At 63.0% G+C, this 57671-nt stretch carries 50 protein-coding genes (2 of these 50 running past the window's edge); 30 read left to right on the forward strand and 20 right to left on the reverse strand.

Going from position 1 to position 57671, the window contains the following annotated elements:
* The 9 genes from QUV18_RS16745 to QUV18_RS16785 form a co-directional block, all read right to left on the reverse strand.
* Nucleotides 1-825: the 5' portion of a mannose-1-phosphate guanylyltransferase/mannose-6-phosphate isomerase gene (locus QUV18_RS16745; protein ID WP_300895162.1), read on the reverse strand. It extends 600 nt beyond the left edge of the window; the window shows 825 of its 1425 coding nt (coding positions 1-825); it begins with the start codon at nucleotides 823-825; the stop codon falls past the left edge of the window.
* A gap of 183 nt (nucleotides 826-1008) precedes the next feature.
* A complete protein-coding gene (locus tag QUV18_RS16750) occupies nucleotides 1009-1794 on the reverse strand; it encodes a carnitinyl-CoA dehydratase (RefSeq protein ID WP_300895163.1) in 786 nt (261 codons plus the stop codon).
* A complete protein-coding gene (locus QUV18_RS16755) occupies nucleotides 1791-3830 on the reverse strand; it encodes an acetate--CoA ligase family protein (RefSeq protein WP_300895164.1) in 2040 nt (679 codons plus the stop codon). Before QUV18_RS16755 ends, QUV18_RS16750 begins: the two co-directional genes overlap by 4 nt.
* Nucleotides 3831-4063: 233 nt before the next feature.
* Complete coding sequence (locus tag QUV18_RS16760; RefSeq protein ID WP_300895165.1) at nucleotides 4064-5224, reverse strand: acyl-CoA dehydrogenase family protein; 1161 nt, start codon at nucleotides 5222-5224, stop codon at nucleotides 4064-4066.
* Nucleotide 5225: 1 nt separating this feature from the next.
* Nucleotides 5226-6659 carry a carnitine 3-dehydrogenase gene (locus tag QUV18_RS16765; protein WP_300895166.1) on the reverse strand — a complete coding sequence of 478 codons (1434 nt, stop codon included), beginning with the start codon at nucleotides 6657-6659 and terminating at the stop codon, nucleotides 5226-5228.
* Nucleotides 6656-7198, reverse strand: coding sequence for a lipocalin family protein (locus QUV18_RS16770; RefSeq protein ID WP_300895167.1), 543 nt, complete (start codon nucleotides 7196-7198; stop codon nucleotides 6656-6658). The genes QUV18_RS16765 and QUV18_RS16770 overlap by 4 nt, the downstream gene beginning before the upstream one ends.
* Nucleotides 7195-7959, reverse strand: coding sequence for an SDR family oxidoreductase (locus tag QUV18_RS16775; RefSeq protein WP_300895168.1), 765 nt, complete (start codon nucleotides 7957-7959; stop codon nucleotides 7195-7197). Before QUV18_RS16775 ends, QUV18_RS16770 begins: the two co-directional genes overlap by 4 nt.
* Before the next feature lie 25 nt (nucleotides 7960-7984).
* Complete coding sequence (locus tag QUV18_RS16780) at nucleotides 7985-8317, reverse strand: hypothetical protein (protein ID WP_300895169.1); 333 nt, start codon at nucleotides 8315-8317, stop codon at nucleotides 7985-7987.
* Nucleotides 8314-9228 (reverse strand): 3-keto-5-aminohexanoate cleavage protein, encoded by a 915-nt coding sequence (locus QUV18_RS16785; protein ID WP_300895170.1) that lies wholly within the window; start codon nucleotides 9226-9228, stop codon nucleotides 8314-8316. The genes QUV18_RS16780 and QUV18_RS16785 overlap by 4 nt, the downstream gene beginning before the upstream one ends.
* A gap of 84 nt (nucleotides 9229-9312) precedes the next feature.
* On the opposite strand from QUV18_RS16785, the gene QUV18_RS16790 reads away from it, so the two are divergent.
* The 6 genes from QUV18_RS16790 (at nucleotide 9313) to QUV18_RS16815 (ending at nucleotide 15536) form a co-directional block, all read left to right on the forward strand.
* Entirely contained in the window at nucleotides 9313-10254 is a 942-nt protein-coding gene (locus QUV18_RS16790) for a helix-turn-helix domain-containing protein (protein WP_300895171.1), read from the forward strand.
* 154 nt (nucleotides 10255-10408) lie between these two features.
* Complete coding sequence (locus QUV18_RS16795) at nucleotides 10409-11272, forward strand: xanthine dehydrogenase family protein subunit M (RefSeq protein ID WP_300895172.1); 864 nt, start codon at nucleotides 10409-10411, stop codon at nucleotides 11270-11272.
* Complete coding sequence (locus QUV18_RS16800) at nucleotides 11269-11748, forward strand: (2Fe-2S)-binding protein (protein ID WP_300895173.1); 480 nt, start codon at nucleotides 11269-11271, stop codon at nucleotides 11746-11748. The genes QUV18_RS16795 and QUV18_RS16800 overlap by 4 nt, the downstream gene beginning before the upstream one ends.
* Nucleotides 11748-13997, forward strand: coding sequence for a xanthine dehydrogenase family protein molybdopterin-binding subunit (locus QUV18_RS16805; protein ID WP_300895174.1), 2250 nt, complete (start codon nucleotides 11748-11750; stop codon nucleotides 13995-13997). The genes QUV18_RS16800 and QUV18_RS16805 overlap by 1 nt, the downstream gene beginning before the upstream one ends.
* 55 nt (nucleotides 13998-14052) lie before the next feature.
* Complete coding sequence (locus tag QUV18_RS16810; RefSeq protein WP_300895175.1) at nucleotides 14053-14298, forward strand: MoaD/ThiS family protein; 246 nt, start codon at nucleotides 14053-14055, stop codon at nucleotides 14296-14298.
* A gap of 119 nt (nucleotides 14299-14417) precedes the next feature.
* Entirely contained in the window at nucleotides 14418-15536 is a 1119-nt protein-coding gene (locus tag QUV18_RS16815) for an acetoin utilization protein AcuC (protein WP_300895176.1), read from the forward strand.
* On the opposite strand, the gene QUV18_RS16820 is transcribed toward QUV18_RS16815, so the two are convergent.
* Entirely contained in the window at nucleotides 15533-16342 is an 810-nt protein-coding gene (locus QUV18_RS16820; protein ID WP_300895177.1) for a heparan-alpha-glucosaminide N-acetyltransferase, read from the reverse strand. The two genes, QUV18_RS16815 and QUV18_RS16820, sit on opposite strands and share 4 nt — an antisense overlap.
* A 145-nt stretch (nucleotides 16343-16487) precedes the next feature.
* On the opposite strand from QUV18_RS16820, the gene QUV18_RS16825 reads away from it, so the two are divergent.
* On the forward strand, nucleotides 16488-17342 hold the full coding sequence (locus tag QUV18_RS16825; RefSeq protein ID WP_300895178.1) for a sulfotransferase: 855 nt from the start codon (nucleotides 16488-16490) through the stop codon (nucleotides 17340-17342).
* The gene (locus tag QUV18_RS16830) at nucleotides 17342-19021 is read left to right on the forward strand and encodes a glycosyltransferase family 2 protein (protein ID WP_300895179.1); all 1680 of its coding nucleotides are present in this window, start codon (nucleotides 17342-17344) and stop codon (nucleotides 19019-19021) included. Before QUV18_RS16825 ends, QUV18_RS16830 begins: the two co-directional genes overlap by 1 nt.
* Nucleotides 19022-19033: 12 nt before the next feature.
* Here the strand turns inward: QUV18_RS16830 and QUV18_RS16835 are convergent, their stop codons facing one another.
* From QUV18_RS16835 to QUV18_RS16860, 6 genes are all read right to left on the reverse strand, one after another.
* Nucleotides 19034-19888: a glycosyltransferase family 2 protein gene (locus tag QUV18_RS16835; protein ID WP_300895180.1), complete on the reverse strand. Its 855-nt coding sequence runs from the start codon at nucleotides 19886-19888 to the stop codon at nucleotides 19034-19036.
* 124 nt (nucleotides 19889-20012) lie between these two features.
* A complete protein-coding gene (locus tag QUV18_RS16840; RefSeq protein ID WP_300895181.1) occupies nucleotides 20013-23090 on the reverse strand; it encodes an FG-GAP-like repeat-containing protein in 3078 nt (1025 codons plus the stop codon).
* Nucleotides 23091-23339: 249 nt separating this feature from the next.
* Nucleotides 23340-23756: a hypothetical protein gene (locus tag QUV18_RS16845; RefSeq protein WP_300895182.1), complete on the reverse strand. Its 417-nt coding sequence runs from the start codon at nucleotides 23754-23756 to the stop codon at nucleotides 23340-23342.
* Between the two features lie 124 nt (nucleotides 23757-23880).
* Entirely contained in the window at nucleotides 23881-25053 is a 1173-nt protein-coding gene (locus QUV18_RS16850) for a hypothetical protein (RefSeq protein WP_300895183.1), read from the reverse strand.
* Nucleotides 25050-26561, reverse strand: a complete 1512-nt coding sequence (locus tag QUV18_RS16855) for a hypothetical protein (RefSeq protein WP_300895184.1) — start codon at nucleotides 26559-26561, stop codon at nucleotides 25050-25052. Before QUV18_RS16855 ends, QUV18_RS16850 begins: the two co-directional genes overlap by 4 nt.
* A gap of 387 nt (nucleotides 26562-26948) precedes the next feature.
* Nucleotides 26949-27704, reverse strand: coding sequence for an A24 family peptidase (locus QUV18_RS16860; RefSeq protein WP_300895185.1), 756 nt, complete (start codon nucleotides 27702-27704; stop codon nucleotides 26949-26951).
* A gap of 85 nt (nucleotides 27705-27789) precedes the next feature.
* Here QUV18_RS16860 and gspG point away from each other — a divergent pair, with 85 nt between their 5' ends.
* From gspG to gspM, 7 genes are read left to right on the forward strand one after another with little or no spacing between them, the layout of a single operon-like run.
* Nucleotides 27790-28260, forward strand: a complete 471-nt coding sequence (gspG, locus tag QUV18_RS16865) for a type II secretion system major pseudopilin GspG (protein WP_300895186.1) — start codon at nucleotides 27790-27792, stop codon at nucleotides 28258-28260.
* On the forward strand, nucleotides 28245-28694 hold the full coding sequence (locus tag QUV18_RS16870) for a prepilin-type N-terminal cleavage/methylation domain-containing protein (RefSeq protein ID WP_300895187.1): 450 nt from the start codon (nucleotides 28245-28247) through the stop codon (nucleotides 28692-28694). Before gspG ends, QUV18_RS16870 begins: the two co-directional genes overlap by 16 nt.
* A complete protein-coding gene (gene gspI, locus QUV18_RS16875) occupies nucleotides 28691-29065 on the forward strand; it encodes a type II secretion system minor pseudopilin GspI (protein WP_300895188.1) in 375 nt (124 codons plus the stop codon). The genes QUV18_RS16870 and gspI overlap by 4 nt, the downstream gene beginning before the upstream one ends.
* Nucleotides 29062-29742 (forward strand): type II secretion system protein GspJ, encoded by a 681-nt coding sequence (locus QUV18_RS16880; RefSeq protein ID WP_300895189.1) that lies wholly within the window; start codon nucleotides 29062-29064, stop codon nucleotides 29740-29742. Before gspI ends, QUV18_RS16880 begins: the two co-directional genes overlap by 4 nt.
* The gene (gene gspK, locus QUV18_RS16885) at nucleotides 29739-30629 is read left to right on the forward strand and encodes a type II secretion system minor pseudopilin GspK (protein ID WP_300895190.1); all 891 of its coding nucleotides are present in this window, start codon (nucleotides 29739-29741) and stop codon (nucleotides 30627-30629) included. Before QUV18_RS16880 ends, gspK begins: the two co-directional genes overlap by 4 nt.
* A complete protein-coding gene (gene gspL / locus QUV18_RS16890) occupies nucleotides 30626-31876 on the forward strand; it encodes a type II secretion system protein GspL (RefSeq protein ID WP_300895214.1) in 1251 nt (416 codons plus the stop codon). The genes gspK and gspL overlap by 4 nt, the downstream gene beginning before the upstream one ends.
* Complete coding sequence (gene gspM / locus QUV18_RS16895) at nucleotides 31873-32367, forward strand: type II secretion system protein GspM (protein ID WP_300895191.1); 495 nt, start codon at nucleotides 31873-31875, stop codon at nucleotides 32365-32367. The genes gspL and gspM overlap by 4 nt, the downstream gene beginning before the upstream one ends.
* A 20-nt stretch (nucleotides 32368-32387) precedes the next feature.
* Here gspM and QUV18_RS16900 read toward each other — a convergent pair whose 3' ends face one another.
* On the reverse strand, nucleotides 32388-32873 hold the full coding sequence (locus QUV18_RS16900) for a hypothetical protein (protein WP_300895192.1): 486 nt from the start codon (nucleotides 32871-32873) through the stop codon (nucleotides 32388-32390).
* 136 nt (nucleotides 32874-33009) lie between these two features.
* Here QUV18_RS16900 and QUV18_RS16905 point away from each other — a divergent pair, with 136 nt between their 5' ends.
* The 4 genes from QUV18_RS16905 to QUV18_RS16920 all read left to right on the forward strand — a co-directional run bounded on the left by QUV18_RS16905 (nucleotide 33010) and on the right by QUV18_RS16920 (nucleotide 38289).
* Nucleotides 33010-33483, forward strand: coding sequence for a type II secretion system protein N (locus tag QUV18_RS16905; RefSeq protein WP_300895193.1), 474 nt, complete (start codon nucleotides 33010-33012; stop codon nucleotides 33481-33483).
* A 198-nt stretch (nucleotides 33484-33681) separates the two neighbouring features.
* A complete protein-coding gene (locus tag QUV18_RS16910; RefSeq protein ID WP_366914673.1) occupies nucleotides 33682-35625 on the forward strand; it encodes a secretin N-terminal domain-containing protein in 1944 nt (647 codons plus the stop codon).
* 43 nt (nucleotides 35626-35668) lie between these two features.
* Nucleotides 35669-37081 carry a GspE/PulE family protein gene (locus QUV18_RS16915; RefSeq protein ID WP_300895195.1) on the forward strand — a complete coding sequence of 471 codons (1413 nt, stop codon included), beginning with the start codon at nucleotides 35669-35671 and terminating at the stop codon, nucleotides 37079-37081.
* Complete coding sequence (locus QUV18_RS16920) at nucleotides 37078-38289, forward strand: type II secretion system F family protein (RefSeq protein ID WP_300895196.1); 1212 nt, start codon at nucleotides 37078-37080, stop codon at nucleotides 38287-38289. Before QUV18_RS16915 ends, QUV18_RS16920 begins: the two co-directional genes overlap by 4 nt.
* Before the next feature lie 39 nt (nucleotides 38290-38328).
* Here the strand turns inward: QUV18_RS16920 and QUV18_RS16925 are convergent, their stop codons facing one another.
* The 3 genes from QUV18_RS16925 to QUV18_RS16935 all read right to left on the reverse strand — a co-directional run bounded on the left by QUV18_RS16925 (nucleotide 38329) and on the right by QUV18_RS16935 (nucleotide 40768).
* Nucleotides 38329-38727 (reverse strand): hypothetical protein, encoded by a 399-nt coding sequence (locus QUV18_RS16925; RefSeq protein WP_300895197.1) that lies wholly within the window; start codon nucleotides 38725-38727, stop codon nucleotides 38329-38331.
* A 244-nt stretch (nucleotides 38728-38971) separates the two neighbouring features.
* Complete coding sequence (locus QUV18_RS16930) at nucleotides 38972-40279, reverse strand: hypothetical protein (protein WP_300895198.1); 1308 nt, start codon at nucleotides 40277-40279, stop codon at nucleotides 38972-38974.
* Between the two features lie 63 nt (nucleotides 40280-40342).
* Entirely contained in the window at nucleotides 40343-40768 is a 426-nt protein-coding gene (locus QUV18_RS16935) for a hypothetical protein (protein ID WP_300895199.1), read from the reverse strand.
* Nucleotides 40769-41347: 579 nt separating this feature from the next.
* Here QUV18_RS16935 and rfbC point away from each other — a divergent pair.
* From rfbC to QUV18_RS16990, 11 genes are all read left to right on the forward strand, one after another.
* Nucleotides 41348-41917, forward strand: a complete 570-nt coding sequence (gene rfbC / locus QUV18_RS16940) for a dTDP-4-dehydrorhamnose 3,5-epimerase (RefSeq protein ID WP_300895215.1) — start codon at nucleotides 41348-41350, stop codon at nucleotides 41915-41917.
* Entirely contained in the window at nucleotides 41914-42960 is a 1047-nt protein-coding gene (rfbB, locus tag QUV18_RS16945; protein ID WP_300895200.1) for a dTDP-glucose 4,6-dehydratase, read from the forward strand. The genes rfbC and rfbB overlap by 4 nt, the downstream gene beginning before the upstream one ends.
* Nucleotides 42961-42965: 5 nt before the next feature.
* Entirely contained in the window at nucleotides 42966-43817 is an 852-nt protein-coding gene (gene rfbD, locus QUV18_RS16950; protein WP_300895201.1) for a dTDP-4-dehydrorhamnose reductase, read from the forward strand.
* A gap of 34 nt (nucleotides 43818-43851) precedes the next feature.
* Nucleotides 43852-44643, forward strand: coding sequence for a sulfotransferase family 2 domain-containing protein (locus QUV18_RS16955; protein ID WP_300895202.1), 792 nt, complete (start codon nucleotides 43852-43854; stop codon nucleotides 44641-44643).
* Nucleotides 44644-44649: 6 nt separating this feature from the next.
* Entirely contained in the window at nucleotides 44650-45528 is an 879-nt protein-coding gene (gene rfbA, locus QUV18_RS16960; RefSeq protein ID WP_300895203.1) for a glucose-1-phosphate thymidylyltransferase RfbA, read from the forward strand.
* 233 nt (nucleotides 45529-45761) lie between these two features.
* A complete protein-coding gene (locus QUV18_RS16965) occupies nucleotides 45762-50078 on the forward strand; it encodes a glycosyltransferase (protein ID WP_300895204.1) in 4317 nt (1438 codons plus the stop codon).
* A 144-nt stretch (nucleotides 50079-50222) separates the two neighbouring features.
* On the forward strand, nucleotides 50223-50921 hold the full coding sequence (locus QUV18_RS16970) for a class I SAM-dependent methyltransferase (RefSeq protein ID WP_300895205.1): 699 nt from the start codon (nucleotides 50223-50225) through the stop codon (nucleotides 50919-50921).
* A gap of 170 nt (nucleotides 50922-51091) precedes the next feature.
* On the forward strand, nucleotides 51092-55051 hold the full coding sequence (locus QUV18_RS16975) for a glycosyltransferase (RefSeq protein ID WP_300895206.1): 3960 nt from the start codon (nucleotides 51092-51094) through the stop codon (nucleotides 55049-55051).
* Nucleotides 55052-55249: 198 nt separating this feature from the next.
* Nucleotides 55250-56074: a sulfotransferase family 2 domain-containing protein gene (locus QUV18_RS16980; RefSeq protein WP_300895207.1), complete on the forward strand. Its 825-nt coding sequence runs from the start codon at nucleotides 55250-55252 to the stop codon at nucleotides 56072-56074.
* A gap of 102 nt (nucleotides 56075-56176) precedes the next feature.
* Nucleotides 56177-56965 carry a sulfotransferase gene (locus QUV18_RS16985; RefSeq protein ID WP_300895208.1) on the forward strand — a complete coding sequence of 263 codons (789 nt, stop codon included), beginning with the start codon at nucleotides 56177-56179 and terminating at the stop codon, nucleotides 56963-56965.
* A 51-nt stretch (nucleotides 56966-57016) separates the two neighbouring features.
* A protein-coding gene (locus tag QUV18_RS16990) for a hypothetical protein (RefSeq protein ID WP_300895209.1) crosses the window boundary here: on the forward strand, nucleotides 57017-57671 show its 5' portion. 1430 nt of this gene lie beyond the right edge of the window; only the first 655 of its 2085 coding nucleotides appear in the window; its start codon is at nucleotides 57017-57019; its stop codon lies off the right edge, out of view.

Consider the following 57671-nt stretch of genomic DNA (forward strand, 5'->3'; position numbering starts at 1 on the left):
GCCGAGATCGGACCAGCCGCCGGAATAGGGCACGACGGAGAGGTTGTCGGCCTTTTCCATCACCGCGTAGTCGATTGACTCGTCGGCCGCGCCGGCCCAAGGGCCGGGCGCCAGCCGCAGGAAGCCGAGATCGCACTCGCCCTGGTCGAGCGCTTCCGTGACCGGGCCGATGAGCTCGGGCGTATGGGTTTCGAAGGCTTCGAGGATGGTCTTTACCGAGAAGAGGAAGATGCCCGCGTTCCAGAGGTAATTGCCGGAGGCGAGCATTTTCGCGGCCGTCGCCTCGTCCGGTTTCTCGACGAAGCGTTTCAGGCCGTGGGCCTCGGGTTTTCCTTCGCCGGGCGGGCCGTCAAGCTCGAGGTATCCGTAGCCGGTTTCCGGCCGGTCCGGGGTGATGCCGAAGGTGACCAGCTGGCCGCTTTCCGCCGCCGGGACACCGGCAAGGATGGCCTGGTGGAACGCCTCGGCGTCGGGCACGACGTGATCCGAGGGAGCCACCAGCATGAGCGTGTCCGGGTCGTTCCGCGAGAGCCAAAGCGCCGAGGCGAGGATGGCGGGGGCGGTGTTGCGCCCCTCGGGCTCGATCATGATGGCGCTGGGATCAATGCCCGCCGTGGCAAGCTGTTCGACAACGATGAAGCGGAAGGCGGTGTTCGTCACGACGAGGGGGGCGTTGAAGCCTTGCCCGCTGAGCCGCCCGGCCGTGGACTGGAACAGGGTGGTCTCGCCCAGGAGCGGCACGAACTGCTTCGGGTAGCTCTTCCGCGAGAGGGGCCAGAGCCGTGTGCCGGAGCCGCCGCAAAGAAGCAAAGGCGTGATCTTCATTCCACGTAACCCTGGTCAGACTGCGGGAGCGGACAGGTGTCCGCCGGTTCATCGGTTTCTTCCTCATTTGAAGGCCGATTGCAACAACGCTGCGCCGGCCCGGCGAAAACCTGTGCGCATGGTCGCCCAAAAGGCGCGCCGGGTCGGTTCGGCGCGCCATGGAGAGAACCGGCTGACCTCGGGTTACTTGCCCTTCCAGACCGGGTCGCGCTTTTCCGCGAAGGCGCGGGCGCCTTCCATCTGGTCCTCGGAATCGTAGAGCACGTCGACGGTTTCGAACTGTCGCTTGGTGATGCGGTTCATGGCGTCCTGGAAGGTGAGGGCCTCGGCCTCGCGGACGATCTCCTTGATGGCGGCGTAGACCAGCGGCGGGCCGGAGGCGAGGTGGTCGGCCAGCTTGCGGGCCTCTTCCATCAGTTTGCCGGCCGGGTGGATCTGGTTGACGAAGCCCCACCGCGCGCCTTCCTCGGCATCCAGCCAGCGGCCGGTCAGCAGCATTTCCATCGCGATGTGATAGGGGATGCGCTTGGGCAGCTTCACGCTGGCCGCATCGGCCACGGTGCCCGAACGGATTTCCGGCAGGGCGAACTGGGCGTGGTCGGCGGCGAGGATGATGTCGGCCGAGAGCGCCCATTCGAAACCGCCGCCGCAGCAGATGCCATTGACGGCGGCAATGACGGGCTTGTTCATCGCGCGCATCTCCTGCAGGCCGCCGAAGCCGCCGACGCCGTAATTGCCGTCGACCGCGTCACCGTCGGCGGCGGCTTTCAGGTCCCAGCCAGGGCAGAAGAACTTCTCGCCCGCACCGGTGATGAGGGCCACGCGCAACTCCGGGTCGTCGCGGAATTCCTTGAAGACATCGCCGAGGATGACACTGGTTTTCAGGTCGATGGCGTTCGCCTTGGGCCGGTCGAGCGTGACCTCGAGCACGTGGCCGCGGCGCTCTGTCCTGACGGGTGATGCGGTCATGGGTTTCCTCCGATCGTGATGAGTGCGTCCACCGCCACCGCGCGGGTTTCGGTGCAGATGAGCGGGTTGATTTCGACTTCCTCCAGCCGGCCGGCATGGGCCGCAACGTAAGACTGCACCGCCAGAACGGCCTGTGCAATGGCGCCCATGTCGGCGCCGGGCTTGCCGCGGTAGCCGCGCAGGACCCTGGCGATGCGGAGGGAATTGAGGGCTTGGGCGATCTCGTCTTCGGTCGCGGGCAGGAGAAGCGAGGCGCTGTCGCCCATGATCTCGGTCAGGATGCCGCCGGCGGCCAGCGTCAGCACGTAACCATGGGCCGGGTCGCGGGTGACGCCGATGAGCAGCTCGGCGACGGTGCCGTCGATCATTTCTTCGACCAGCCAGCTTTCGCAGGGCATGACGGCGGCCTGTGCCACGGCCGCGGCGGTGTCTTCGCGGGCGAAGGCAACGCCGCCGGCCTCGGTCTTGTGAGCCAGGCCCTCGGCCTTGATGACCAGCGGCGTGCCGATGTCCCGGACGGCCTCTTCCAAGGCGGATTTGTTTGCCGCGCGTTTGGCGGCGGGGATGGTGACGCCGTGGGCGGCGAGTTCGGCCTTGGCCTCGGCCTCGCTGAGCGTGTGCAATTCGGCTGGTTCGCCGGGGTGCAGGAGGGGTTCCGGCTCGGGTCGGGGCTGGCCGAGCCGAGCGGCGACGGCGATCGCGGTCAGGGCTTCGTCGAGACCCAGGAGAGGGACCATGCCGCCGGCGATGATCCGTGCGGTGACGGCCTCGGTCATGGCGTCGGGCAGGGTGGCGACGATCGCGAGGGGCTTGCCCGTCTGCTTGGTGGCTTCCTCGCCGGCCTCGTAGATGCAATCCCACGCAACGGGGTCACAGCGGTCTTCGCGGGGGAAGTCGGCGACGAGGCAACCCATGGCGATGTCGCCGCCCAGCATTGCACCGAAGGTGGCGGCCATGCGGGGCACGTCCGTCCAGATGAAAGTGTGATAATCGAGCGGGTTGGCGAGCGCCACCATCGGCCCCAGTGCCTCGCGCAGCCCCTGGCGCTGGGCGCCGTCGAGGGTGGGGAAGGTGACGTCGTGGCCGATGGCGGTGTCGGCCATGAGGCTCGCCTCGCCGCCCGAGCAGGACATCGAGACGATGCGGTTCGAGGGCAGGGGGCCGGTGAAATGCAGGAGTTTAAGGGTCTCCAGCAGGGCGGGCAGGCTTTCCACCTGCGCGATGCCGAGACGTTTCAGCAGGGCGCGGGCACCGGCGTCGGAGCCGGTAAGCGAGGCGGTGTGCGAGACCGCCGCCGCCTGTGCCTGTTCCGAGCGGCCGGCCTTTAGCGCGACGACGGGCTTGCCGAGGGCGCGGGCGCGGCTGGCCAGCGCCTCGAAGGCGCGCAGGTCGCCCACGCCTTCGACATGCAGGCCGAGGGCGGTGACACGGTCGTCTTCCAGCAGGGCAGTGCCGATTTCGGCGAGGCCAAGCTGCGCCTGGTTGCCGGCGGTGGCGACATAGGCCAGCGGCAGGCCGCGGGTCTGCATGGTGATGTTGATCGCCATGTTGGAGCTTTGGGTGAGCACGGCCACGCCACGTTCGACCCGGGCGCCGCCATGCTGGTCGGGCCAGAGCAGGGCACCGTCGAGGTAGTTGATGAAGCCGTAGCAGTTGGGCCCGATGATCGGCATGTCGCCGGCGGCGTCGAGCAGCTGTGCCTGCAGGTCGCCGCCGTCGCCGGTTTCCGCCTGTGCCTCGCGGAAGCCGCTGGCGAAACAGACCGCGCCGCCCGCGCCGCGCTCGCGCAGGTGGCGGACGGTGTCGATGGTGAGGTTGCGGTTGACGCCGATGAAGGCCGCGTCGGGCGCATCGGGGAGGTCTTCGAGCCGTTGGAAGGCCGCGACGCCGCCCACTTCGGTGCGCTTGGGGTGGACGGGCCAGACCGGCCCGGCGAAGCCCATCTTGCGGCATTGCTCGACGACGCTGGCGCACCACGCCCCGCCGCCGATCACGGCGATGGAGCGGGGTTGCAGCAGGCGGGAGAGGTCAGGCATGTGTTTTCCCTGTCGCGAAAGAGATGAATGCCTCCGGCGGGGATATTTCGGGCCAGAAGAAGCAACGGTTTGTTAACCGCGTTGGGCGATACTTCTTTTACGGTACAGGCTGGGAAGCCGATGACCGCGCCAGGAGAAGCACGTTGCGGTGTTTCCGATCACGGGGAGGTTGTGAGGGCTTCCCCGTGTTTCTTCTGGCCAAAAATATCCTCGCCGAAGGCATGAAAGTTCTTTTATGCCCCCAGCGGCCGCAGAAGCTCGCGGCTGATGATGTGGCGCTGGATTTCCGATGTGCCGTCCCAGATGCGTTCGACCCGTGCGTCGCGCCAGAAGCGTTCGATGGGGAAGTCGTCCATCAGCCCCATGCCGCCGTAGACCTGCAGCGTGGCATCGGTGACGCGGGCCAGCATTTCGGAGGCGTAGAGCTTGGCCGAGGCGATCTCGCGGTTGGCGGGCAGGCCCTGGTCGAGGCGCCAGGCCGAGGCCAGCGTCAGCCAGTCGGCAGCGTCGATCTCGGTGATCATGTCGGCGATCTGGAAGCTGATGCCCTGGAACTTGCCGATCTGCTGGCCGAACTGCTTGCGCTCTGCGGCGTGAGCGAGCGCGTAGTCGAAGCAGCGGCGAGCGCGGCCGACGCTCATGGTGGCGACAGTGATGCGGGTGGCGTAGAGCCATTCGTTCATCACCGCGAAGCCGCCATCGACCTCGCCCAGCACCTGCGCGTCGGGCAGGCGGCAATCGTCGAAGTCGAGGATCATGTTCTTGTAGCCGCGGTGGCTGACCGAGTTGTAGCCGTGGCGGATGGTGAAGCCCGGCGTGCCGCGGTCGACAAGGAAGGCGGTGATGCGTTTCTTGGGGCCCTTGTCTGTCTGATCTTCGCCGGTGGCGATGAAGACGATGACGAAGTCAGCGTGATCGGCGCCCGAGATGAAGTGCTTGGTGCCGTTCACGACCCAGTCGCCGCCGTCGCGTTTGGCGGTGCATTTCATGCCGCGCACGTCGGAGCCTGCGTCGGGTTCGGTCATGGCCAGCGCGTCCATCCGCTCGCCGCGCACGGCGGGCATCAGGTAGCGCTCGCGTTGCTCGCCCTCGCAGGCCATCAGGATGTTCTGAGGGCGGCCGAAGAAGTGCGTCAGCGCCATCGATCCGCGGCCCAGTTCGCGCTCGACGAGGGCAAACTCGAGGTGCGACAGGCCCGGGCCGCCCACTTCCTCGGGGAAGTTGGAGGCGTAGAAGCCGAGGTCGAGCGTCTTGCGCTTGATTTCGTCGGCGATCTCCTTGGGCACTTCGCCGGTGCGCTCGACAACCTCTTCATGCGGGTAGATTTCCTTCTCGACGAAGCTCCGCACGGTGTCGACGATCATTTCCTGTTCGTCGGTCAATCCGAAATGCATCTCAGTTCTCCTTCGCGTGCAGGGCAGCCAGCGTCTCGACCTTTTCCAGCACCTCGTCCGCCGGCTCGCAGGTGCGGCGGGATTCGAGGCTGACGTGCAGCATGAGCTGGTCGCAGGTGGCCATGACCTCGCCATCGCTGGCGCGTTTCATCTCGTGGAAGCAGCGCAATTTCTTGCCGCGACCTTCGGTGATGCGGGTGTGGACCACGATGCGTTCGCCGGCATGGGCTTCGGCCAGGTACTTGGTGGTGGTTTCGACGGTGAAGTAGTTGAACCCGCGCGCGGCGTAGTCCGCGCTGGTCGGGGCAAGGGGCGCGCCGTCCGTGGCGCTGACATAGGCGATGACCTCTTCGGCCGCGTCCGAGAAGAGTTGGCCATAGCGCCCCTCGTTCATGTGGCCGTTCAGGTCGGTCCAGTCGGTGGGCACCACGCGATCTTGCGTGACCATCGGGTTGGCGGGCTCGGGCAGCTGCCGGATGGTCCGCTGGTGGGTGTTGATCAGGCGGCCCGAGGCGTTGCCCTGCTGGCGCAGGGCGCGCATCATGGCGATGAGGTTCTTGTCGCGCTTCTTTTCCAGCTCGCGGATCGACAGGTGCCCGGATTGCGCGTCGGATTGGTCGGCGATCATGTCGACGAGCTCATCGGTGAACTCGGGCACGTCCATCAGCTTGGTCCAGGGCCATTTCAGGGCCGGGCCAAACTGGGCCATGAAATGGCGCATGCCGGCTTCGCCGCCCGCCACGCGGTAGGTCTCGAACAGGCCCATCTGGGCCCAGCGGATGCCGAAGCCGTAGCGGATGGCGTTGTCTATCTCCTCGGTGGTGGCGACACCGTCCTTGACCAGCCAGAGCGCCTCGCGCCAGACGGCTTCGAGGAAGCGGTCGGCGATGTGGGCGTCGATCTCCTTGCGGACGCGGAGGGGGTAGAGGCCGACGGAGGTGAGGATTTCCTCGGCCGCAGCGATCGCCGCCTCGTCGGTTTCGGGCGAGGGGACGATTTCGATCAGCGGCAGGAGGTAGACCGGGTTGAACGGGTGCGCGACCATGATGCGCGAGGGATCGGGGGCGCCCTGTTGCAATTCGGAGGGTTTGAAGCCGGAGGTGGAGGAGCCGATGGGGGCGGTCGAGGCGCCCTGGATTTCCGCCATGACCTTGTGCTTGAGGTCGAGCCGTTCGGAAACGCTTTCCTGCACCCACTCGGCACCCTCGACCGCTTCGGCAATCGAGCCGTGGAAGGTGAGCGCCCCTTCGTCGGGCAGGGCCACGTCGTAGAGCATCGGCAGGGCGGCGCGGGCGTTGGCCATCACCTCGCCGATCTTGCGTTCGGCTTCAGGGTCTGGGTCGAACACGCGCACGTTCCAGCCATTGAGGAGGAAGCGGGCGGCCCAGCCGCCGCCGATGACGCCGCCGCCGATGATTGCTGCTGTCTTGGTCATTGTGATGTCTCCTTCGAAAGGGACAGGTCGTATCCCATCCATTCCATGATTTCCTTGGCGGCCGTGATCCGGTCTGCGCCGCCGTTGGCGGAGCGGTCCATGATCCAGCCGAAGCGGCCGTCGGGCGTGCCGATGGCCGCGGTTCTGTCGTCGGCGTCCATCCAGAGCACCCAGATGGGGCTGTCGCCGAAGGCCGGGCTGTTGCCGGCGCGGAAGCGGCCCTGGCCCAGCGGGGTGAGGGTGGCCCGCACGGGGCCATCGCTGGCGGTACCGGTCAGGGTGAGGGTCTCGCCGCCAGACGCGAGGCGCAGCGGGCCGGAGAGATTCGGCGTGCCGGGCCAGCCGGCGCGGATGTACCAGTCGCCCGCGAGGCGGGCGGCGGTGACGTTCACCTGGCTCGAGATGCGGGCATCCGGGTTGCGGAGACCGCCCCTTTCGTTACCGGGGCCGCCGCAGCTTGCCAGCGTCGCGGCGAGGGCGGCAGCAAGGCCGGCGTGGAGAAGCCCGCGCGCGTATCCCGTTTCGACGAGGGATGTCACGGCACCATGCTCTCGGTATGACCGTCGACGGCCAGTAGTTGACCCGTCACCTTCCCGGCCGCTGGCGAGGCGAGGAAGAGCGCCATGTCGGCGAGGTCGTCGCCGGTGACCCAGGTGCGCAGGCTGGTGCCCTTGACGTAGAGCGCGCGCGTTTCCTCGACGGTGAGGCCGCTGGCCTTCGCTTCCATCTGCAGGACACGTTCCATGCGCGCGCCCTCGACCGCGCCTGGGGCGATGGCGTTGACGCGGACGCCGGCCGGGCCAAGCTCCATCGCCAGCGTCTTGGTGATGCCGACCAGCCCCCATTTTGCTGCCACGTAGGGGCTGCGGTAGGGCACGCCGTGAAAGCCCGAGGTCGAGCTGGTGATCAGGATCAGGCCCGAGCCCTGGGCGCGCATGAGCCGCGCGGCCCAGCGGCAGGCCAGGAAGGCACCGTTGAGGTTGACGCCGATGCAGGCCTGCCACTCGCCATAGTCGAGATCCTCGATCCGGCCGGCGGGGCCGCCGGTGCCGGCATTGGCGCAGAGCACGTCGACACCTTCGAAGGCGGTCTCGACCTCGTCGAAGAACGCCTGCATCGCAGCCTCGTCGGTGACGTCGGCCTGGCGGGCGAGCATGTCGGGGTGATCGGCCTGGACCTGGGCCACCGCCGCGGCGTCGGCGTCGCAGAGGGCGACGCGGTCACCGCGTTCGGCAAAGCGGCGGGCGAGCGTCAGGCCGATGCCCGAGGCGCCGCCGGTGATGACGACGCGCTGGCTCATGATGTGGTCCATTGGGTGATGTGGGTCAGTCTACGCATATTCCTGTGAGTTCCCCGTTTTCGTCGAACATGTCGAAGCAGCCGAAGAGCGGCCGTTCCGACGCGCATTGGCCCTTGCCGGTGTCGGGCGAGGCGAGGCAGGCGCTTTCGCACTCGGTGCTGCGACGGCAGGATTGGCCGCCGTCGCCCGTCTGGAGAAAGCACATCTTTGCCCCGGTGATGCCGCCGGCGCGGAAGATGCCGCCCTCGGCCGTGCAGATCCGTTCCTCTTCGCGAAGCTCGGCATTGCTGCGGCCGAAAGGGTCGGGCTGGCAGGCCGTCAGGGCGACGAGTGCCGCCAGCACGACGGCGGGTTTCATCCCTTGGGCGCCCGCTTGGTGAGGCCCAGCTTCTTGCGCACGTCCTCGGGACCGATCACCTTGGCGCCCATGCGCTCGATGATCTCTTTCGCGCGGACGACGAGTTGCTCGTTGGTGGCCAGAACGCCCTTGTCGAGCATCAGGTTGTCCTCGAGCCCGACGCGGACATGGCCACCGGCCAGGACGGAGGCCGCGACGTAAGGCATCTGGCTGCGGCCGAGGCCGAAGGCCGAGAAGGTCCAGTCGTCGGGGACGTTGTTGACCATCGCCATGAAGGTGTTGAGGTCGTCCGGCGCGCCCCATGGCACGCCCATGCAGAGCTGGACGAGGGCCGGGCTTTCGAGGATGCCGTCCTTGACGAGTTGCTTGGCGTACCAGAGATGGCCGGTATCGAAGGCTTCAATTTCGGGTTTGACGCCGAGATCCGTCATCATCTTGCCCATCGCCTGCAACATGCCGGGCGTATTGGTCATCACGTAGTCGGCCTCGGCGAAGTTCATGGTGCCGCAGTCGAGGGTGCAGATCTCGGGCAGGCACTCGGCGACGTGGGCCACTCGCTCGGTCGCGCCGATCATGTCGGTGCCGGCATCGTTGAGCGGCAGGGGGCTTTCCGTGTTGCCGAAGGTGATGTCGCCGCCCATGCCGGCGGTGAGGTTGAGCACCACGTCGGTGTCGGAGGCGCGGATGCGGTCGGTGACTTCGCGGAACATCCCGACGTCGCGTGACGGTGCGCCGGTTTCGGGGTCACGGACGTGGCAGTGAACGATGGCGGCCCCGGCTTTCGCCGCCGCAATGGCGCTGTCGGCGATCTGTTCGGGGCTGCGGGGGACGTGCGGGCTCTTGTCCTGCGTGCCGCCTGATCCGGTCACGGCGCAGGTGATGAAGACCTCGCGATTCATGGCAAGCGGCATTGGCTTCCCTCCTTTTGCGTCGGTTCTGGGCGCCACCCTATCTTGCTGGTGTGGACACCGATTTTGCGGTAATAGACAAAAATCATGCCTGAATGGACAAAATTTCCGGATCGCCCGGTACGCATCGCCTTCCTGCTGTTCGACGAGTTCTCGAACCTGTGCCTGGCCAACTGCATCGAACCTTTGCGGGCGGCGAACACGCTGACGCATGTGCATGCCTTCGACTGGCGGATCGTGACGATGGACGGGCGGACAGGGCGGTCGTCGAGCGGGATCGACATACTGGCAAGCGCGGCGCTGAGCCAGGTGGGGGCGGTGGATTACCTGTTCGTGCTTGCGAGTTACGCCCATGAAAGCCACGACACATCGGCCAACCGTCGGATGCTGCGGACAGCGGCGCGGCGCGCCGAGGTGACGGTGGGGCTTGATTCGGGGCCGTGGCTGTTGGCCTCGGCAGGCCTTTTGAGCGGGCGGCGGGCGACGGTGCACTGGGATTTGCTGGATGCGTTCACCGAGCGTTTCCTGGACGTGGAGGCCAGCCAAGCGAGGGTGCTGAAAGACGGCCCTTACATGACCTGCGCGGGGGCGATGTCAGCGCTGGACCTGACGCTCGACCTGATTGCCGAGCATCTGGGGCTGTCGGCCCGGCTGGACGTGGAGGCACTGTTCCTGCATGGCGACCCCCCGGTGGGCAAGGCCGACGAGGCGGTGGCAGACCCGCTGGTGCGCCGGGCGCTGGCGGTGATGCGGGAGACGGTAGAGCGGCCGTTGCCGCTGAAGCAGCTGGCGAAGCGCGTGTCGTGCCAGCCGCGCACGCTTGACCGGCACTTCCGGGCCCGCCTTGGTGCACCGCCCGGCACGGTCTATCGGCAGCTGCGCCTGTCGGCGGCGCGCAAGTTGATCGAGGACAGCCGCCGGTCGATTTCCGAGATCGCGCTGCGCTGCGGGTATGAAAGCCCGGCCGCGCTGACCCGCGCAATCCGCCGGGCTTACGGTGCCACGCCATCGGCATTGCGCAGGAAATGATCAGGCTTGCCCATGAGAAGCGGCAGGCTTAGGTCTAGAAGGGTAAAAGACAAGTAAGCGTTTGCCCGCACATCGATAATGCCCGATACTTCGCCGGGCGGCACGAGTCTCCGAGGGAGGCAACGGGTTGGCGCGCTGAACAGGGAATGAAAAAATGAACTACCAGGCACCCACGTCACTTGACGCGGCGGTGGATATCCTGGCGGGCGCCAAGGGCGACTGCCGGATCCTCGCCGGCGGTACCGATCTTCTGGTGCGTATGCACTCGGACATGGCTGAACCGGACACGGTTCTCGATATCAAGCGTATCGACAGCTTGCGGGCGATCTCGCAGGAGGATGGCGGCTGGCGCATCGGTGCGGCGGTATCCGCCGCCGAGATGGGCGAGAACGCGGACCTGGTCGCCGACTGGCCGGGCGTTGTGGAAGCAGCGAACCTGATCGGGTCGACCCAGATCCAGGGCCGCTGCACCATCGCCGGGAACCTTTGCAACGCCTCGCCCGCGGCCGACAGCGTGCCCGCTTTGGTGGCGGCCGAGGCCAAGGCCCGGATCGCGGGCCCGGACGGCATCCGCGACATTCCGGTCGAGGACGTGCCGGAAGGGCCGGGCAAGACCTCGCTCAAGCCCGGGGAACTGGTGGCGTCGATCTTCCTTCCGTCGCGTCCGGAACGGTCGGGCGATGCCTATCTGCGGTTCATCCCGCGCACAGAGATGGACATTGCCGTGGTTGGCTGCGGCGTATCGCTGACGCTGGATGCCTCCGGCAATTGTGTCGCCGCGCGCGTGGCGCTGGGCGCCGTGGCGCCGACTGTTATCGTGGTGCCGGAGGCCGCCGAGGCGCTGGTTGGCACGTCGGTCGACGAGGATGCGCTGACCAAGATGGCCGCCGCCTGTTCGGAGGCGGCCAAACCCATCGACGACAAGCGTGGCACCGCAGAGTACCGCGTGCACATGGCCGGCGTTCTGGCCCGCCGCGCGGCTGTCATCGCGAAGAAACGTGCAGGAGGCGCAGCATGAGCATGATCCACGTCACCACAACCATCAACGGCGTCGCGCAGGAATATCTTTGCGAGGCCGACGAGACACTGCTGGACGTACTGCGCGACCGGCTGGGCATGACCGGCTCGAAGGAAGGCTGCGGCACGGGCGATTGCGGGGCCTGTTCGGTTACCGTCGACGACCGGCTTGTCTGCTCCTGCCTGATGCTGGGCGCCGAGGCCGAGGGCCGCAAGGTCGAGACGATCGAGGGCATGGCCGAGGGCGAGACGCTGCACCCGTTGCAGCGCAAGTTCATCGAGCATGCCGCGCTACAGTGCGGGATTTGTACGCCGGGCATTCTTGTCGCGGCGAAATCGCTTCTGGAACACAATCCGAACCCCACCGAGGAGGAGGCGCGCTATTGGCTGGCGGGCAATCTTTGCCGGTGCACCGGTTATGACAAGATCATCCGCGCCGTGATGGCCGCGGCCGAGGAAATGCGGGAGGCTTCGTAATGGCACTTGACGCAAAGATGGACGGAAAGCTGGATTTCAAGGTTGTCGGGACGCGGGTGAACCGCCCTGACGGTATCGACAAGGTGACGGGCCGCGCCCGGTTCGGTGCGGACATGACCGCGCCGGGGATGCTGGTGGGCAAGGTCCTGCGCAGCCCGCACGCCCATGCGAAGATCAAGTCGATCGACACCTCGGCGGCGGAAGCGCTGGAAGGTGTGCTCGCGGTGGTGACCCGGGCCGATTTTCCCGAGGTCGAGCTGGACGAGGGGACCTGGGACGTGCTCGACAACTGCATGGCCGGGGAAAAGGCACTCTACGACGGTCACGCGGTGGCCGCGGTGGCCGCCGCGTCGGAGAGCGTCGCCAAGAAGGCGCTGAAGCTGATCAAGGTCGACTACGAGCCGCTGCCGCATGTCATCGCCGTCGACGACGCGATGAAGGCAGACGCACCGGCCCTGCATGACGGTCGGCAGGTCGAGAACGTGCCCGAGGGCATGGGCGCCAACGTGGTCGCCCGTTACGAGTTCGGCCATGGCGACATCGAGGCCGGGCTGGGCAAGGCCGACAAGGTGCTCGAGCGGACCTACAAGACCGAGGCGACGCACCAGGGGTATATCGAACCGCATGCCTGCCTTGCGCAAGTGGGCAGCGACGGTCAGGCGGACCTGTGGTGCTGTACGCAGGGCCAGTACATGGTGCGCGATACCTGTGCCGCGATCATGGGGCTCAGCCAGAGCCGGCTGAAGGTGACCGCCTCGGAGATCGGCGGCGGGTTCGGCGGCAAGACCACGGTGTTCATCGAGCCCGTGGCGCTGGCCCTGTCGAAGAAGTCGGGCCGCCCGGTGAAGATGGTGATGAGCCGGTCGGAAGTCCTGCGGGCGACCGGGCCCACGGCATCGAGCTCGATCGATATCCGGCTGGGCATGACCGAGGACGGGCAGATCACTGCCGGTTTTGCCGAGCTGCGCTACCAGGGCGGGGCCTATCCGGGTTCGCCGGTGGAGTTCGGCTCGATGTCGGCATTCGCGCCCTATGACCTCGAGAACGTCAAGACGGTCGGGTGGGACGTGGTCGCCAACCGGCCGAAACAGGCCGCGTACCGGGCGCCGGGCGCGCCGATGGCGGCCTTTGCCGTGGAAAGCGCGATTGACGAACTGGCCAAGGGCCTTGGCCTCGATCCGCTGGAGGTGCGGCTGAAGAATGCCGCGCGCGAGGGCACCAAGGCGGCCTATGGCGTGACCTATCCGGCGATCGGGCTGGAAGCGACGCTTCGGACCGCGAAGGATCACCCGCACTGGACCGCGCCCCTGGGCGAGAACCAGGGGCGGGGGGTGGCCTGTGGCTTCTGGTTCAACTTCGGTGGCAACACCTGCGTGACGCTCAACGTCACGCCGGACGGTACTGTGAACGTCATCGAGGGCAACCCGGATATCGGCGGCAGCCGCGCGTCGATGTCGATGATGGCGGCGGAAGAGCTGGGTGTGCCTTACGAGCGGGTACGCACGGTGATTGCCGATACCGCCTCGCTGGGCCTCAACGACGTGACCGACGGCAGCCGGGTGACGTTCGCCGTGGGGCTTGCCACGATCGAGGCGGCCCGGGCCGCCAAGCGCGAGATGTGCAAGCGCGCGGCCATGGTCTGGGGCATCGACGAGGAGGCGGTCGTCTGGGAAGACGGCGCGGCACGGCCCTCGGGGCCCAATGCGGGCAAGCATGACCCGATGACCCTGGCGGATATCGCGGCGATCGCGTCGAACACCGGCGGGCCGATCGCGGGCCATTCGGAGATCAATGCGGAAGGGGCCGGGGTGAGCTTTGCCACGCATATGGTTGATACCGAAGTCGACCCGGAAAGCGGCGCGGTGAAGATACTTCGCTACACGGTTTTCCAGGATGCCGGCAAGGCCGTGCACCCGGATTACGTGGAAGGCCAGTTCCAGGGCGGCGCGGTGCAGGGCATCGGCTGGGCGCTGAACGAGGCCTATATCTATGGCGAGGACGGGGTGCTTCAGAACCCCGGTTTCCTTGACTACCGCGTACCGGTGGCGTCGGACCTGCCGATGATAGACACGGTGATCCTTGAAATCCCCAATCCCGGGCATCCTTACGGCGTGCGCGGTGTCGGCGAGACTTCGATCGTGCCGCCGCTGGCGGCGATCGCCAACTCGGTCTCGGCCGCGGCGGGCGTGCGCATGACAAGCCTGCCGATGTCGCCACCGAAAGTGCTGAAGGCCATTCAGACCGGGTGACTTGAGCGCCCGTCCCGGGCCAGTCCCGGGACGGGGTACGGAAAGGCGGCGCAGGATGGTACAGGTCCGGATCTGGGGATCGCTTGCCTCGGCCACCGATGATCAGACCGAGGTCGAGATCGAGGCGGGCACGTTGCGCGAGCTGCTCGACGGGCTGGCGGAGAAATATCCCGGCCTCAAGCCGCAGCTTGACCGGGGCGTGTCGGTCGCCATCGACGGAAAAGTCTATAACGACAGCTGGTTCACGCCCATTCGACCGGATAGCGAGGTGGTGCTTCTGGCACGTTTGCGGGGTGGATGACAGCGGTGAAGGACCTTGGGCGAGGCTCTGGGATGCGCCCGTCGGGATATGGATATTTCGGCCAAGAAGAAGTGGGGCGCGGCAGCTTGCCATATTCGCGCGGGCGCTAGCTTAGCCGCATGGAGCAGCCGCTTTTCATCGGGTCGGAGATCTACCGCGGGTCGAGCTACGGTGCGAAACACCCCCTGAGCATTCCCCGCGTGCCGACGGTGATCGACTTGTGCCGGGCGATGGGCTGGTTCGCGCCCCGCCAGTACCGGAGCAGCCCGCGGGCCAAGCCGCGGGCGCTGGAACTGTTTCATACGGCTGAGTATATCCGGGCGTTGCAGCGGGCCGAACGGGAAGGCGGGGTGAACTCGGCCACGCGGGACCGGCACCAATTGGGCACATTCTCGAACCCGATCTACCCCGAGATGTTTCGGCGACCGGCCACGGCCGCCGGGGGTTCCATGCTGGCGGCGGACCTGCTTTCGCGGGGCGGCGTGGTCTACAATCCCGGCGGCGGCACACATCATGGTTTTCCCGATCATGCCTCCGGGTTCTGCTATCTCAACGATCCGGTGCTGGCGATCAAGGTGCTCTTGCGGCAGGGGTTGTCACGCATTGCCTATGTGGACATTGATGCGCATCACTGTGACGGCGTGGCGGCGGCGTTCGCCGGAGAGCCGAGGGTTCTGATGATATCGACCCATGAGGCGGATCGCTGGCCCTTTACCGGAAAGTTTGAGGATGATGCCGGTGGGAATGCGATCAACCTGCCGCTGCCGCGGGGCACCGGCGACGACGGTTTCGCGCTGGTACGTGACGACCTGATTCTGCCTGCGGTTCAAGCCATGCGGCCCGAGGCGATCGTCCTGCAATGCGGGGCGGATGCGGTGGCCGAGGATCCTTTGGCGCGGCTGGAATTGTCGAACAACGCACACTGGGCTTTGCTGGCAGCGTTGATGCCGATGGCGCCGAGGCTGCTGGTGCTGGGCGGCGGCGGGTACAACCCATGGACAGTGGGACGATTGTGGGCGGGCGTCTGGGCAACGCTGAACGGGTACGAGATACCGGATCGGCTGCCGGAAGTGGCGGAGGCGGTGCTGGCCGGGCTGACATGGTCGCGGCGGTCGCGCGGGCCGATGCCATCGCAACTTTGCACAACTTTGCGGGATGCGCCGCGGCCGGGCCTTGTTTCCGAGGCGCTGCGCAGACAGGTCGCCGAATTGGCGGCGCGTCGGAGGGTATGGGCCTAGGGGAGGGTGCCGAGCGCCTTGGCGAGTAACCAAGTCAACGCGATCAGCACCGGCTGGTGAACGAGATAGACGAGAAGGCTGTGCCGGCCCGCCCATATCGCGGCCCGCGCGAGGCGGGAGGTTCTCGGTGCGGCTCCCCGGAGCCGCTGCAGCATGCCCCGGTGTTCAGCAAGGCTGACCAACGCGATCCCCAGCACGAAGGGAGCGAACCAAGGGAAGAAGGGTTCGAAATCGACCGTGTAGGGGATGGTCGGTGACAGGCCGGTCCAGTAGAGCCAGGGGGCGGTGAAGATCTCGCTTCGAAAGGTTGCCGGCAGCCAGGTGACAAAACCGGCAAGGAGGACGAGCGCCCAAACGGGAAAACGGAGAACTGCCAGGCCGACGACGCTCGAAAGCGCGATGGAATGGAGGATGCCGTAGTAAACGAAACCTTGCGGAATGAAGACATAGGTTGCGCCGGTCACGAGGGCCGCGGCAAGGGCGACCTTGGCAAAGCGTTTCAGGAAGGATCGCCAGTGGATCCGGCCGGGGTGGGCCAAGCGAAGGCTGAGGCCGGCGATCAGGATGAAGCTGCCGGCCGTGAGCATGGCAAAACCACGCCAAAAGGTGGTATGCATCGTGCCCGGCGGGGCGATGCCGAAGAGCTCGAGGTCGAAAGTGAAGTGGAACACGGCCATGGCGACGAGCGCTATAGCGCGGGCGATGTCCAGTTCTTCGATCCGGCCGGATGTCTGGTGCAGTGCGATGGCAGGCTTCCCCGTGCTGTTGTCGACTGACAGGTAGCGCGTGGTGCCGGGCTGTTCCATAGGCAGATAGAACAGCGAGCGCCTCCGCGACCGGCCCCGGATAACGGAGGAGTTTTCCGTTGCATGCCGGGGCGTTCAAAGATTATGCCGTTGAGGCGCCGGAGTTTGTCCTCCGGCGGCAGTGGGACGAGAACCGGGGCCTGCCATGAAATTTTGCATTGTAGGAACGGGGCGGTGCGGGACGCGGCTCTTGCGCAGCATGATAAATGCGCATCCGGATGTCTTCGTGTTCAACGAGACGCACTGGATCGTCAACCTGCACGAGGCGTTCGGAACGGCGGAGATGCCGTTCGAGGACCACCTGGACATTCTGCTGCGGACGCGGTTCGTGGATGGGTCGAGAACCACCGAGATCGACGTGGAGGATTTTCGCGCGGCCCAGGCCGGCGGCCCGGCGCGCATGACGCCTGCCGAATTCACCGATACGGTGGGTCGGTATTTTGCGCAGAAGGAAGGCAAGCGGTACTGGGCCGACAAGACGCCGGATTACGGTTATTTTGCCGGCACGCTGCAAACGTACTGGCCCGAATGCAAGTTCATCCACCTGATACGGGATGGCGCAAATGTCGTTCGGTCGATGTCTGGTCATCCGGGGTACAAGGCGCTGGTCGAACTTGGGCGTCAGAACTGGTGTCCGTTGTCGCTGGACTACCGGGCGTCGACTGTCGGGGGCCGCAAGCACGCGCGGAGCGCGTTTGTCGAGCTTTGGTACCGGAGGCTGATGCGCATCAGGAACGAGGGGGAACGCCTGAGACCCGGAAGTTACATGGAGGTCAGGCACGAGGATGTGCTGACCTCGCCGGCCGAAACGCTGGTACGGATTGCCCGGTTTACCGGGCTGCGCCCGGACAGTGACTGGGAGCAGGCAGCCATGGGCGCCATTAACGCGAAGCGAGCGGATAAGCCGCGGGCTGACAAGATGCTGCGCCATTTCGGCGACAAGCACCTGGCTTTGATGCGTGAGCTTGGTTACGCCATCGACTTGCCGGACGCGGGCTGATGCTGAAGCTTCTTTCCGACACGCTGGCCATGGATCCGGCCGACGTTCTCCTGGTCGGATGCCTACGAAACGAGATGCTGCGGCTGCCTTGGTTCCTTGAGCATTATCGCCGGCTAGGGGTAGATCGGTTTCTACTAGTCGACAATGATTCCGATGACGGGTCGCGCGAATTCCTGCTGTCGCAAAAGGATGTCACGGTCTTTTATACGGCCGGAAGCTACGCGGACAGCGAATGCGGCATAGCTTGGCAGAACACGCTTCTGGCCGAGTATGCCATTGGCCGTTGGACGTTCATCGTCGATATCGACGAATTGTTCATCTTCCCCGGGTACGAGCATGCACCGCTTGCCGACTTCTTGAAGTACGTCGAGTTGCATGGCGCTTCTGCGGTGGTCGCGCCGATGCTCGACATGTATTCCGATGGGCCCATTGCCGAGTTGGATTATCAATCAGGCCAGGACCTGATCGAAGCCTGCCCGTTCTTCGATGGCGAAGGCTATCAACTGGGTGGACCGAAATCCGAGGCGCACGGCCTTCTTGTTCGGGGAGGGCCGAGACACCGCCTGTTCTGGCAGTCGCGTAACAGGGAGTTCCCGTCTCCCGTTCTGAAGAAGACGCCACTTGTGCGATGGTCAGAGGCGTCTGAACTCATTGCCTCGACGCATACTCTTAAGGGCTGCACGTGGGCGGAGGTCTCGGGGCTGCTCCTACACTTCAAGTTCCTGCAGGACTTTGCGGAGAGCGCTTACGAGGAAAGCCGACGGTCGGAACATTTTGCCGAGGCTAGGCAGTACAGGGCCTATGACGATGTGCTGGCGGATGAGGCGGAGCTTACGGCGCACTACAACGGATCGGTGCGGTTCCAGGACAGTGCCCATCTTTGCAGGTTGGGGTTCATGAGAGTGCCGGATGGGTACAGTGTCCCCGTTAATCGAAGTGCGCTGCGCGTTGCCACCGGAACGGAAGACCCTGCGCAGGAAGAAGTGTCGCGGTCCCGGTCACCGAATGGGGCGATATTGCAACCTTCAGTCGCTGAAAATAGGATGGGGCACGCCCCCGAATTCCCCAAGGAGACATCCGGCATGCACGGGTATTGGAAAGATTTCTGCGTCGTCGACGAGAAGAAGCCGGACCTTGGCGGTAACCTTCTTCATGGTGACACGCAGGCCACAACGCCGGCGCTGTGGCAATTCCTGATCGATCGCTTCGCACCGCGGACCATGCTGGATGTCGGCGCGGGCCAGGGCATAGCGCTGAGCTATTTTCAGCGCGCCGGCATCATTGCACATGGCTTCGACGGACTCTTGCAGAACGTAAGGACCTCGAGGCATCCGATTGCCCTGCATGACCTCAAGCGCGGGCCGTATCGCTATCCGTGCGACCTGGTCTATTGCGTCGAGGTTGTCGAACACATCAAGGAAAAGTTTCTCGATAACCTTCTTGGTACTTTTCAGAATGCACCGGTGGTGGTGATCACCCATGCGCTGCCGGGGCAGCGGGGGCACCATCATGTCAATACGCAACCACGCGAATACTGGCTCGAGAAGATGGATGAGATCGGCTACAGCCTGTCGATGGACAATGAAAAATTCTGTGCCGTCGCCGCAGCCGAGAACGCGGACAGCTATTTCGCGAAGACGGGGCTGGTGTTTCTGCGGCGCTTATCTGACCGGAAGTAGGCGCGCAGCGGGTCAGTACCCCTTGCCGATCGCGGTGAAACGCCGGTCGATTACCGCTGTTCCCCGGTCGATATCCGCCGTCAGCGCGGCTTCAGAAGGCATCGCATCCGCCAGTACGGCGTCTATGCCCTGCTCCTGGTACATCCTGTACCACCGACGCCAGTGCCAGCCCATGTTCGGGGGAAGCTCGGTATTGGCTTCGTAGGCCTGTCCGCCCTGAATCACCTTCTTGGCCAGTTGAGCGCGGTTTCTCACGGGGAAGTGGAAGATCTCTATGCCGGAAGGCTGTTTCCTCACGGGACCGTCGTAGATCGCGAAATGGTTGCCCTGTGAAATCCGCTCCAGTCCTGCCGCGCGCATCATGATCTTGGGGTGAAGTCTGACGCAGAAATAGGGATGGTCCATGGGGTCGTGATAGATGTCTTCGAGCTTGGGGCGGGGGTAGGGTTTCTCGACACGGTAAACGAGCCGGTCGATCCAGGGCGTGTCGTCGGGCCAGTCGCACGGGTAGAGCATGTTCAGGCGATGGCAGACGAGGACGTTGGCATCGGACTGGTCGAGGCCATCTTTCAGGTTGCCGCCCGGGGCCGCCCAGAATTCGTCGGCATCGTTGCTGAAGATGAAGTCCGCGTTCTCCTCCTCGCGCGCCTGGAGCGCCGCCCTGGTTGTCCAGTCCGTCTGGTTGTAGTTCCTGCCGGGCTCGTCGACGACGGTGGCGACACCGGCGCGCTGATAATCGTCCAGAACGTCGCGCGTGCCATCAATCGAGCCGTTGTCGATCGCGACGACATGGTCGACCCCGTGGTCGAGGTGGAAGTTCAGATTGGAAGAAACGATGTCGATTTCGTCTCTGACGAGAAGCAGCATTACGAGCTTCATAAAACCCCTTCCAACGGTCAGGCAAGACGCGGTTTTCGGCCTCTATGCATGACGGGCTTCGGCCATTCAAACGGTTAGTTGCTTGATGGCAGGGGGGTGATGCCCGCGCCGGCTATTGACGGGTTACCCGGTACACGCGCCCCACGGCGAGTGGCCCGTCGATGACCGTTTCCGTGCCGTCTGCCCAGCGGATCGTTGCATCGGTCGCTTCGGGTTCGTCACCCAACCCGAAATGCGCGCGCGGGGCGTCGAAAGACATGAAGCCGCCGCCGAGCTGGATTTCCCGCGTCTGCCGCCGACCGGTCGCGTCGGAGACCGTGATCAGGGCGCCGATGCCGTCACGGTTTCCGGCTTCGTCCTCGAGCTCGATCACCAGTGCCTGATGCTGGGCATTGTTGCGGAAGAAGATGAGCGGGCCGTTGACAGGGTGTGTGACCATGTCGAGATCACCGTCATTGTCGGCGTCAAACGCCGTGGCGGCGGCTGTCATGAGGTAATCTTCCAGGCCTTCCGGCCCGGACGCCTCGGAGAAGGTGCCGGTCCCGTCATTCAGGAAGTATAGGTTGGAGGGTGACACCTCGTTCGGAACCCATGTGCCGTTGACGATGTATACATCGAGGTCTCCGTCGAGGTCGAAATCCTCGAACTTGGTGTCCCAGCTCCATCCGCCGACGTCGAGCCCCCGTGATTTGGCGCTGTCGGTGTAGTTGGTCCCCGAGGGTTCGAGCAGAACGTTGGAGCGCAGGATCTGCTGATGTGACTGGGCGGCCTCTTCCTCGGTTATCTCGCGGATGGGTTTGAAATGGATGTCGCAATAGGCGCGGGGAATCTTCTGGTCGTTCGGGATCACTTCGCAAAGGGCGGGATCGCGGCGCTGGATGGCGAGATCCTTGACCAGCATCGCGCGGCATTCGTTCTTGTTCCGACCGGTGAGCATGGCGCATTTGCCCGCATAGGTCGGGTCAAAGTTGTTGCCCGACCTGTACCAGCGCTTGATTTCCATATTCTTCTCGCAGATCGCCTTGGCCTCGGTGTCGGCGATGCCCGCGCAATACTGCCCCAGATCCTGCATTTTCAGCGTGCCGGAGACGCCCGAAGACCGCCCCGCGATCTGCGCGAGGTATATTTCCGCGGTGCCGTCATTCGCCAAATCGCCAGTCTTGATGGCCATCGTGGTGGTCGTCGTGTGGGGGATCCTGCCGCTGGCATGGTCGATCATGTCGAACGTGCCGGTGCCGTCGCCCGAGTAGAAGTAATCGGGAATCTCGAAATCGTTGCCGACAATGAGGTCCATGGTGCCGTTGCGGTCCATGTCGGAAAACAGGATCGACAGGGTTTCGCCGGGGATACCGGGGAGGTCGGTGAAACGTTCTCCGAGGATGCCGTCATCGTTCCACAGGATGCGATTGCGGGATTCTTCGCCCGGGATGCGGCGGTACCAGCCTGCCGCCCAGTTGCCGAGAGCGATGTCGAGAAAGCCGTTGCCATCGGCATCTGCGAAGGACAGCGCAAGGCTCAGGATCGCTTCGTCGCGGTTGGGCACCATCTCGGGCGGGGTGGCGCCGAAAGTGCCACCGTCATTCAGCCAGAGCCAGTTGCCTTCGAGATAGCTGGCCAGGAAGAGGTCCGGCCAGCTGTCATTGTTCATGTCGGCCAGTGCCGCATTGAAGATATGCTTGCCGGCGAGCGGACCGAGATCAAGGTCCATGCGCGAAAACTGGCCGTTGCCGTCGTTCTCGAAAAGATAAAGGCCCTGTTCGGTGGAGGCGATGGCGAGGTCGATATCCCCGTCGCGGTCGATGTCCCCGGTGCTGACCGAGCGGCCTTCCCAGAAAGGAGGCCACATGTCGCGAAAGGAAAACTCCAACGGCTTGTCGATGCCGACCTCGGCAGCTTCCATGCGGGTAAACCCGGTTTCGGCAGCAGGCGAGGGTAGTGCAAGCGGTTCGGCGGAGATGCTGATGCGCGCCGCGTCGTCGCTCGTGACCTGCCACGGGTCTGCGCCGGCCGCGTGGGCCGCGCCCCACGGCGCGGGCGGTGTCGCGCGGCTTTCCTGGAGCAGCATCTCGAGTGCCCGGTCGGATTGCCACCGGTGATAATATTCGGCTGCCCCGCCCCCGATTGCGCCGAGCAGCGCAATGGTTGCCCCCATCAGGCATGCTGCGCGAAGTCCCATGGATTGTGCGACGATGAAGAAGGAATAGACGCTGAAGCTTCCGAGCGTGAACAGGAGCGCCATCACGTAGCCGTGAGAGAGGCCCAGGCCGAGCAGGGCACCGGCGACCACCACGTCGAAGGCGATCGGGACGGGCAGGAAGACACCGACGAGCGCCACCACGAGCAGCGCCAGTATAGAGAAAGTCAGCCCGAGTATCATGTCCTGGGGCAGCAAGGTAGCCGCCACGGTGCCAACGAAGCCGGCAATCAGCATGAGTGGGACAGTCAGCTTGATGATGTACCAGAGGTTGCGCAGATACGTGACCGTCACGCCCTTGATGGCAGCGAAGATGGTTTCGGCGGCGGGTGGCTCGGTATCGGGCAGGTCGGATTCGGACCAGAAGGTCTGTCCGGGAGTTTGGGGCGGTATCTCTCGTATCGGCAGGGTGCGGCATATCAGCGGCACCAGCACGAGTATGACGAGAAGGCTCAGCCCGATCTTCATCAGGGCCATGTACATCGGCAGGAGCGAGAACAGCATTGTCAGGACAATGATGTTGAGCGTTGGCGATGCGACCATGGCACTGAGCGTCGTCTCTGCGCGCAGACCGGCGGAATACATGCCGCGTGCGATGGGCGCGGCGCAATTGACGCAGACGCCCAGCGGTGTGCCAATTGCCAGCCCCAAAGCGGAATTGGCGAAGCCGCCCCTGAAACTGCGCTGTCGGATATAGGCAGCCGCGGTCAGGAAGGCGGCCGCGAAGAGAACGCCGAACGTCATGCCCTTCTTGTTGGTGTTGACCCAGTTGAAGGTGGACCAGAAGATTCGCTGGGCTATGCTCATGTCCTGCGTCACGGGGAATTTCGCCTCGAAGCTGAGCGAATCCTCGAGCTGGATCGCGCCGGACATCATCGCCTTCTCATCGAGAGCGGGATAGCGGGAACCGGTCCAGAACAGGTAGGCAAGGACCGCGACGATCAGCGCGGCCAGAAAAAACCTCTTCTGGTAAGGGTGTTGTATGAGAGTCGTCATGTCCGTGTTCCTTCCCCTTGAGGTCGACGCACAAGTTTGATCCGAGCCTGGGTGAGCGAAATAGCCGTCCGGCGGGACGTTCTCGTGACTTTATTGGTTCGCCCCGGGCGAGGGTGGAAAATCTGCCCGGGGATGAAATCATGGTGCCGGTATTCTGCGCGAATACGTCGGTAAATCAAGAAAATCGGGGCGAAGGTCCGCTATGATCCTCCTCCCGGTCGTTATCCCGGCCCTGCCGCCTGTCCCCGGTCAGCCTTCTTCCTGTACCTCTTCAGGCGTGATGATGACGCCCCTTGATACGACGAACGTGCCGGTCGTGTAGTACGGTATTTTTTCCTTGCCGCTCGCCTCTTCGCCGCGTCCGTCGTTGATCGCGTTCTTGATCTCGACTTCCTCGTCGGTGGCGGCCGTCAGTTCGTAGCGGTAAACACCGTCCAGTGCCTCCCCGCCGCGAAGTTCGAAAACCGGTGTCCCGCTGTTCGACTGCAGCGTCGTGACTTCGCCATCGGGTGCCACGATCGTCATGGTAGCATTGCTGAGGCCGCTCCAGTTCTCGAACCACACGGCGTTGGAATTGTGCTGCTGCACGGGATCGGCCGCGAACGCAGGCAAGGTGGCTGCCACGCCGAGCGCGGCTCCGAGAAGCAGGGTCTTCAATCCGGGCATGTCTGTTTTCTCCCTTCGGATTTTCTGGAAATGTTTGCGGCCGAGCCGGACGGGAAAGCGCTTGCATACAGAATGCCGTATGGCGCCATTTTAGCAGATGACGTACAATAAAGCATCACGAAGTTCAGGGTGTTTTCCCTCGCTCTTCTGCCATGCGCTGTGCCTCGTGGATCTGGTCAGCCGTCATGCGGGTTGAGAATTGCGCGCTAATGGCCGTGGCGTCCTTCTGGCCTGCCGAGGCCGCGAGGGTAAGCCACATCTGCCCTAGCACGAAGTCGAGCGGCACGCCGTTTCCGTTGAAATACATTACTCCAAGATTGATCATCGAGGGGCCATGGCCGGCCTCCGCGGCATCGCGAAACAACCGTGCCGCAGCTGCACTGTTGGCATGGGGGGCGTCCTCGGGGCTCGCAAGCAGCCATGCGACCTGGAATTGCGCAACCGGATCGCCGGACCGGGCCATTGCCTGGAGCTCATCCAGGGAAGGCTGGTCAGACGGGGGAGGGGCGAGACGAGGATCGTAAACCAGGCCAAGCCCGGTGTCGCGCATTCCGGCCTGACGGTAGAGTGCAACGGCGCGTTCCTCGTCGAACGGAACGCCGAAGCCGTTTTCATACATCACGCCGAGATTCCGAATTGCCTTGGAAAATCCCTGATCGGCCGATGCCTGGAAGAGTTTCGCGGCACGCTCGTAATCCTGCGGCACGCCTTGGCCACGGACATAGAGCAGGCCGAGATTGTTCTGCGCCCGCGCATGGCCTTCCGACGCGGGCCGCTCATAGAGAACTCGGGCCTTTGCAAAGTCCTGTTCGACCCCGCGGCCTTCCTGGTAGAGCACGCCCAGGCTGGTGGCGGCATCGTTGTGCCCGGCATCGGCGGCCTTCTGATAATATTCCGCGGCGGCAGCAGCGTCTGACGTTCCGTCGGCGCCGTTCTCCAGCGCGTGGGCAAGGTCGTAAAGATATCCCGCATCGCCGGTTTCCGCGGCTTTGCCGAGCCAGTGCAGGGCCTGGTCCTGATCCTTTTCGCCTCCGAGACCGCTGTGGAGATAGCGCCCCAGGAGGTTCTGCGCCTTCGCGTCCCCGCCTTCGGCGGCGAGCCTGGCCCATTCGGCCGACGTCTGGAAACTTTGCGTGACCCGCTGACCGTCACGGTAGATTTGCGCAAGCTCGGACTGGGCAGACGCGTCGCCGGAGTTTGCCTTCGAGACAAGGGCGTCGATGTCCGTATCCTGTGCCTTGGCCGCCCCCGAGAACAGGGTCAGGCACAGCAGCAGGCAGACTGTGCCGCGTTTCATTCGGACCTCGGCTCGGGCACGGGGTTCTGAACGGTCTGGTCCGCCTTGGGCGGCTGCGGCTCCTGTGTGGCAAACCAGTTGCGGGTTGCGCGTTGGGCCTCGGCCAGTTGTTCGGGCGTCATCAACTCACCGACGGTTTCGCGCAGCTTGGCCGCTTCGTCGACGCCGAAGGTGGCGGAAATGTTGAACCATTTATGTGCCGTTACATAGTCGAGCATGACGCTATCGCCGGTCATGTAGCGCTTTCCGAGAAGAAGCTGTGCCTGCGCGTCCCCTTCATTGGCTGCCTTCTCGAGCATCTTGATGCCGTCTTCCACCCGCTCGGTATCGTTGAGATACAGGAGGGCAACGGCCGTCATGGCGGGCCGGACACCTTCACTGGCCTGCTGTTCTAGCCAGGCCTCGGCCTCGACATCGCCATTGGCCGCGGCGAATTGGGCCCAGGGAACGGCCCTGTGCGGGGCCATTTTGCCGTCAAGCGTGCCTGCCGCGGCCAGGCGCCCCAGCTGGATGGCGGCATTGTCACCGTCGTTCGTTTCCAGCGCCTGCATATAGAGAGCTATGGCCGTATCGGTATTTTGCTCGACACCCTCGCCCGCCTCATAGAAGCCGGCGAGCGCGATCATCGCCCGGCCCAGCCCATGCTGGCTGGCCTGTGCGTACCACTTTATGGCGGTGGCCGTATCTTTCTCGACACTCATCCCCGCTGCGTAGGCATACCCGAGGTTGGCCATGGCGCCGCTGTCACCGGCTTCCGCGGCGCTATGCAGCCAGCGCAGGCCCTCGGCCGTGTTCTGTTCGACGATCTCTCCGCGAAGGTAATGCGTGCCAAGTTCGCGCTGGGCGACGGGCAGGCCGTTCTCGGCGGCACGCCGGTACCATTGCACGGCTTCGTCCGTGGCCTGTTCGGTGCCATCGCCCTGTTCAAGCCGAAGCGCGAGGCGAAACTGGGCCGGGAGGTGCCCGTTCTCGGCAGCTTTGCGGAGCCAGGTGACGGCAGCCTTCGGATCGGCCTCGGTGCCCATCCCGGCGTGGAATGCCTGGCTGAGAATGTACTGCGCTTCGACGTGGTCCTGTTCCGCCGCGGCGAGAAACCAGTTGAAGGCGGCGTTCTTGTCGGGTTCGACACCGGCGCCGGAATAGTAAAGTTGACCAAGCAGGAACTGCGCATCGCTGCCGCCGAGCGCCGCTGCGCGCGAGAGGAGTTCGCCGGCGCGCTTCGGGCTGAGCTCCAGAGCCTGATCGCCGGAAGTGTCTTCCGAGAATGATTCGCCACTCAGGTGGATTCTTGCGAGAAGCGTCATCGCCTCCACCTGGTTCTGGTCGGCGGCCTTGGCGAGCCAGTGCATCGCACCCGGTATATCCCGTGGGCCGCCCCGCCCTTCCAGAAGGATGCGTCCGTACCGGTAATTGGCCAGCGCCGTTCCCTCCTGTTCGGCAAGGTATTTCAACCCGTCGCGGGCGGAGGCGAAGTCACCGGATTGCCACGCCTGCTCGACCTGCTGCATGGTCGGTGGGTCCTGGTCTGTCGGAGAGGATGGGGTGCCGTCCTGAGCCGATGCCGCGAATGTGGACAAGGCAAATATCAGGCAGGTCGCGGGCCACATCATTGAAAATCGGAACGTGGGCAGGCACTCGGAATATTTCTTGCGCATATTTCTTCTCTGAACTCGGTACGGTTATTTTGTCGAACGGTAACGCACAAGCTCTCGCCGCGCTATCCCGGATTGGTTGCAGGTCAGGTGGATCAGGGGGCGCGAGCCGGGCGGTCGGGAGACCCGAAGATTGTCGAAGGCCGCGCTGCGTTCTTTCGCAGAACGGGCTTCGCCCCATTCGCCGGAAGAACGAACGACACAGTAACGACGGTCAGAATGGACGATGTCTTTGCGAGGCCGCTAGGCCGGAAGCCGCATCAGACACCACAGAAAGCCGGTTGCTGCCGCAAGAGACGCGCCGAATGGTAATGGCCGTGTTGCTGTCATCGGGCGTCGAGACACGAGGCTGTCCGCCACCGTCGAGGCCAGCGCGGCCAAGCTGGCGATAAGCAGCATCAGAGGCAAGTTCCATGGCCCGAGCGCAGCCCCGAGGCCGGCCATAAGTTTCACGTCTCCGGTGCCGAGCCCCTCGCGACCTCGCAGCGCCTTGTAGCCGATCTGCAGAACCAGGAAGGCACCGCTGCCAATTACGGCACCCGATACCGCTTCCGACACGCTTGGATGCCCTGTCTGCCAAGAGAGAAACATGACCAAAACGAACAGCAGCGCCGTCAGAATGTCGGGAAGCCGAAACCACAGCAGGTCAGTCGCGATCAGCGTCAGAAGCACCCACAGGAACAGCGCCGTCACCCATGTTTCGATGGCGCCGTGGCCCAGGATCACGGAAATGACGGCCAATCCGACCGAGGTGATTTCCATGTAAAGCAGCCAGGCGGGAATCCGGGCGCCGCAATGACGGCACGTGCCGCGAGACCAGGCGAACGACGCGATTGGCACGAGGTCAGGCAGCCCAAGGTTCCTTTTGCAACTCCGGCAGGCCGAGGGTTTCTTTACAAAGTCCTCGCCTCTCGGCAACCGGTCTGCCAATAGGGCAAGGAAAGAGCCGATTGCGGGGCTGGCTATCAGCAACAGGATATCGGCGTAAGTAATTGTCATTCCGTCTTGATAGGGGCCCCGGACCCGATTGTCAGCCCGCCGGTGCTCGACTAACATGACGTCCATTAAGAAAGAGGATTACCCGATGCAGCAACCCATATGCCGGGCTCCGGCCGAAAGGTCATTTCGAGACAGGCGGGACGCCGGATTTTCGCTGCTGGAACTGATGGTGGTCGTTGTCATCCTGTCCATTCTTGCCCTTGTCGTCGTGCCCCGAGTCATCGACCGGCCGGACCAGGCACGGGTCGCAAGGGCGCAGTCTGATATTGCGGCCATTTCCAGTGCCGTGAACCTGTATCGGCTGGACAATTTCCGCTATCCCTCGACCGAACAGGGGCTTCAGGCGCTGGTGACGAAGCCCTCGAGCGAGCCCGTGCCTCCGAACTGGGCGACGAACGGCTACATGGACCGGCTTCCCGTCGATCCCTGGGGGCAGCCTTACCAGTATCTGGAACCGGGCGTTCACGGCGATTTCGACGTGTTCTCCTATGGCGCCGACGGCGCGCCGGGTGGTACCGGGATCGACGCGGACATAGGGTCTTGGACCACAAGCTGATCTCTTCGCGATCGGCGGGTTTCACGCTGATCGAGCTTCTGGTCGCTGTTGCCGTGATGGCGGTCATAACCCTTGGGGCCGTATTGGCGGCAGGCCGTGGGCAAGGTACGCAGGCACCGGACATGGCCCTGTTCACCGAACGGTTCGAAACGGCACGGGCGCTGGCTGTCGAAGGGCGAAGAACGGGCGGGCTGGCGATCAGGCCGGATGATTCCCAACTGTTCTGGCAGGTGGGCGGCGAATGGGTCGAGAAATCGGATCCGGTTCCATGGAGGGGGCGTGTCAGCTTCAACCGGCCGGGAGCAACCGCAGGCCAGATCCGGCCCGACATCCTGTTCCTGTCGAACGGGCAGAGCACGGCTTTCACGATTTCATTCGCTGGCGGCGAATGCGAGAACGACGGATGGACAGGCCTGCGATGTGCGGACCGTTGAAGAACCGGCGCGGTGCAACGCGCGGGCTTACCCTGCTCGAGCTCGTCGTGGCAGTGCTGGTGCTGTCCGTCGGGAGCATCGCGGCGATCCGGGCGACCGATCAGTCGCGCGTGGCGATCGGAGGGCTTCCGTCGCGCGTTGTCAGTGCGATCGTCGCGCGCAACCGTATCCAGGAGGCGCGTCTCTACGGCCCGGCCGAACTGGGAACATTGCCGGATGAAGTGCAGATGGGCGGACGGGCCTACGTTGTCGAGCATGAAACGGAAACGACGGCGGGCGGGCTTGTCAGGCTGACGGTATCGGCGCGCGGACCGGACGGTGCCGGCGCGCAATTCGTGGCGTTCCTGCCGCCGAGAGGACTTGTGCCATGAGCCGTTCAACCTCGCGCGGTCTTACGCTGATCGAGCTTGTCGTCGCGATGTCGATCTTCGCGATGGTGGCCGTCATGGGGATGCAAAGCCTGACCGGCACGCTGCGCCTGCGCGACAGGCTTGCCGATACCGCGGAACAGACCGCCGGGCTGGGAGCCGCGACCTCGCTCCTGCGGAACGATCTCTCGGCCGCGATTTCGCTGCTGTTCTATCCCGCGGAAGCCGAACGCCCGCGGCCTTCGCTGGATGCATCCGGCGAGGGCCAGGGGTTCGCCCTTTCGCTCGGCGGACAACCCGTAATGCCGGATACCGGCAGTGACGGCCTGACGGCGCCGCGACAGCGCGTCGAGTGGTATGTCGAGGCCGAGACGAGTCGGTTGATCCGGCAGGTCTGGCCAACGCTCTACCCTGTCGAGACCAGGCAGGTTTCGCAGGCAGCGGTGATCATGGAAGGCGTGCAGGGTCTCGAATTGCGTTCTTACTGGGTCGGGGTCGGGTGGGTGGCTGGCGTCCGGCCGGAAAACATGCCCCTGCCGGGGCCGCGGGACGTGGCTTTCGATTCCGACGAAGGTGTCGCCCTGTCCGAAGCCCTTTCCGACCCGCTACCGCTGGCATTGGAGGTGGCGCTGGTGACGCGGGATCTCGGTCGGATCACGCTGATGGAAACGCTGCGATGACCGCGTCGCGTGGCTTCGTCCTGGTGAACGCGCTGATCATCGTCGCGGCGCTCTCGGTGGTCTCGGTCTGGCTTCTCTCACGGGCCGAGACCGGTCGTGCCCGGGCCGCCGCGGCACAGGAGGCGGTTCAGTTGGAATTGTACCTCGACGCTTACGAAAATCTTGCTTTAAAGCTGCTCGACGACGATCTGCCGACGGTGGACGATCTTTCCGAAGCCTGGGCAAGGGAGGACCACGAACTTGCCCTTGACCGGGGACGGATCGCCGGCCGCATCGAGGACCTGAACAGTCGGTTCAACGTCAATTGGCTGGCAAATCCCGAGGCCGAGAGGGCGCGGGCGGCCTTTGACCGGCTTGCCCTGACGCTGGGACTTCAGCCGAAGACAACCGAGATCATCGTCGCGGCGATTACCGGAACGGAAGAACCCGACCGGGATGACCGGAGGCGCTACGTGGAAATTCCGCCCAGGGGGCCCGTTGTCTTGGTCGAGCAGCTTGCGATCCCCCCGTCTGAGCTTGCCATATTGCGGCCCTACCTCGCCGCGTTGCCTGCCGACAGCCGGCTGAACGTCAACACGGCGAGCGAAGCAGTTCTGTCTAGTCTTCTGCTACCCGATGGCAATCCAAGCGCGCTGACCGCAGTCCTGGCGAGGCGCGAGCAGGACCCGTATGAGTCGGTATCCGAGTTCAACGAGGCGGTGATGGCACGACTGGGCGAAGACTTCGAGGAACAACTTGCCGGGCTCCGGTTGAGCGTCAATTCCGACTGGTTCGTGGCGACCGCGGTGGCAGAGCTCGGCGGCTATCTGGCAACACGACGGGCCATAGTTCGACGTAACCCGCTTCCCGCAGGCGCGATGGTCGCATATCGTGAGGACAGTTGGTGAAGGTGGAGCGACAGTCAGTGAACGCCCGGAGCGAGGCATATTCCGAGAGGGTGCAGGCGCCGTTTGACGACGGCGGACCGGACGGCTTCGTGTATCTTGCCGCGGAGAAAGAGCCCCTTCGGCACCGCCAGATCGGCTTGGTATCCGGGGCGGAGGTGCCACTGCTGCCGGTGGCACTGCCGGATGCGCTGCAAGGCTATGCCCGCGAGCAGGTCGCCCAGAGGCAAGTGTGCGACAGCCTGGGGGCAAAGGCGGAGGCGGTGGAAATCCGGCCATTCACAGGATCGGGGCTAAAGCGAAACTGGAACAGGGCGATTGTCGCAGATCCCGACAGCCTGAAGCGTTGGCGCGAAATTGCCGGGGCCGGGGGGCGCGCGGTGCTGCCCGACTACCTGGCATTGCCCGCGGCAGACGGTATCTGGGTCGTAAGCGGTTCGGATGGCATGCTGCAGGCTCGGCTGGGCCCGCACGACGGGTTCAGCGCGACGCCGGCGGTGGCGACACAGCTGCTGCGCCTCGCGCTTGCGGAAGCCGAGACGCTGCCAAAGGCGCTTTATGCGATGTCCGCGTTACCGGCTTCGATCGAGGCCATGTTTTCAGAGCGTGACGTGCCGGTGGCCAGCAGCGAGGCGGACCTGCAGGCGCTCGACCTCGAGCCTCCGCGTCGGCTTGCGCATGGAGAATTGGGCTGTGACCTGCGCCTTGATCCCCGCGCCGCACGCAATCGCCTGGCGTCACGGGTTTTGCCGTGGCGTTGGCCGCTATTGGCCGGGTTGGTGGCCGTGTCACTCTGGTCCGCCACTCAAATTCTGGCGATCAATTCCTTCCGTGAGGAGGCTGCAAGGGTTCGCGCCGCCACGTTGCAGGTGGTGCGAGAGTCGTTCGTTCCCGAAGGCCCCATCCTGGATATCCGCACGCAGGTCAGTCGGGCGCTGGCCGAGGCTCGGGTCGCCGCCAGCGGGCAGGACGATTCTGTCGCGATGCTCGACCTGATGGGCCTGATGACCGATGTCCTCATGTCGGAAGGCGCGAAGCCGATCCTGCTGGGATATGTCGCCGACGAGAATATCCGCGCGGTGCTTCAGGTCGCGGATTTCGCTGCGGCCGAAACGCTGGCCGGAGCACTTCGCGACGCGGGTCTCGACGTGCGGGTCGTGGAATCCCGCGCGGAAGATGGCGACGAGGGCGTTCGCACGGAACTGGAGATATCAGCGAGACAGACCGAGCAGGCGGAGGGCCGGCCATGAGCGGAAGGCTGATAGATTTCCTGCTGCGGCTTGCCCCGAGAGAGCGGTTCCTGCTTGGGATGCTGGTCGTGGTCCTGCTCGTGGTCGGGGTTGGCTATGGCGCCGTCTGGCCCCTTGCCGAAGAACGTCGCGCCGCGCAGGAAGAGCTTTTGCAATCGCTGGCGCTTGATGCCTGGGTGGTGGAGCGGCGTGACGAGCTTGCCGGGCTCGACCGGCCTGCCGACGTTCAGGAGGTGCGGGAGCCGGTTGGCGCCAGTGCCATCGAACAGGGTCTCATCACGCGGCAGTTGCGGGCCAGCCTGACCCGGTTGGAAACGCGGGAGGGTGGCGAAATTGCGATGAGGTTCGACCTCGTGCCGTTCACTCAGTTCATGCACTGGCTGGATGCCGAGGACCCGGTCTGGGGTTACAGCATCGAACAGCTTCGGATCGAGCGGACCGACCGGCCCGCAATGGTGGAGGCGCGGCTGACGCTCGTCCCGGCGCAGTAGCGCCGGGTCTGCTCGGGACGTCAGAGCGTTTTGAGCGTGGTGTCCATGCTGGATTTCCGCCCGGCCATGGCGCCCAACGGGTCGAGTTCCGGATCGTTCGCCAGCATCTCGCCAAGCGCGGCCGTTGCTTTCAAGAAATGCTGCCTAGCGGCGGTTCGGTCGCCGACCGCCATGGCCGCGAGACCCAGCTCGTGTTCCGCCGTTCCATGAACCGACAGTGCAGCGCTGCGGCCCGTGCCATGCAGCGACGCGGCCAGTGCGCCTGCATGTGCCGAGGCATCGGAGAACTTCCCGGCCCGAAGCAGGGCGTGCGAATACTCCAGCTTGAGGCGCGGCGCCAGCGGCCCTGATTTCGGGATCAATTCGGAATAATGTTCCGTTGCGCGAACGTAGAGACCGCGTTCAAGCGCGTCCCGGGCCACGGCGTATTGCTGCTGGAACCCCTTTTGCCCGACGCCGGTGCCCTCGGCGCAGCTGCCAAGCACGAAGATCAGGGCGAACCACACGCCCCTTGCAACTGATTTTGCCTGCATTTTCCTGCTCTGTTTATTATTGGTTTTGATAAGAGTACCATTACGGAAGGTTCTGCGTCTACTGACCTGGACGTCAACGTGTGGCACGTGTTGCCGGAGAAGGACACATATGCGCCTGTTGGCTTACATCGTTCTGTTGATCGCGCTCGCATCGGCGGGGTGGGCGGCGCAGCAGTTCTGGGACGAGTGGACTGTCGAGCGCGAGCCGCAGGTCCGGCGATCGGCCACGCAAACGGGCGAGGCGCAACCGCCCGAAAGGCAGGTGGTGTCGCGGCAATGGCCGGCCGTGTTCGGAGAGCCGCAGCCGCCCGCGCCGCCCGAGCCGCAGCCGCCCAAGCAGGAAGAGGAGCCGCAACCGCCACCGCAGGCGATGCCGCCGCTGGACAGCATGGGATACAAGCTGACCGGCGTGATCGAGATGAACGACGGGGTCTGGGCGATGATATCCCATCCGTCAGGCGAGCAGATCCTGCGCCAGGGGGATGAGCTGACCGAAGGACTGGTCGTCACGCGGATTTCCAAGACGGGGCTGTGGGCGGCGCCGGATGGCGGCGAGGAAATGATGCTGGGCTTCCCGGAGTGAGGCATCGCGGGCCGGTCTGGCCGGGCGCGCGCGTGAGTCCGGAATGCATCCCTTGAGCGGCTTATTGCAGCAAAAGAATATTATTGGGTGCGAAATGCGCCTCGATAGGCTAAACTGCCACCAGTAAAGCAGGTTTTCCGCCTTGATACCCATCCGATAATTGGGACTGGCGGTGGTCAAAAGAGGCACGGGCAGATCATGAAACATATCGCACGACTGCGATCCATTTGGGTCGCACTTGTCTTTGGGTTGTGCGTTGCCGCTCTGGTTCCGCAATCGGCCCGCGCGCAGGTCGGATTGAGCCTGCGGGACGCGGATTTGCGGAGCTTCGTGGAAATCGTGGCAGAGGCGACCGGGCGCAGCTTCGTCCTCGACCCGGCCGTGCGTGGCACGGTGACGGTTCTGGCGCCGGAAGAAATCACGCCCGACGAATTGTACGAGGTCTTTCTCAGCGTTCTGGAACTCAATCGCCTGACCATCGTCGAAGGGGTGGGCGCGGACCGCATCGTGCAGATGAACACTGCACGGGAGATCGCGCCGGTGACGCCCGGCGAGAGCGGGTACGAGACGCGGATCATCACCATCGAGCATACCCCGGTGCAGGAGATCATCGAGGTGATCCGCCCCCTGCTTCCGGCCGAGGCGGTGGTCTCGGGCGTGCCGGGGTCGAACCTGCTGATCCTGTCGGATCGCGGCCAGAACCACCGGCGCATCGAGGCGCTGATCCGGCGGCTGGACGAGCCCAAGGACGAGCCGATCGAGATATTGCGGCTGCGCAACGCGGATGCGTCGGAAGTGCTGCAGGTCATCCAGTCGATGCAGATCATTCCCGAGGGCGCGAATGTCAGCGCCGACCGGCGGTCGAACGCGCTGGTGATTGCCGGGCCCGAGACCCTGCGCAACCAGGTGCGCACGCTGGCCGCGCGGCTGGACACGCAGCGCAACAACACGGTGAGCCACGCGATCGGGCTGAATTACGCGGATGCGTCCGCCATGGCGGGTGTCGTGCTGAGCAGCATCACACAGCAGGGGGTCGAGGCGCAGCAGGGCGAGATCCGGATCGTGCCGGAGCCGCAGACCAACACCCTGCTGATCAGCGCGCCCGAGGAGCGGATGAGCGACATCATTGCCATGGTGCGCTATCTCGACCGGCGGCCGACGCAGGTTCTGGTAGAAGCGGTGATCTTCGAGATGTCGGTCGAGGGGTTCTCGGACCTGTCGGCGCAGTTTGCGGGGATCATCAACTCGGCCGTAGTGGGCGGCGCGCAGTTCACGCTGGAGGGCCGACCCAGCCTGACCAACCTGGTATCGAGCGTGATCAGCGGCGAGTCTGTCGATGCGGGGCCAGGCGGTATCATCGCCGGGGTGCCCAGCCAGTCGGATCGCGGCATTGCCGGGTTCCTGGCGGCGGTGGCGCGGACGCAGTCGACCAAGCTGCTGTCGACCCCGTCAATCATGACGCTGAACAACGAGGAGGCCGAGATCATCGTGGCGCAGAACGTGCCGTTCGTGACCGGCTCCTTCGCGACGGTGGGCGAGGATGCGGTGCCGGACAACCCGTTCCAGACCATCGAGCGGCAGGATGTGGGCCTGACGCTGAACGTGACGCCGCAGATCAATGCCGACAACACGGTGAAGATGGTGGTCAAGCAGGAGGTGTCGAACCTGACCAACAGCTCGGCCTCGGCCGGAGGGGAGATCACCTCGAAACGCTCGCTCTCGACGACGGTGCTGGTGCACAGCGGCAACGTGATCATGCTGGGCGGGTTGCTTGAGAACGGTTCCGGCGCGGCCCAGCAGGAAGTGCCGGGGCTGGCCAAGCTGCCGCTGGTGGGTGGATTGTTCCGGGGCAAGAACGCGTCGAAGAACCAGCGCGTGCTTCTTGTCATGCTGCGCCCGAAGGTGGTGAACTCCGAGGAGGAGGCAAAACGGCTGACCCAGCAGCTTGCGCGCGAGGCGAAAGCGGCAAGTCTTGCCATCGACCCCATTGATGATGGAAACTTCCCGCGCAAGCCAGGCTCGACCCTGCCGTTCGACGGGGCCGACCTGAACCAACCGTTCGATGCCGGATTCGTGGATGATGTCGCGCAAAGCAGGAAATACCCACCCCTCCCCACCCGGATCCAGTTCGGGGGCAGTTGAGGGCCGGGCGCGGTTGCCCTTTCCCTTCGCGCGGGATCAGCAGGTGCTGTTGGACGGAGCCCGGATCGTTATCGGGCCTGAGGCCACGGCGTTCGGACTGCGCGAAGCGCAACGCCGGGCAGGCGCGGTTGCGGTGGAGCTGGTCGAGGAAACCCAGGCCGGGTTCGAAACGGCGCTGACGCGGCTATACGGCTCGAGCGAGACCGACGGGCAGGCAGATGAGCCGGAAACCCTGTTCGATCTCGAAGAGAATGCCGGCCAGGCGGCGCAGCGCGACCTGCTGGAAGAACCCGGTGACGCCCCAGTCATCCGTCTCGTCAATCAACTCATGCGGCGGGCCGTGACCTCGGGTGCGTCTGACCTTCATGTCGAGCCATACGAGGGCGGTCTGCGGGTGCGTATGCGGATCGACGGGTTCCTTCAGAAGGTGATGGATCGCAACGATGTGCCGGTGCGGCGGGTGATTTCCCGGCTCAAGGTGATGGCCGGGCTCGACATTTCCGAAACGCGACTGCCGCAGGACGGGCGGATACCTGTGCGGCTGGGCGGGCGGCTGATCGACACGCGGGTGTCTTCCCTGCCGGGCAATTATGGCGAACGGATCGTGCTTAGGATTCTTGACCGCTCCACTGGCCTGATGCCGCTCTCCGATCTCGGGCTCAGCCGGACACAGGAAGACCTGCTGAAGCGGCTGTCGGCGTTACCGAACGGAATCATCCTTGCCACTGGCCCGACCGGATCTGGCAAGACGACCACGCTCTATTCCCTCCTGAAGCTCGCGAACCGGCACGAGCGCAATATCGTCACGGTCGAGGACCCGATCGAGTATGACATTGCGGATATCTCGCAAAGCCAGATCAACGCCGATATCGGGATGACCTTCGCCGCGGGGTTGCGTGCCACGTTGCGGCAGGACCCGGACGTGATCCTCGTTGGTGAGATCCGTGACGTCGAGACGGCGTCGGTGGCCTCGCAGGCGGCGCTGACTGGTCACCTGGTGTTTTCGTCGCTCCACGCCAACGGCTCCATGGGGGCGGTGGTGCGGCTGCGCGACCTGGGGCTCGACAACTTTCTGATCGCAGCGACGCTTCGGGGGGTGGTTGCACAACGGCTGTTGCGCCGGCTGTGCACGCAGTGCAGCCAGGAGCGGGCGCCCAACCCGACAGAGGCCGCGCATTTCACGCGCCACGGCCTGGCAGTGCCGGAACACATCCATGATGCGGGCGGATGCGTGTCCTGCAACCAGACCGGCTATGCAGGCCGGCTTGGCATCTTCGAAATGGTAGAGGTCGGCGAGACCCTGCGCGAGGCGATTGACCGCGGTGCATCTGAAGGTGAGTTGAGATCGCTGGCCATCAGCGATGCGGAAACACTGATCGGTCAGGGCCTCTCCGAAGTGGCGTCGGGCCGAACGAGCCTTGTGGAAGCGCTGCGCGTGGTGGGAGACGTGGCGTGAAGGCCTACAGCTACGTTGCCTACACGGCAGAAGGGCGCCGGAAGACCGGAACGGTCATCGGCGAAACCGAAACACACGCGACCCACCAGTTGCAGGAGCAGGGGCTTTTCCCGTCGGAACTGACGGCTCGGGCGCGGGGAAGGTCCTCTCTGGCGGCCGATTTCGGCCGAGCACGGCTCAGTGCAGAGTTGCAGGCCGTTCTCACCCGGCAGCTCGCAGTTCTGCTGGCCGCCGACCTGCCCGCCGAGGCGGCGTTGAAAGCAGTGCGCGCGGGCGGCAGCCCGGCGCTGGAGAAGGTGGCGGCCAACGCGCAGGCGGCGTTGATGGACGGCGCGCCGCTGAGCGAGGCGCTGGAGAACAGCGGGGCGGGGTTCCCGCGCTACTACATCGCCTCGATCCGGTCGGGGGAGACGGCGGGCGATGCCGCGCAGGTCTTCTCGGAACTGGCCGACCACCTCGAAACCCGCGGCACGGACCGTGCGCAGATTTCCAGCGCCCTTGTCTATCCGGCCTTCGTGGCGGCGGTGTCGCTGCTGGTGTGCGGTATCCTGATGATCAACGTGGCACCGGAGATCGTGTCGCTGTTCGAGATATCGGGGCGTCCGCTGCCGGAGTTGACGCAGGTCATGCTGGCCATCAGCGGCTGGATCCAGGATAACGCGATACCGATCGGCGCGGTGCTGGCGGTTCTGCTGCTGACCATCGTGATGAGCCGCTACGTGCCGGCGCTGCGGCGTGCGCGGGACAGGATCGGGCTGCGCCTGCCCATCGTGGGGCGGCTGATGCGGCAATCCTGTTCGGTGCAGTACTTGCGGACGCTGGCGCTGGTGCTGGCAAGCCGCCAGCCCGCCGTTCAGGCCTGTGCAAGCGCGGCCGGCGTGATGGACATAGAGCGGTTCCGGGCGGAGGCCGACGCGGTGACTGAGGCCGTTCGGGGCGGCGATACGCTGAGCCGTGCGCTCGAGAACCTCAGCCCCATCCCGCCGGTGGCCCGCCAGTTGATCGCGGCGGGCGAGATGTCGGCGCGGCTGGCGCGGATGGTGGGGCGCGCCGCGCTGCTCGTCGAGAACGGGCTGTCTACCGAGCGCAAACGCATTGCTGCGCTGCTGGAGCCGATGCTGATGATCCTCGTCGGCGCACTGGTGCTGGTGATCGTGCTCTCCGTGCTACTGCCGATCTTCGACCTGCAATCCGTCGTCGCCAACTGATGCGAGGCCGTATGACGGGGCAGTGAACTTGAACTCAGATCACTCTTCCCGCTCTTCCTCTTTTTCCATTTCCTCCGGACGGAGGATGACGCCGCCGCGCACGACGAAGACGCCGGAGCGATAGAACGCCTTTGGGACGAATTCCTCGTCCTGGCCCTCGAGACTGTTGGCGGAGTAGTTCCGGTTCTTGACCAGCTCATCCGTTTGCGCGCGCAGCTCGTAGCGGTAGACGCCGTCGCTTGCCGCGCCGGTCAGCTCGTAGACAGGCGTGCCGGTTGCGGCGAAGACGTCCTTGATGTCTCCGTCAGGGCTGGCGACGCGCATGTTCGCGTTCTCCAGCCCGACCCAGTTCTCGAACCATACCGCACGGGAGTTGTTGCGCTGTACCGGATCGGGCGCCTGGGCCGACGCGACCGAGCCGATCAACAAGGTTAACATGGCGGAGAGTGCATAAACGAATTTCATTAGATCGCCTCACTGAAAAAGACCGGTTGGTAGCGCAATTCGGAGGCAGAGTAGGAATTTAATCCGATAGGGGCAAACGAAATCTGTGGTGAGCCGAGGACCGGCGAGGGTTTACCACGAGGCCTCATGCCCGTGGGTTTCGAGAGCCGCAAAGATTGCGGTTTGGCCGGTCCGGACAGGCCGTTACAGACCTGTCCGGAACGTTCTTTTGACAGGGTTAATGCTGCGCGTCGGTCAGCATGGCCTCGATCCGGTCGAGCCGGGCGAGCGCGTCGGATTGTTGCTTTAGCTGTCCGCGCAATTCGTTGACCTCGGCCTGAAGCCCGGCGATGTAAATATGGGCGTGTTCCAGTTCGTTGAGCATGCGCCCGTACTGTTCCGGGATGTTGACCGGTGCGTTGGGGATCGTCGGCCCGATCGCCGGAAGGTGGCCCAGACTGTACATGCGATCCGCATGCTCCTCGATGCTGAGCAGGTCGTAATCCTCCGAGAAGACCGCATCGCACCCGCTGGAACAGTTGGGTCCGCCGGTCACGAGAGTTCCGACGATGATCACGTCGCCATCGGCGTTCATCCGCATTTCCGGCCCATCGCCATCGACGATATTGTACCGGAACTCTCCAGTGCCCAAGGGGCCCTGGGTAAAGACGACGTCCGCGGATTTGTTCGTGGGGGCGCCGTTGGCGGTGATGCGAAAGAAGTTGAACGTATCATCGCCGCTGACTTCGAACGTCGTCTGTGGCGTGTCCGTGCCGAATCCGACAAATCCGGTTTCCCCATCCACGAAGAATGCGTTCGGCCTGTTTTCGCTTCCGTAGTTGAAATCGCTGTCGGGATTGCCGGACTGGTTCATCACCAGCCCTGCCGCGGTCAGTTCCACGGCGCCTTCGGCGGCGCCCGGCTGGATGCGGAACGGGGTCGATCCGTTGTCTTCGTCGCTGATCGCGAAGCCGGTGGCATCCGACCTCATTTCGAAGGTGGTATCGGCTTCGAGTCGCACCCCGGCGGAGCCCGTACTCATGACATGTAACTCGGATTGCGGCATCGCCGTTCCGAGGCCGATATCGCCGGTGGTGCCGGCCATCCAGAACGCGTTTTGAGGCGCGTTCTGCACGATGGTAAAGGGAATGGTGCTGGCCTCGAGATCCTGAACCGAGAAGCGATTTATCCCGCCGCCCGTGAAGCTGGTGTCGTCATTGATCCGCAACCGCCAGTCCGCCCCGGGGTTGGTGACGTTGTCGCCCGAGTCGCGGAAATCGACCCATGTGAACGAGTCGTTGAGCATCAGTATGCCGTCGGTCAAAGGATCGGAGGGTTCGAAATCCATCCCGTCCGAACAATCGTTGCCAATGCAGGTGAAGCCATCCAGGGCAGTGTTGTCGACCACGAACAGGTCGGCGCTGCTATCGGTGAGATCAGAGATGTCTACACCGAAAAGGAACTCGGCTTCTTGTGCCGTGGCGGCACTGGCCAAGCCAAGCGTTGCGACAGTGGTAAGCAGGCTGGATTTGTAGATACTGGTCATCGTGAGCTCCTTGGTTAACCAAATGAAATTCAGTCATGGTACTCGGTAAGTGCGACGCCGGGGTCAGTCGCTGGTGCGGGTCTCCGTTGTTGTTTCGGGGGTGACGATTGCGCCGCCCTGCACGAGGAAGGCGCCCGACCGGTAGAAGACCTTGGTCGGCGTTTCGGATGCGTTGGCGGTGTATTGGGTTGCGTTCCCGCTGCCGTAGCGGGATCGGATTTCAGGGGATGCGCGCAACTCGTAGCGATAGATGCCGTCAGCTACCGTGGTGCCGGACAGGTGGTAAACCGGCGTGCCGGACGCCTGCCTGATCGTTTCGACCTGACCGTCCGGGGATGCGACGCGCAACATGGCGTCGCTCAGTCCGGTCCAGTTCTCGAACCAGAGCATGTTGGTATTGTGTTGTTGGATTGGCGCGGGAGCCTGCGCCAGGGCCAGTGTTCCGTTGCAAAGCGTGATGCCGGCAACAAGGATACAGTATTTCAGCATAACATGTTCCTTTCCAGCTTTCTGGATCTCGCGGCGGGAACTGCTTGCCGATGGCCGGGCGTAATCAAACCCCCTTTCAAACTGGCCCAATTAACCATGCCGCTTTCGACAGGCAGGTTAGTGCTGAAAGTACACTATACAGCAATTGTGGGTTGAAAGGTGTCGAACTTGTGTCATTTGTTGGAAGCGCTGGCTTGAGAGGGATTAAGGTTCTGATAAGTATGAATTTATTTCATTCATTTTCTGCCTAATTTTTCAACAAAACTGCAGGCGATGGCGGAGCTGACGCGGTCGATGGCAATGTGGTTTGGGCAGAATGAGGTATGCGCCGCCATTTCCGTCGCCATATTCGCCGAAGACGCCTTCCTCTGCGAAATCGCAGGGCGGTCGGGATGTACTTGTTGGTCCGGCCGTTGGATGGCCGGATCGGACGTTAAACTCGGCATCGCCTGTAATTCTTGCCGTTATCCATGCTCTACACGCCGGAAGACGCTTGGCCAGGGCTCCGTACTTGCATTTCGGGGGAACACAAAATACGGGTCATATTGCTCATACCCCTGTGTAACGATGGAGAGCGAATTGCACGTTGAACAGACCGAGCTCGGGGGGGTCGTGATCCTGACGCCGCAGCGTCATGGAGATGCGCGGGGCTTTTTTTCGGAAAGCTGGAACTTGCGCCGGCTGGCGGAGGCCGGGATTGACGCGGCGTTCGTGCAGGATAACCATTCCCTCTCGGCCAAGCCGGGTACGGTGCGGGGTCTGCATTTCCAGTCGCCACCGCATGCGCAGGCCAAGCTGGTGCGATGTGGTCGGGGCCGGCTTTTCGATGTGGCCGTGGACATTCGCAAGGGTAGCCCGACTTTCGGCAAGTGGGTGGGGGTCGAACTGAGCTTCGAGAACGGCAGGCAGTTGTTCATTCCAGAGGGGTTCCTGCACGGGTTCGCGACGCGTGAGCCCGATACCGAGATCATCTACAAGTGCACCGATTACTACGCTCCCGAGTGTGACGGGGCGGTGCGGTTCGACGACCCGGAGATCGGAATCGGTTGGGGCATGGATGCGGATGAGGCCATTCTTTCCGAGAAGGATGCCAAGGCGCCGGTCATGAAAAACTTCGACAGCCCCTTCGTCTGGGAGGGGGCGACATGAAGCTTCTGGTGACGGGCGGGGCCGGTTTCATCGGGTCAGCCGTGGTGCGGTTGGCCGTGTCGCGCGGGCACGAGGTGGTGAACCTCGATGCGCTCACCTATGCGGCCTGCCTGGAGAACGTGGAGAAGGTGGCCGACAGCCCGCTTTATGCTTTCGAGGAGGCGGATATTCGGGATGGGGCGGCCCTGGACCGGGTGTTCGAGACGCATCAGCCGGATGCCGTGATGCACCTGGCCGCGGAAAGCCACGTAGACCGGTCGATCGACGGTCCGGGGACCTTCATCGAGACCAACGTGACGGGAACCTACACGCTGCTTGAGGCGGCGCGGAAGTACTGGGCGGGGCAGGGGAAGCCCGAAGGGTTCCGGTTCCACCATATCTCGACCGACGAGGTGTTCGGGTCGCTGGGCGCCACGGGGAAGTTCACCGAGGAGACGCCCTACGACCCGCGCTCGCCCTACTCGGCGTCGAAGGCTGCGTCGGATCACCTGGTCCGGGCATGGCACGAGACCTACGGGCTGCCGGTCGTACTGTCGAACTGTTCGAACAATTACGGGCCCTATCACTTCCCCGAGAAGCTGATCCCGGTGATCATCCTGAACGCCTTGGCGGGCAAGCCGCTGCCGGTCTACGGCAAGGGCGAGAACGTGCGTGACTGGCTTTATGTCGAGGATCACGCCGACGCGCTGCTGACGGTTCTGGAGAAAGGCGCCCTCGGCCGCTCCTACAATATCGGGGGCGAGAACGAAGCCACCAACATCGAGATCGTCCGGCGGATCTGCGCCATCCTGGACGAGAAGCGCCCGCGAGACGGCGGCGGCGAATACGCGGAGCAGATAGCCTTCGTGGACGACCGCCCCGGCCACGACCTGCGCTATGCAATCGACCCGACACGGATTCGCGAAGAACTTGGCTGGCGTCCATCGGTGACGTTGGCCGAGGGGCTGGAGCGGACCGTGCAGTGGTATCTCGACAACGAGAGCTGGTGGCGGGCGCTGCAGAGTCGCCAGGGCGTCGGCGAGCGCCTTGGGAAGGCGGGTTAGTCGGCATGGCGGTTCTGGTCTTCGGCAAGACGGGGCAGGTGGCGACCGAACTCGCGCGGGTCGGGGGTGATGATGTCGTCTGTCTCGGTAGGGCGGAGGCAGACCTTGCGGATCCGGACGCATGTGCCGCGATTATTCGCGACACGGACGCCACGGGCGTGATCAACGCCGCCGCTTACACCGCAGTCGACAAGGCGGAGGACGAAGAGGCGCTTGCCACGGTGATCAACGGCGATGCCCCGGCGGCCATGGCCCGGGCCGCCGCCGAGCGTGGATTGCCTTTCGTGCACATCTCCACCGATTACGTCTTCGACGGGAGCGGCGCGAAGCCATGGCTGCCGGAAGACGAAACCGCACCGCTGGGGGCCTATGGTCGAAGCAAACTGGCAGGCGAGCGTGGCGTAGTGGCGGCCGGCGGGACGTTTGCCATCCTTCGAACTTCCTGGGTGTTTTCTTCCCATGGCAGTAATTTCGTCAAGACGATGCTGCGCCTCGCGGAAACGAAGGACCACCTGACGATTGTCGAAGACCAGATTGGTGGTCCGACCGAGGCGGGTGATATCGCACGGGCCTGTCTTGCCGTCGCGCGTGGCCTGAGCGGTGCGACCGGCCAGGGTGGCATCTACCACTTCTCCGGTCGGCCCGATGTGAGCTGGGCCGATTTCGCCCGCGAGATATTCGCGCAGGCCGATCTCAAGGTTTCGGTAGAGGGGATACCGGCGTCCGCGTATCCGACGAAAGCGAAACGGCCCGGCAACTCGCGAATGGATTGCTCCTCCCTGCAGGCCTCCTTTGGTGTGACCAGGCCGGATTGGCGCGAGAGCCTCGGGCGCGTGCTGGCGGACCTGTCGACGTAAGATGCAGCGGCGGCTCCTCAGGCATCCAAGGAAGATGAACGTTGGTCTGGGTGCAAACGAAGCCCACACCTTTGCAGCGGGGCATGCCCTTGTCTGCTATGCCTCGGATGCCATTTATACCTTCATACCGAAGAATGCCTGTTCGACCATGCGCGTGAGCCTGGCCAATGCCAACGGATGCATTGACGGAACCGAAAACTGGACATGGATCCATCCCAACAACAGGACATTTGCCGCCACCCTGCGCGAGCTGGTGACGGCCCGGTTCACCTTCGTGATACTTCGTTGCCCCTATGCCCGCCTGGCCAGCGTGTTTCTCGACAAGATCGTGTCCAAGACGCCTGAATTCTGGAGCCTGTACCGCCTTGAGAATGACGAGATCGATGAGAGCGCCCTGACGTTCCGCGATTTCGTTAAGGCTATCGCCAAGCCGGAAAACCTTCGCGCCAACATCCACTGGCGTCCACAGGAGGATTTTCTGGTCTACGAGGAGTACGACGCCTATTATCCGCTTGAGCAGTTCAAGGCTTCTATCCCCCACATCGAGCGGGAGAGCGGATTGTCCATCATCGATGCCCGCCCGCTCACGCGGCACGGTACCGACCGGTTCGAACTTCTGTCAGGGAAGTGTTTTGCCGATACGCCCCTTGCCGAGCTTGCCGATATGAAGCGTGTGGGCAAGTCACCTGCTCATGAAAGCCTCTACGACGCCGCACTGGTCGACCGCGTTGCCGAGATTTACACGGCAGATATTGAGCTATATCTATCCCGGTTCGGTCCTGCCGACCTGCTATTCCCGCCAAAAGAAGATACACAGAAGGAGTGACGTCCGATGTCACAATCACGAAAAGGCATTATTCTTGCCGGCGGCTCGGGGACGCGCCTCTATCCCATCACGATCGGTGTCTCCAAACAGCTCATGCCGATCTACGACAAGCCGATGATATATTATCCCCTGTCGGTCCTCATGCTTACGGGGATCCGCGAGGTGGCCATCATTACCACCCCCGCGGACCAGGAAGCCTTCCAACGGCTTCTGGGGGATGGCAGCCAATGGGGCATGTCTTTCACCTACATCGTCCAACCCAGCCCTGATGGCCTCGCCCAAGCCTATATCCTGGCGGACGAGTTTCTTGCCGGGGCGCCTTCGGCGATGGTTCTTGGCGACAACATCTTCTTCGGCCATGGGTTGTCGCAGCTTCTGACGAGCGCCGACGCGCAGGACAAGGGTGGCACGGTCTTCGGGTATCGCGTCTCGGACCCCGAGCGGTATGGCGTCGTTGCCTTCGACAAGGAAGGCCAGGCCACCAAGATCATCGAAAAGCCCGAGGTGCCGCCGTCAAACTTCGCGGTGACGGGACTTTACTTTCTCGACGGGGATGCGCCCCGGAGAGCGCGGGAGGTGCAGCCGTCGGCGCGGGGCGAGCTTGAGATCACCACCCTGCTCGAAATGTATCTTGACGAGGGGATGTTGTCCGTCGAGCGCATGGGACGGGGCTATGCCTGGCTGGATACAGGGACGCATGGCTCGTTGCTCGATGCCGGCAATTTCGTGCGCACCCTGCAGAATCGCCAGGGCCTTCAGACAGGTTGTCCGGAAGAGATCGCGTTCGACAAGGGCTGGATCGATCGGGACTCCTTGCGCGAACGGGCGCAGCAATGCAGCAAGAACGAATACGGCAAGTACCTGCTGAAACGCCTTGAAGAATGAACGTTGGACAGAATGCCTTGCGGATCGGCGACGCGGTTGCGCCCGGTACCTGTTATCTTGTTACCAGTTCTTGCGACCAGGGCGGCGCCTGATACTGTCCTTGTGGTGAAGGTCGATATCGCTTCATACTTTCGTCCGAGCCTGGCTTCATCCGGGCGATGGGGCGTTGGCAGGTCGATCCGCGCCGGCGGCTTGGCGTGTCGATCCTCGCAGACAGGACGGAGGGTCATTGCATGAGGTCTGACTGGTCCGGAACAGGGACGTTCCCGACGTCCGGCTCAGCCATGCAATTATCGGACGCCGTGTCAGTCGAGTGGCGGTCGTCGGCAACCGCGTCACCGGTGACGGCCGACCTCCTGAATTATCTCGGGCACCCGACTATCCGTATCGTCACGGCGCCGGGAGAGGGCTGGGTCCGGTTGCATCTCAAGGTGAATCCCGAAGACAAGCCAGTTCTTGGGGCACGGTTCGTCATCTTGCCATTGAGTTCTGACAAGAGTGCGGTGCTGAAACCGTTCGTCGCCGTCACGAATCTTCGGACGGGCAGCCGTGCCGAGGTTCCCGCCGCCCCCCCTGTTCAGTTGAAGCTCGAGCCGGGCCACTGGTTCGACCTTGCCGGTACTTTCCTCGTCATGCCGATGGGGGCCGAGCAGCGCGCCGACGTTGTCGTCGACTTGCCGAGAGATGCTCAATTCCTCCTCGCCGAATGCGCCTATGATTGGTTTGAAGGAGAGTTGGAGCATTCGACCCGGCAAAATCTCCACGACAAGGGCGCACTGCCGCTGGCCCGGTTTGAGGTTCGGCCAGTGCCCGACCTGCAGGCTCACCTGCGTGCGCAGCCGGTCTACGGTGTTTCCGCAAGGGCGGATCAGGGTCACATTTCTGGCTGGGCATTCACGAAAGCCGATACCCTGATGTGGGGCGAAATGAATTCCGGACGGTCTGGGGCGGTCAGGCGTTCCGGGCCCGTCGATATAGGTGGGTTTCAATCCGCCGATGCGGGTCTCGTTGCGACGTTCGAGCCTGCACTCGAGGTCGGTGCAATGCTTAAGTTGCAACAGGACCCGACGGCAACCTGTCCCTTGTGGATGGGGAGGCTTGGCAAGTCTTACATCGGGGAAACCCCGGTATCTGATTTCCTGCACATACACGAAGGCAAAATGGCAAATCATGTGCTCGAGGTTGAAGGAGAAGTCGTGCACCCCGCCTTTCCGGGCATGCCGGTCAGGCTTGAACTCTCATGTGGAGAAACGACCCTTGCCTCGACTGTTGCGAGGTCACCGGCTGGCAACGCATCGCTTCCGGATGCAGAGGGGGCCTACCGGTTCGTGTTCAAGGTTCCCTTGCGGCCGGGTCAACGCCATCTTCCCATATCGGTGGCATTCACGGACATAGAGAGCCGGCCCGAGGTGACGTTGCGGCCACTCGACAGGCCTGCCGATACCTCGGCCTGGGTGCTGAAGCCGGATGCGCCGGCCATGCCTGCCAATGCGACCGTTTCCGGAGAGGTTGAAAGCTTCGGATCGAACGAGGTTACCGGATGGGCCGTCTGTCAGGAAGAACCGGATGCAAACGTCGACTTGATCCTAAAACTCGACGACGAGCCATTCGCTCATACAAGAACCCGCTTCTATCGAAAGGAAGTGCAAAATCTGCACGGGGGCCGAGGGTTTTGCGGGTTCAGGTTCGAGCTACCGCCGAACATGGCGGTTCTAAGCGAAGCCCGGCTTTCCGTCGTGTCGGCCGGGGCCGAGGACCACATCAGGAACGCGTCACACGTGCGTTCCGGACTGACCGGGGAGGTATCGAGAGCCAAACTTCCCGCTCCACGCACAGTTGAACATCGCGGTGCCGTAGAGCCAGGTGAGGGCCTGTCAGTGGTCATTGTGAACCGAAATGGCGCCGAATTGCTGGACGAGATGTTTCATTCCTGCGCCAGAGAAGATCTTTCGACCGACATCGAATGGATCGTCGTGGATCACGGTTCCGACGACGCCTCGGAACGTGTGTGTGAACGCCATGCCAAAGCGGGCGCAAACATTCGCTTTTTTCCACGTAATGGGAACTACAGCTTCTCAGATTCGAACAATTTCGGCGCCCGCCTTGCCGGCGGGGAGGTGCTTGTTTTCGCAAACAACGATCTTGTTTTCTCGCAAGCGTTCACTGCGCAAGTCCGGTCTTATCTCCGCGCGGCAAACATCGGCGTGGTGGGGGCGCGACTAATTGATCACGTCCCGTCCAACACCCCAGCCGAGTTTCGGATCGACCAGCATCTGGGCGTGTTCCTGAACGCCGAGGTTTCGACGGAGGACTTCATTCGACCCTACGAGGCACGCAACGGCATGGAAACGAATGCAGACCTCGCGGCGACGCGGTGCATCGCCGTAACGGGTGCGTTTCTTGCAATGCGGCGTGGGGATTTCGAAGCCGTGGGGGGCTTCGACGAGCGATACTCATATGGCCTCGAGGACGTGGACCTTTGCCTCAAGGTCGGACGGGACCTGGGGCTGGAGGTGATTTGTGCAAACGACATCGCGATTGTCCACCACCGGGGCCACAGCCGCCAGGCCTCGAGCCACACGGCGCTTCGGACCAAGAAGAACAACGAGGTCTTCACCCATCGCTGGGGTGCCTACTTGAGGCGCATGATCAAATCGACCTGTTTGACCGACCCGGCGCTGATGACAGGATCGAGACCGGTCGTGGCTTTCATCTCGGCCTCGGAGGGTCCCGGCATGCCAAGCGACGGCGAGGCCATGGCGCGCGGGCTGGGCAAGGCCCTGCAGGACGTGGTGGCCTGCCATGTTCGCCACGTTCCGGAAAGCGATTGGTATGACCTCGCTGGTGTCGATTTCGCCGTCGTGCTGACCGATCGGTTCGATCCGCGCAAGATCGAGAAATCCGGCCCGTGGCTCACTACCGTCAGATGGATATACGAATGGATCGACCAGTGTGCGGAAGAGCCGGTCACCCAGGCCTATGATCACCTCTTCGCCACGTCGGATGCGGCGGCGACCTACCTGGAAAAGGTACTGGGACGATCCGTTCATGTGCTTCCGGCCGCTGCCGCGCATCGCGCACTTGCGGACGCCAAGCCGAGGAGCGAGTGGGTCTGTGATTATTGCCTTGCAGGCGACCGGACCGGTACACCGCGCGAGATCGAGTTTCATCTCCGGCCCGACAGGATCAGCGGCAAGGGCAGGGTCTTCGGGGCAGGCTGGGAAAAAACGGCGCTGGGCCAGATCGGCGAAGGGCAGGTCGAGGCCTCCGGCCTGCCAGATGTCTACGCCTCTGCCCGTGTCGTGCTGGACGATGCACCCCTAGCCTCGAAAGCCTGGGGAAGTGTCAGCCCCCAGGCCTTTGACGCCATGGCCGCCGGGGCGCTATTGATCTCGAACAACGAACGCGGCTGCAGTGAACGGTTCGGGGATCTGGTGCCGACATACTCGGGCGGTGAAAGCCTTCGCAACGTCATGAATTTTTGGCTCGATCACGAGGATGCGCGCCAGGCACGGGTCGCGGAAATACAAAAGGTCGTCCGGCACGATCACACTTACGATATCAGGGCCAGGTCTCTTCTGCTAACCCTTGCGAGCGAAACGCAGCTGCGAATTTCGATCAAGTGCGCTGCCGCCAGCTATCGCCGGGAAGAATGGGGTGATTTTCATTTTGCCAACGGCCTTGCCGATGCACTTCGCAGGCTGGGATACGTGGTCAGGGTAGACTGTCGCGAAGACTGGTATTGTGGCATGGCCGCCTCCGACGACGTGGTCATCGTACTGCGCGGCCGCATCGACTATCGTCCGAAACTTCATCAGAAAAACATCCTTTGGATGATCAGCCACCCGGAACTGATCTGCATCGATGAGATGATGGGTTACGATCAGGTCTATGTCGCCTCCGAGTACCATACCGGACTTCTGGACCAACTTGTTCCGGGCAAGGTCGAGTTCATGGCGCAGTGTACCGACACCGACAGGTTCTTCTTCGACGCGGATACGTGGGAGGTTCGGACGGACCGGGCGGTTTACGTGGCGAATTCCCGCGGGGAATTCCGCAAGCCGGCGAAATGGGCGTTGGAGAACGACCTCGAACTCGACATCTACGGCGCCGGATGGGCCCCTTTCATTGAGAGTGACAGGCTAAAGGGGGGGGTAATCCCGAACGCGGTGCTGAGCGAGCTATACGGCGCAAGCCGCCTCGTGGTGTGTGATCACTGGGATTACATGCGGGACATGGGCTACATTTCGAACCGGGTATTCGACGTGCTCGGGTCGGGCGGCCATCTGGTTGTCGATTCCGTTCGCGGTCTGGAAGATATCGTGCCGGAACGCTATTACGACGTCTTTCGCACCGAACAGGAGTTCGCGGACATCCTTCGCGCCCCCGACGGGACAGATCCGGAGATGCGCCGAGAGGCCGCCGATTGGGTGGCGCGCAATCACTCGTTCGAGGCTCGGGCGACCGTGTTCTCAGAAAAGATCCAACAGCTTTTTGAATTGCCGGGGCAGGGGAAAACACCTATTCATTCCCCAGCGCTCAAGTGGTGACCAGCCATTGCCTTTCCGATGAACTGGTTAGGCTCTGGAAGAGGCTGGTCACGCAGTTTTACCCAAGATATCCAATCTCGCGGAAAGTTAAGCATGCAAATAGATAGTAAGAAACTCTCTGGAAAAGCAGGCGTATTCGAGTCTGTGATCAAGGACATTTCTCCAAACGACGGCATGGCAAAGAATACGCCCGAACAGTATTTCACGATCGGTGCCAGCGCAGCCAGTGTGATAACCAGATCGCTCTCTGCCGCGCGGAAGCCGGTGGGAAGCGTTCGGCGGGTACTTGATTATGCGTGCGGGTACGGACGCGTGCTGCGTTGGCTCAAGGCCGAGTTTCCGAATGCGTACCTCCTTGGCGTTGATGCAGATGGCAAAGCTGCAGCCTCGGCCCAGGACGTGCTGGGCGTCGAAACGCGAAAGCTGGATATCACGCTCGCACAGCCGATTGACGATCCGTTCGACCTGATCTGGGTCGGGTCGCTTTTCACCCATCTGTCAGAAAGGGAATCCAAGCGTGTCCTGCAGTACCTTCGTCGTCACCTGACAGACAGCGGTGTTCTCGTTTTCACGACACATGGTTCCTATGTAGCGCACCGCATTGAGACGCGCGACAAGACATATAACCTGTCCGAGGACGCCATGACCCAGCTCCTGAGTGGGTACAAATCGACCGATTTCGGTTTCGCCGAGTATTCCAACCTGAAGGACTATGGGATCTCTGCTGCGACGCCTTCCAAGGTTTGCGAACTTGCTCAAACCTGCGATCTCGACGTGAAGTTTTTCCTGTCGCGCGGATGGGCCGCGCACCAGGATGTCTTTGCGTGTACGGCTGCGACTTGACGGCGCGAGGGACTCCTCGTGCCTGATGTCGGCTTTTTGAGGACACGGGTGAAAAGGCACTTTAGGTGCCATTTCAACGGAAAATTTTTGGCGATTTGCCAAAAAAACAGCGATGCACCATAATCCTCGCCGGATTCTGCCGACTGCGGGCATTTCTTAATTTAGACTAAATGGACCTTGAGTTGTGGCTGGAGTATGGAAGCCGAAGGACGACTTTTGCTGAACGACCAATTGATCCTGTTGAATTGCCGGAGTATCCGATGCCGCCCAAGGAACTTGATCAGAACGAGCTGCTCGCGTCCAACCTGTTCGACCCGGAATGGTATTCGGCCCGAAACCCCGACGTAAAGATCATGGGCATGGACCCGCTGCAGCATTACCTGTGGCTTGGCATGCGGCTCCACCGGAGCCCGGGGCCCAAGTTCGACGTTCAGAAATATCTCCAGGCCAACGCGGACGTGGCGCGCAGCAATCTCAATCCGCTTGTGCATTACATCCGCTACGGCCAGAAGGAAGGCCGCGATTCCTACCAGGTTCCAAGGCCTGTTACGGATGGACTGTCGCAGGACAGGGCGCTACCGAATCGCCACGAGGGGCGTATTCAACTGCGTCCCGGGCGTCCAACGGTCATGCTGTGCAGCCATGTGGCCGGCAAGACGTTGTTCGGAGGGGAACGCAGCCTGATTGACATGCTCGACGGGCTGAAAGCCCTCGATTTCAACGTCATTGTAACCGTGCCCAGTGTCGGGAACGCCACCTACTTCGAAACCCTGTGCGACAAGGCCCATGCCGTATACGTCATGCGCTACGGCTGGTGGCGGGGCGGGGAGCAGCCCAATGAACGCGCTATCGCCGGGTTCGCCCGCATCATGGTCGACGAGCAGGTCGACGTGGTGCATTCCAACACGATCGTTCTTCGTGAACCCCGAATGGCTGCCAAGCGTATGGGGGTGCGCAGTATCGTGCATGTGCGCGAACTGATCCGGCACGACAGCCACTTGCGCAACCAGATCGGTCAGACTGCCGATGCCATCATCAGCACCCTCTGGGACAACAACGACCGGGTCATAGCGAACTCGGAGGCGACGCGATCCGATTTCACCATCGACGGTCACACGCCCGATCTCGTCTACAACACGGTCGATTTCGAGGAACTGCTGACCTTGCCCGCCCCACGGTCCGAAGGGGCGCTTCGGGTCGGCATGATAAGTTCGAACATACCCAAGAAAGGCATATGGGATTTTGCACGGGTTGCGGCCCGCGTTGCGGCCGAGCGGCCAGACGTGCAGTTTCACCTCATCGGACCGGAAACCGACCACACGGCGGAAATCGCGGCGGAAATCGCGTCGGGCAAATTGCCGGCCTCGCTGAAGATCCTAGGCTACCGCGACACCCCGGCAAAGGCGATCGCCGAAACGGATGTTCTGCTCAGCCTGTCGAATTTCCGAGAGTCGTTCGGTCGGACGGTGCTCGAGGCCATGGCGGCAAAACGCCCGGTGGTGGTATACGATCACGGGGCGCCGCCCGAGTTCGTGCGTGACGGCGAAACCGGATTCGTGGTTGGAGTCGGTGATATTGAGGGCGTGGCAAACGCCGTGCTTCGCCTCGCCAATGACCGCGATCTCAAGGTGAAGATGGGCGCCAGGGCGCAAGACGAAGTCACGATAAAGTTCGGACGGGACGCTTACGCCCGGCAGATGCGGGCAGTTTATGACGGGCTGCTGGCTGAACCGGCGCCGGCACAGAAACGCATGGTTCTGCCGGCAAGAGGTGACCTGGACCCGATCCCGCGCGATACCTTGCGCATCGCGTATTTCTGCTGGCATTTCCCGGTGCCCTCGGAAACCTTCGTCCTGAACGAACTGCGCCTGCTGCGTAGCCAGGGCTACGATGTGCGGGTGTTCTGCAGGCAATCGCCATATCCCGATTTCAAGCCTGACTTCGAGATCGAATGGGAGCGAGTCCGTGATCATGAGCATCTCGCGGAGAGGTTGAAGGAAACCGGCTGCAACGCAGTGCACGCCCATTTCGTTTACCCGACTGTGACTGACATGGTCTGGCCCGCCTGCGAAAAGGCCGAGATACCGTTTACCTGCATCGCGCACGCTCAGGATATCTTCCGCTACAAGAACGCGATGAAAAACAAGATCAGCGAGTTCGCCCAGTCGCCGTACTGTCGAAAGATCTTCACGCTGTCGCGCTTTCACCGGAGGTATCTCGAAAGCCGGGGCGTGCCGGGCGACAAGTTGGTGATCAACTCCAACTGCGTTGATCCTGACCTGTTCGCAGGCGGCAAGATCGAGAAGCGGGAGAGCCGTCAGAAGCGGCAGGTGTGCGCAGTCTCGCGCTTTGCCGAGAAGAAGGGACTCGATCAGTTGATCCGTGCCGGCAAGTTGCTGGAGAGGGACGGAATAACGATCAACCTTTACGGCTACGGCGAACTTGAAGAAACGTACAGAGAGCTGATTGCCAACGAGAATATCACCAACGTCAAATTGCACGGTCCCGTAAAGGGGCGTGAAGCCCTGCTCGAGGTGTTCCGGAATCACGATCTTTTCGCCTGTCCCAGCGTCCGCGCTCAGGACGGCGACATGGATGGCATTCCGACGACACTGATGGAGGCGATCGCGGCAGGGCTGCCCGTGCTGACCACGGAAATTGCCGGGATCCCCGACCTGGTCAGTGACAATATCACCGGTTTTGTCTGTGACCCGAACCCGAAGGCGCTGGCCGACAAGATCCGAAGCTTCTACGCCATGCCGGAAACGGCTGTCTCGTGCATCATGGAGAATGCCGAGGCGCGGCTACGGCGCAATCACAACGGCCCGGATCTTGTCGAGAACCTGCTTCGGGTCTGGTCGAACGAGACGATCGACCTGATGATCGTGAGCTGGAACAATCTGATCCAGGTTTCGGAAGTCATCAGACGGCTTTACAAGTTCACCTCCCTGCCATTCCATCTTGTCGTATGCGACAACGGAAGCGACAGGGAGACCCTGTCGCACCTTCTCTCGGTGTACGGGGAACACGACAATTTCACGCTCGTGCTGAACCGCGAGAATGCGTTCGTCGGGCCTGGCACGAATATCTGCCTTAAGCACGGCCGCTCCGACTACGCGATCTACGTCTGCGGGAAGGAGGGCATGACAACCAACTACGGCTGGGAAAAGACATTCGTCAGTTACATGAACGCCCACCCGGATGTCGGTCAGGCCGGAACGCTGTGCTACTCTCCGAGTTACCTGCATGGCCGCGATTACCCGGTTGCCCAGCAACTGTTCGACAAGTTCCGCAATCCCGGCTTTGCCAGGGACAACCCGGATCGTGAGTTCAGCCATGTGCAGGGCGGTTTCTTTATCCTGCGGCGGAAGATGATCGACCAGATCGGCGGATTCTCGGACGAGGTTCCGCACAGCTCGACAGATGTCGAGTTCAGCTACTACGTGGAAAGTTGCGGCTGGAAACTCGGCGAGGTTCCGGGCCTTATGGCGCTGTTCAACAAGACCCGGCCTGGCCTGATGCACCGGATCGACGAAAGCCACGCGGCTTTGCATCCGCCCATGCTGAAAGACCTGTCTGCGCTTGACTCTATCGCGCGGCGCGAGGTCACGCACTGCAACGCGTGCGGTCGACAGAGTGCCAGCTTTTCCGACCTCAGCGGCGAGGCCCGGTGCCCGCATTGCAATTCGACCCGGCGGGCCCGGTCTATTCACCGTGCGTTGTCGGAATCCATCCTGCTCTATCGGCGACTACTTGCCCTCGCGGTTGATGTGCCGGAGTCCATCGAGGGGTTCTGGCGCGAGCAATTCCAGGGGCGTGTGGACGCCGGTGAGGCGTTGGATGCCGAACTGGCGCGTGCAGGCTCCACCAACCTGGCAAACGGACGGCTGCAGGTTGTTCTTTTGAACGGGCTACCCGATGACGCGGCCGCGGCAGAACGCCGGCTGACCGAAGCGGCACGCCTTTTGTCGGCCGGAGGCACGCTGTTCGTCGCAGGGGTTCGGGATGACCCGAAGTTCACTGACCACCTCGCCCAATTGGGGCTGGTCGGGAAGGTCGCGAAACGATATGCGAGCAGCGTCAGCCACTATGATTGGCATCCGGTCTTGGTGTTCACGAGGGCGGAATGAGTGACCGAAGAATTCGGCCCTTGCCGTTTGGAAACGACCTTGACCGGCCCTCGCGTCTGCACTGCGTCCCTCGCAATGGGCAATCAGAGCGTTTGTTCGCTCAGGCTGGTTGATACATCGGGTTTAATAGGCACTAATCACTGGCGTTCATTCCAACAAGAATATATGGAATGAACCGCATCGGAAGCTGGAGTACAAATGGCCTATCGTCCGTCCTTCAAGAAAGACGAGTTTCATCACAACACGGGCCATTATGAAATTAACCTAGGCGGCCGGAAGATACTCTATGCATACATTCGAAAGAATGCCTGCACTGCATTCAGGAGACTCCTGAACGACGAATACCACCGCCTCCATCCCCCTGCCGAAGGCAAAAAACAGAGGAGTCGAGAAGACTTTCTCCTGTCCGGAAACATGAAGGAATTCCTGGTTCTCCGCAAAAACCTGCGCAACGTAGATGCTTACGACAACACGGTTTTTGTCTACCGGGATCCGCTGGATCGTCTGATTTCGGTTTTTACCAACAAGTTCATTGCAGATAAGGGCGCCAAGGATATCAAGCGCAACTTCGAGGGATTGACCGGGCTGCGTTTCGACGACGCGACTTTCGACGACTTCATCGACTACGCGAAGCATGATTTCAAGCAATTGGACCGTCATCTCTGGCCGCAAAAGGCTCACTTGTGGGATATCAAGTATACCGACGCGATCAGGATTGATCACCTGCAACAATCCATGCGGTCGTTGATCGGGCCGGGACGTTCCCGAAAATGGTTCGGCAGAAAGGTCAATTCCTCCATGGAAGTGCGCACTGCGTCCTCCGAAGTGTTGACGTCGGTTCCCGTTTCGGACTTGCGTCACTATCAAGTCGAGGGAAGGGAACTCGGCAAGAAGAACTTCACGACGGAGAAGGTTCGGGAATTCGTTGCCGAGCGGTACAGTCAGGACGTGGAGATGATCTCCGCCATCGAGGTGGTGTCAAGACCCGACGAAGTCGCTCGCGCTGGTACGGACGGTAAGTGAAAGTCGAGTCAGTGAAACAAGGAGCGTCAGAGATCAAGTTCTGTAAGGAGAGCGGGCCTGAGTTGCCCGACGAACGTACGAAGCAAGTGGAGTAAAGAGTACATGAAAGCTCCGAACTTGTTCATTCTTGGTGCGCAGAAAGCCGGTACGACGTATCTTGCCCGGGCACTCGCCAATCATCCGGATGTCTTCTTTTCCGAACCCAAGGAAACGTTTTTCTTCTCGAAGAAGAAACACTGGGAACAGTCGGATTACGAAGAGTACCTGAGCACGTATTTTGCCGATGCCGGAGACACACCGTGGCGCGCAGAAGGGTCGACGACCTATCTCCAGTGGCCGAAGGTTCGGGAAAGATTTCACCGGTTCCTTCCTGAGGCGCCCAAAATGATCATCTGCCTCCGCCAACCGGTCGACAAGGCCGTGTCGTTTTATATCCACAACTGGCGCCGTGGGCGTTATGCGCCCGGCTCGACGATCCAGGATGCGAGCAAGCTGGGGGTGGAATTGTCCCCCTATCTGACCTCTCTCTACGCGGAGTCCATCGCCGCCTGGATGAACGGCTATCCGAACGACAGCTTTCTATTCATGAAGTTCGACGATCTCGTCGAAGACCCGAAAGCCTTTGTCCGGCAGGCGACAGACTTCCTCGGCATCGACCCCATGGAAAACGTGCCGTCGGGCCAGATCAACGCCGGGCTGCCGCTGACATTTGATGGCGAAAGCCTGACGGTCAGACGCAGCGAGAACGTTCCCGACGCCGAACTGCCCCGCTTCACGATGCAGGAACTGAGCGATCTTCAGGACCGGTTCAATTACGATCTGAAAAGAACCGAGTTACTTACGGGACTCGATCTGAAAATCTGGTATAGCCTTCCAAAATTTGCGGCCTGAGCGAACCGGATCAGAGAGCGCTGTCGCGGGTCAAATCCAGAAGAGGTTTCAATGAGTGCCAAATCAGCGAAATCACCGCGGCAGGCGGTGCTGGTTCTCGGAATGCACCGCTCGGGCACGTCAGCCCTGGCAGGCACCCTGTCGATCCTCGGTTGTGATCTGCCGGCAAGCCAGATGAAGGCTGACGAGCACAATTCGAAGGGTTACTTCGAGTCGTCTCAGCTTTACCTGCTTCACGACCGTTTGCTGGCCTCCGCCGGGTCCAGCTGGGATGATTGGCTTTCGGTCAACCCAGGCTGGTTCGAAAGTGCACGTGCCGAGGAGTACCGCGAGCGGGCCGCCGCAACGCTGCAAGAGGAATTCGGCAAGTCCCGGCTCTTCGTCCTCAAGGATCCGCGGATTTGCCGCCTGCTTCCGTTCTGGCTGGACATCCTTCCAAACGAAGGCTGCACGCCACTTGTCGTGCACACCCACCGGCACCCCCTCGAAGTCGCCCGGTCGCTTGAGCGGCGCGACGGAATTGGCATCGACCTCGGGATGCTCCTGTGGATGCGTCACATCCTCGATGCCGAACGGGATTCCCGCGGAACAACCCGCGTCTTCACGTCGTATCAGCGCCTCATGAACAATTGGGCCGAAACGGCCCAGGGGATACAGGATTCGCTCGGGGTCAAGCTTCCGCGCATGGCCCGGACTGTAGCAACCG

It is taken from the genome of Roseovarius sp., assembly GCF_030373445.1.
Taxonomy (GTDB): domain Bacteria; phylum Pseudomonadota; class Alphaproteobacteria; order Rhodobacterales; family Rhodobacteraceae; genus Roseovarius.

Bases quoted from the DNA above. Each gene is read 5' to 3' on its own strand.
- QUV18_RS16750 (WP_300895163.1), bottom strand. From the start codon at position 1,794: ATGACCGCATCACCCGTCAGGACAGAGCGCCGCGGCCACGTGCTCGAG.
- QUV18_RS16755 (WP_300895164.1), bottom strand. From the start codon at position 3,830: ATGCCTGACCTCTCCCGCCTGCTGCAACCCCGCTCCATCGCCGTGATC.
- QUV18_RS16760 (WP_300895165.1), bottom strand. From the start codon at position 5,224: ATGCATTTCGGATTGACCGACGAACAGGAAATGATCGTCGACACCGTG.
- QUV18_RS16765 (WP_300895166.1), bottom strand. From the start codon at position 6,659: ATGACCAAGACAGCAGCAATCATCGGCGGCGGCGTCATCGGCGGCGGC.
- QUV18_RS16775 (WP_300895168.1), bottom strand. From the start codon at position 7,959: ATGAGCCAGCGCGTCGTCATCACCGGCGGCGCCTCGGGCATCGGCCTG.
- QUV18_RS16780 (WP_300895169.1), bottom strand. From the start codon at position 8,317: ATGAAACCCGCCGTCGTGCTGGCGGCACTCGTCGCCCTGACGGCCTGC.
- QUV18_RS16785 (WP_300895170.1), bottom strand. From the start codon at position 9,228: ATGCCGCTTGCCATGAATCGCGAGGTCTTCATCACCTGCGCCGTGACC.
- QUV18_RS16790 (WP_300895171.1), top strand. From the start codon at position 9,313: ATGCCTGAATGGACAAAATTTCCGGATCGCCCGGTACGCATCGCCTTC.
- QUV18_RS16795 (WP_300895172.1), top strand. From the start codon at position 10,409: ATGAACTACCAGGCACCCACGTCACTTGACGCGGCGGTGGATATCCTG.
- QUV18_RS16800 (WP_300895173.1), top strand. From the start codon at position 11,269: ATGAGCATGATCCACGTCACCACAACCATCAACGGCGTCGCGCAGGAA.
- QUV18_RS16805 (WP_300895174.1), top strand. From the start codon at position 11,748: ATGGCACTTGACGCAAAGATGGACGGAAAGCTGGATTTCAAGGTTGTC.
- QUV18_RS16810 (WP_300895175.1), top strand. From the start codon at position 14,053: ATGGTACAGGTCCGGATCTGGGGATCGCTTGCCTCGGCCACCGATGAT.
- QUV18_RS16815 (WP_300895176.1), top strand. From the start codon at position 14,418: ATGGAGCAGCCGCTTTTCATCGGGTCGGAGATCTACCGCGGGTCGAGC.
- QUV18_RS16820 (WP_300895177.1), bottom strand. From the start codon at position 16,342: ATGGAACAGCCCGGCACCACGCGCTACCTGTCAGTCGACAACAGCACG.
- QUV18_RS16825 (WP_300895178.1), top strand. From the start codon at position 16,488: ATGAAATTTTGCATTGTAGGAACGGGGCGGTGCGGGACGCGGCTCTTG.
- QUV18_RS16830 (WP_300895179.1), top strand. From the start codon at position 17,342: ATGCTGAAGCTTCTTTCCGACACGCTGGCCATGGATCCGGCCGACGTT.
- QUV18_RS16835 (WP_300895180.1), bottom strand. From the start codon at position 19,888: ATGCTGCTTCTCGTCAGAGACGAAATCGACATCGTTTCTTCCAATCTG.
- QUV18_RS16840 (WP_300895181.1), bottom strand. From the start codon at position 23,090: ATGACGACTCTCATACAACACCCTTACCAGAAGAGGTTTTTTCTGGCC.
- QUV18_RS16845 (WP_300895182.1), bottom strand. From the start codon at position 23,756: ATGCCCGGATTGAAGACCCTGCTTCTCGGAGCCGCGCTCGGCGTGGCA.
- QUV18_RS16850 (WP_300895183.1), bottom strand. From the start codon at position 25,053: ATGAAACGCGGCACAGTCTGCCTGCTGCTGTGCCTGACCCTGTTCTCG.
- QUV18_RS16855 (WP_300895184.1), bottom strand. From the start codon at position 26,561: ATGCAGCAGGTCGAGCAGGCGTGGCAATCCGGTGACTTCGCCTCCGCC.
- QUV18_RS16860 (WP_300895185.1), bottom strand. From the start codon at position 27,704: ATGACAATTACTTACGCCGATATCCTGTTGCTGATAGCCAGCCCCGCA.
- gspG (WP_300895186.1), top strand. From the start codon at position 27,790: ATGCAGCAACCCATATGCCGGGCTCCGGCCGAAAGGTCATTTCGAGAC.
- QUV18_RS16880 (WP_300895189.1), top strand. From the start codon at position 29,062: ATGAGCCGTTCAACCTCGCGCGGTCTTACGCTGATCGAGCTTGTCGTC.
- gspK (WP_300895190.1), top strand. From the start codon at position 29,739: ATGACCGCGTCGCGTGGCTTCGTCCTGGTGAACGCGCTGATCATCGTC.
- gspM (WP_300895191.1), top strand. From the start codon at position 31,873: ATGAGCGGAAGGCTGATAGATTTCCTGCTGCGGCTTGCCCCGAGAGAG.
- QUV18_RS16905 (WP_300895193.1), top strand. From the start codon at position 33,010: ATGCGCCTGTTGGCTTACATCGTTCTGTTGATCGCGCTCGCATCGGCG.
- QUV18_RS16910 (WP_366914673.1), top strand. From the start codon at position 33,682: ATGAAACATATCGCACGACTGCGATCCATTTGGGTCGCACTTGTCTTT.
- QUV18_RS16925 (WP_300895197.1), bottom strand. From the start codon at position 38,727: ATGTTAACCTTGTTGATCGGCTCGGTCGCGTCGGCCCAGGCGCCCGAT.
- QUV18_RS16930 (WP_300895198.1), bottom strand. From the start codon at position 40,279: ATGACCAGTATCTACAAATCCAGCCTGCTTACCACTGTCGCAACGCTT.
- QUV18_RS16935 (WP_300895199.1), bottom strand. From the start codon at position 40,768: ATGCTGAAATACTGTATCCTTGTTGCCGGCATCACGCTTTGCAACGGA.
- rfbB (WP_300895200.1), top strand. From the start codon at position 41,914: ATGAAGCTTCTGGTGACGGGCGGGGCCGGTTTCATCGGGTCAGCCGTG.
- rfbD (WP_300895201.1), top strand. From the start codon at position 42,966: ATGGCGGTTCTGGTCTTCGGCAAGACGGGGCAGGTGGCGACCGAACTC.
- QUV18_RS16955 (WP_300895202.1), top strand. From the start codon at position 43,852: ATGAACGTTGGTCTGGGTGCAAACGAAGCCCACACCTTTGCAGCGGGG.
- rfbA (WP_300895203.1), top strand. From the start codon at position 44,650: ATGTCACAATCACGAAAAGGCATTATTCTTGCCGGCGGCTCGGGGACG.
- QUV18_RS16965 (WP_300895204.1), top strand. From the start codon at position 45,762: ATGAGGTCTGACTGGTCCGGAACAGGGACGTTCCCGACGTCCGGCTCA.
- QUV18_RS16975 (WP_300895206.1), top strand. From the start codon at position 51,092: ATGGACCTTGAGTTGTGGCTGGAGTATGGAAGCCGAAGGACGACTTTT.
- QUV18_RS16980 (WP_300895207.1), top strand. From the start codon at position 55,250: ATGGCCTATCGTCCGTCCTTCAAGAAAGACGAGTTTCATCACAACACG.
- QUV18_RS16985 (WP_300895208.1), top strand. From the start codon at position 56,177: ATGAAAGCTCCGAACTTGTTCATTCTTGGTGCGCAGAAAGCCGGTACG.